The sequence below is a fragment of the Agrobacterium sp. NPDC089420 genome, from assembly GCF_044900305.1.
Classification (GTDB): Bacteria; Pseudomonadota; Alphaproteobacteria; order Rhizobiales; family Rhizobiaceae; genus Agrobacterium.
This window is the reverse complement of the sequence record NZ_JBJDMY010000015.1, coordinates 114122-171792: the sequence shown is the minus strand read 5'-3', so window position 1 is coordinate 171792 and position 57671 is coordinate 114122. Positions and strand designations below refer to the sequence as shown.

General features: G+C 61.4%; 45 protein-coding genes and 1 riboswitch (2 of these 46 running past the window's edge). Of the genes, 22 read left to right on the top strand and 23 right to left on the bottom strand.

What is annotated here, in order from left to right; all coding sequences use genetic code 11:
- The 4 genes in view from bcsA to ACI2KA_RS21170 are tightly spaced (each overlapping or abutting the next) and all read left to right on the top strand, a layout consistent with a single transcriptional unit that may run on beyond the window.
- On the top strand, window positions 1-1105 hold the 3' portion of the coding sequence (gene bcsA, locus ACI2KA_RS21185; protein ID WP_404504427.1) for a UDP-forming cellulose synthase catalytic subunit. The gene continues 1085 nt to the left of window position 1, outside the view; 1105 of the gene's 2190 nt are visible here — the last part of the coding sequence; its start codon lies beyond the left edge, outside the window; the stop codon is at window positions 1103-1105.
- Window positions 1102-3588 carry a cellulose biosynthesis cyclic di-GMP-binding regulatory protein BcsB gene (locus ACI2KA_RS21180; protein ID WP_404504426.1) on the top strand — a complete coding sequence of 829 codons (2487 nt, stop codon included), beginning with the start codon at window positions 1102-1104 and terminating at the stop codon, window positions 3586-3588. The genes bcsA and ACI2KA_RS21180 overlap by 4 nt, the downstream gene beginning before the upstream one ends.
- Window positions 3585-4640, top strand: a complete 1056-nt coding sequence (locus tag ACI2KA_RS21175) for a glycosyl hydrolase family 8 (RefSeq protein WP_404504425.1) — start codon at window positions 3585-3587, stop codon at window positions 4638-4640. The genes ACI2KA_RS21180 and ACI2KA_RS21175 overlap by 4 nt, the downstream gene beginning before the upstream one ends.
- Entirely contained in the window at window positions 4631-6961 is a 2331-nt protein-coding gene (locus ACI2KA_RS21170; protein WP_404504424.1) for a cellulose synthase, read from the top strand. The genes ACI2KA_RS21175 and ACI2KA_RS21170 overlap by 10 nt, the downstream gene beginning before the upstream one ends.
- A 27-nt stretch (window positions 6962-6988) precedes the next feature.
- Here the strand turns inward: ACI2KA_RS21170 and ACI2KA_RS21165 are convergent, their stop codons facing one another.
- Window positions 6989-8143 carry an amidohydrolase gene (locus ACI2KA_RS21165; protein ID WP_404504423.1) on the bottom strand — a complete coding sequence of 385 codons (1155 nt, stop codon included), beginning with the start codon at window positions 8141-8143 and terminating at the stop codon, window positions 6989-6991.
- Window positions 8144-8203: 60 nt separating this feature from the next.
- Window positions 8204-9850, bottom strand: a complete 1647-nt coding sequence (locus tag ACI2KA_RS21160; RefSeq protein ID WP_404504422.1) for a GNAT family N-acetyltransferase — start codon at window positions 9848-9850, stop codon at window positions 8204-8206.
- 232 nt (window positions 9851-10082) lie between these two features.
- Here ACI2KA_RS21160 and ACI2KA_RS21155 point away from each other — a divergent pair, with 232 nt between their 5' ends.
- Entirely contained in the window at window positions 10083-10817 is a 735-nt protein-coding gene (locus ACI2KA_RS21155) for an SDR family NAD(P)-dependent oxidoreductase (protein WP_404504421.1), read from the top strand.
- Between the two features lie 37 nt (window positions 10818-10854).
- Window positions 10855-12207 carry an aspartate aminotransferase family protein gene (locus ACI2KA_RS21150; protein WP_404504420.1) on the top strand — a complete coding sequence of 451 codons (1353 nt, stop codon included), beginning with the start codon at window positions 10855-10857 and terminating at the stop codon, window positions 12205-12207.
- A gap of 226 nt (window positions 12208-12433) precedes the next feature.
- Here ACI2KA_RS21150 and ACI2KA_RS21145 read toward each other — a convergent pair whose 3' ends face one another.
- Window positions 12434-12871, bottom strand: coding sequence for an EamA family transporter (locus ACI2KA_RS21145; RefSeq protein ID WP_404504419.1), 438 nt, complete (start codon window positions 12869-12871; stop codon window positions 12434-12436).
- Window positions 12872-13054: 183 nt separating this feature from the next.
- Window positions 13055-14401 (bottom strand): dicarboxylate/amino acid:cation symporter, encoded by a 1347-nt coding sequence (locus tag ACI2KA_RS21140; protein ID WP_404504418.1) that lies wholly within the window; start codon window positions 14399-14401, stop codon window positions 13055-13057.
- A 237-nt stretch (window positions 14402-14638) separates the two neighbouring features.
- Between ACI2KA_RS21140 and ACI2KA_RS21135 the strand changes: the two genes are divergently transcribed.
- Together ACI2KA_RS21135 and ACI2KA_RS21130 are read left to right on the top strand one after the other, a co-directional pair.
- Window positions 14639-16480: an ATP-binding protein gene (locus tag ACI2KA_RS21135; protein WP_404504417.1), complete on the top strand. Its 1842-nt coding sequence runs from the start codon at window positions 14639-14641 to the stop codon at window positions 16478-16480.
- Window position 16481: 1 nt separating this feature from the next.
- Complete coding sequence (locus ACI2KA_RS21130) at window positions 16482-17846, top strand: sigma-54-dependent transcriptional regulator (RefSeq protein WP_404504416.1); 1365 nt, start codon at window positions 16482-16484, stop codon at window positions 17844-17846.
- Window positions 17847-18021: 175 nt separating this feature from the next.
- On the opposite strand, the gene ACI2KA_RS21125 is transcribed toward ACI2KA_RS21130, so the two are convergent.
- Window positions 18022-18513, bottom strand: coding sequence for a BA14K family protein (locus tag ACI2KA_RS21125; protein WP_404504415.1), 492 nt, complete (start codon window positions 18511-18513; stop codon window positions 18022-18024).
- 180 nt (window positions 18514-18693) lie between these two features.
- Here ACI2KA_RS21125 and ACI2KA_RS21120 point away from each other — a divergent pair, with 180 nt between their 5' ends.
- Window positions 18694-19404: a GntR family transcriptional regulator gene (locus tag ACI2KA_RS21120; protein ID WP_404504414.1), complete on the top strand. Its 711-nt coding sequence runs from the start codon at window positions 18694-18696 to the stop codon at window positions 19402-19404.
- Window positions 19405-19476: 72 nt separating this feature from the next.
- Here the strand turns inward: ACI2KA_RS21120 and ACI2KA_RS21115 are convergent, their stop codons facing one another.
- A complete protein-coding gene (locus tag ACI2KA_RS21115; protein ID WP_404504413.1) occupies window positions 19477-20733 on the bottom strand; it encodes a D-amino acid dehydrogenase in 1257 nt (418 codons plus the stop codon).
- Window positions 20734-20740: 7 nt separating this feature from the next.
- On the bottom strand, window positions 20741-21907 hold the full coding sequence (alr, locus tag ACI2KA_RS21110) for an alanine racemase (protein WP_404504412.1): 1167 nt from the start codon (window positions 21905-21907) through the stop codon (window positions 20741-20743).
- Between the two features lie 127 nt (window positions 21908-22034).
- Between alr and ACI2KA_RS21105 the strand changes: the two genes are divergently transcribed.
- A complete protein-coding gene (locus ACI2KA_RS21105) occupies window positions 22035-22493 on the top strand; it encodes an Lrp/AsnC family transcriptional regulator (RefSeq protein WP_004438693.1) in 459 nt (152 codons plus the stop codon).
- 68 nt (window positions 22494-22561) lie between these two features.
- Here the strand turns inward: ACI2KA_RS21105 and thiD are convergent, their stop codons facing one another.
- Genes thiD through ACI2KA_RS21080 form a run of 5 tightly spaced genes read right to left on the bottom strand, consistent with a single transcriptional unit; the run spans window position 22562 to window position 26474 of the window.
- Complete coding sequence (thiD, locus tag ACI2KA_RS21100; protein ID WP_404504411.1) at window positions 22562-23359, bottom strand: bifunctional hydroxymethylpyrimidine kinase/phosphomethylpyrimidine kinase; 798 nt, start codon at window positions 23357-23359, stop codon at window positions 22562-22564.
- Complete coding sequence (thiE, locus tag ACI2KA_RS21095; RefSeq protein ID WP_404504410.1) at window positions 23356-24018, bottom strand: thiamine phosphate synthase; 663 nt, start codon at window positions 24016-24018, stop codon at window positions 23356-23358. The genes thiD and thiE overlap by 4 nt, the downstream gene beginning before the upstream one ends.
- Complete coding sequence (locus ACI2KA_RS21090; protein ID WP_404504409.1) at window positions 24005-24745, bottom strand: hydroxyethylthiazole kinase; 741 nt, start codon at window positions 24743-24745, stop codon at window positions 24005-24007. Before ACI2KA_RS21090 ends, thiE begins: the two co-directional genes overlap by 14 nt.
- Window positions 24742-25692: an ABC transporter substrate-binding protein gene (locus ACI2KA_RS21085; RefSeq protein ID WP_404504408.1), complete on the bottom strand. Its 951-nt coding sequence runs from the start codon at window positions 25690-25692 to the stop codon at window positions 24742-24744. The genes ACI2KA_RS21090 and ACI2KA_RS21085 overlap by 4 nt, the downstream gene beginning before the upstream one ends.
- Window positions 25689-26474, bottom strand: a complete 786-nt coding sequence (locus ACI2KA_RS21080; RefSeq protein WP_404504407.1) for an ABC transporter permease — start codon at window positions 26472-26474, stop codon at window positions 25689-25691. The genes ACI2KA_RS21085 and ACI2KA_RS21080 overlap by 4 nt, the downstream gene beginning before the upstream one ends.
- Window positions 26475-26602: 128 nt before the next feature.
- Window positions 26603-26705, bottom strand: a riboswitch (TPP riboswitch).
- 192 nt (window positions 26706-26897) lie between these two features.
- Between ACI2KA_RS21080 and ACI2KA_RS21075 the strand changes: the two genes are divergently transcribed.
- The gene (locus tag ACI2KA_RS21075) at window positions 26898-28223 is read left to right on the top strand and encodes a TadE/TadG family type IV pilus assembly protein (protein ID WP_404504406.1); all 1326 of its coding nucleotides are present in this window, start codon (window positions 26898-26900) and stop codon (window positions 28221-28223) included.
- Window positions 28224-28233: 10 nt separating this feature from the next.
- On the opposite strand, the gene ACI2KA_RS21070 is transcribed toward ACI2KA_RS21075, so the two are convergent.
- The 6 genes from ACI2KA_RS21070 to ACI2KA_RS21045 all read right to left on the bottom strand — a co-directional run bounded on the left by ACI2KA_RS21070 (window position 28234) and on the right by ACI2KA_RS21045 (window position 35596).
- The gene (locus ACI2KA_RS21070; protein ID WP_404504405.1) at window positions 28234-30225 is read right to left on the bottom strand and encodes an alpha-glucosidase; all 1992 of its coding nucleotides are present in this window, start codon (window positions 30223-30225) and stop codon (window positions 28234-28236) included.
- A gap of 12 nt (window positions 30226-30237) precedes the next feature.
- Complete coding sequence (locus tag ACI2KA_RS21065) at window positions 30238-31092, bottom strand: carbohydrate ABC transporter permease (protein ID WP_003519886.1); 855 nt, start codon at window positions 31090-31092, stop codon at window positions 30238-30240.
- A gap of 4 nt (window positions 31093-31096) precedes the next feature.
- The gene (locus tag ACI2KA_RS21060) at window positions 31097-32008 is read right to left on the bottom strand and encodes a carbohydrate ABC transporter permease (RefSeq protein ID WP_404504434.1); all 912 of its coding nucleotides are present in this window, start codon (window positions 32006-32008) and stop codon (window positions 31097-31099) included.
- 170 nt (window positions 32009-32178) lie between these two features.
- Window positions 32179-33429 carry an ABC transporter substrate-binding protein gene (locus ACI2KA_RS21055; RefSeq protein WP_404504404.1) on the bottom strand — a complete coding sequence of 417 codons (1251 nt, stop codon included), beginning with the start codon at window positions 33427-33429 and terminating at the stop codon, window positions 32179-32181.
- Window positions 33430-33479: 50 nt separating this feature from the next.
- Window positions 33480-34556 (bottom strand): ABC transporter ATP-binding protein, encoded by a 1077-nt coding sequence (locus ACI2KA_RS21050; RefSeq protein WP_404504403.1) that lies wholly within the window; start codon window positions 34554-34556, stop codon window positions 33480-33482.
- Between the two features lie 335 nt (window positions 34557-34891).
- On the bottom strand, window positions 34892-35596 hold the full coding sequence (locus tag ACI2KA_RS21045) for a GntR family transcriptional regulator (protein WP_404504402.1): 705 nt from the start codon (window positions 35594-35596) through the stop codon (window positions 34892-34894).
- A 100-nt stretch (window positions 35597-35696) separates the two neighbouring features.
- Between ACI2KA_RS21045 and ACI2KA_RS21040 the strand changes: the two genes are divergently transcribed.
- From ACI2KA_RS21040 to ACI2KA_RS21020, 5 genes are all read left to right on the top strand, one after another.
- Window positions 35697-36854 (top strand): LLM class flavin-dependent oxidoreductase, encoded by a 1158-nt coding sequence (locus ACI2KA_RS21040; RefSeq protein WP_404504401.1) that lies wholly within the window; start codon window positions 35697-35699, stop codon window positions 36852-36854.
- Complete coding sequence (locus ACI2KA_RS21035; RefSeq protein WP_404504400.1) at window positions 36854-37747, top strand: aldo/keto reductase family oxidoreductase; 894 nt, start codon at window positions 36854-36856, stop codon at window positions 37745-37747. Before ACI2KA_RS21040 ends, ACI2KA_RS21035 begins: the two co-directional genes overlap by 1 nt.
- Complete coding sequence (locus tag ACI2KA_RS21030) at window positions 37747-38271, top strand: flavin reductase family protein (protein WP_404504399.1); 525 nt, start codon at window positions 37747-37749, stop codon at window positions 38269-38271. Before ACI2KA_RS21035 ends, ACI2KA_RS21030 begins: the two co-directional genes overlap by 1 nt.
- 248 nt (window positions 38272-38519) lie before the next feature.
- A complete protein-coding gene (locus tag ACI2KA_RS21025; RefSeq protein ID WP_404504398.1) occupies window positions 38520-42503 on the top strand; it encodes an autotransporter domain-containing protein in 3984 nt (1327 codons plus the stop codon).
- Entirely contained in the window at window positions 42503-43072 is a 570-nt protein-coding gene (locus ACI2KA_RS21020; RefSeq protein WP_404504397.1) for an invasion associated locus B family protein, read from the top strand. The genes ACI2KA_RS21025 and ACI2KA_RS21020 overlap by 1 nt, the downstream gene beginning before the upstream one ends.
- Here the strand turns inward: ACI2KA_RS21020 and ACI2KA_RS21015 are convergent.
- The 4 genes from ACI2KA_RS21015 to ACI2KA_RS21000 all read right to left on the bottom strand — a co-directional run bounded on the left by ACI2KA_RS21015 (window position 43069) and on the right by ACI2KA_RS21000 (window position 50714).
- Complete coding sequence (locus tag ACI2KA_RS21015) at window positions 43069-46209, bottom strand: efflux RND transporter permease subunit (protein ID WP_404504396.1); 3141 nt, start codon at window positions 46207-46209, stop codon at window positions 43069-43071. The genes ACI2KA_RS21020 and ACI2KA_RS21015 overlap by 4 nt on opposite strands.
- Complete coding sequence (locus ACI2KA_RS21010; protein WP_404504395.1) at window positions 46206-47483, bottom strand: efflux RND transporter periplasmic adaptor subunit; 1278 nt, start codon at window positions 47481-47483, stop codon at window positions 46206-46208. The genes ACI2KA_RS21015 and ACI2KA_RS21010 overlap by 4 nt, the downstream gene beginning before the upstream one ends.
- 436 nt (window positions 47484-47919) lie before the next feature.
- Window positions 47920-49116, bottom strand: a complete 1197-nt coding sequence (locus tag ACI2KA_RS21005) for a polysaccharide biosynthesis/export family protein (RefSeq protein ID WP_404504393.1) — start codon at window positions 49114-49116, stop codon at window positions 47920-47922.
- A 473-nt stretch (window positions 49117-49589) separates the two neighbouring features.
- The gene (locus tag ACI2KA_RS21000) at window positions 49590-50714 is read right to left on the bottom strand and encodes a glycosyltransferase family 4 protein (protein ID WP_404504392.1); all 1125 of its coding nucleotides are present in this window, start codon (window positions 50712-50714) and stop codon (window positions 49590-49592) included.
- 499 nt (window positions 50715-51213) lie between these two features.
- On the opposite strand from ACI2KA_RS21000, the gene ACI2KA_RS20995 reads away from it, so the two are divergent.
- From ACI2KA_RS20995 to ACI2KA_RS20975, 5 genes are all read left to right on the top strand, one after another.
- A complete protein-coding gene (locus ACI2KA_RS20995; protein ID WP_404504391.1) occupies window positions 51214-52740 on the top strand; it encodes an ABC transporter substrate-binding protein in 1527 nt (508 codons plus the stop codon).
- A 244-nt stretch (window positions 52741-52984) separates the two neighbouring features.
- Window positions 52985-53926 (top strand): ABC transporter permease, encoded by a 942-nt coding sequence (locus ACI2KA_RS20990; RefSeq protein WP_404504390.1) that lies wholly within the window; start codon window positions 52985-52987, stop codon window positions 53924-53926.
- Window positions 53926-54801 (top strand): ABC transporter permease, encoded by an 876-nt coding sequence (locus ACI2KA_RS20985; protein WP_404504389.1) that lies wholly within the window; start codon window positions 53926-53928, stop codon window positions 54799-54801. The genes ACI2KA_RS20990 and ACI2KA_RS20985 overlap by 1 nt, the downstream gene beginning before the upstream one ends.
- A 1-nt stretch (window position 54802) precedes the next feature.
- Window positions 54803-56026 (top strand): amidohydrolase/deacetylase family metallohydrolase, encoded by a 1224-nt coding sequence (locus ACI2KA_RS20980; RefSeq protein WP_404504388.1) that lies wholly within the window; start codon window positions 54803-54805, stop codon window positions 56024-56026.
- Window positions 56027-56107: 81 nt separating this feature from the next.
- On the top strand, window positions 56108-56602 hold the full coding sequence (locus ACI2KA_RS20975) for a RidA family protein (RefSeq protein WP_404504387.1): 495 nt from the start codon (window positions 56108-56110) through the stop codon (window positions 56600-56602).
- A gap of 6 nt (window positions 56603-56608) precedes the next feature.
- Here ACI2KA_RS20975 and ACI2KA_RS20970 read toward each other — a convergent pair whose 3' ends face one another.
- Window positions 56609-57430 (bottom strand): IclR family transcriptional regulator, encoded by an 822-nt coding sequence (locus tag ACI2KA_RS20970; RefSeq protein ID WP_404504433.1) that lies wholly within the window; start codon window positions 57428-57430, stop codon window positions 56609-56611.
- Window positions 57431-57533: 103 nt separating this feature from the next.
- Between ACI2KA_RS20970 and ACI2KA_RS20965 the strand changes: the two genes are divergently transcribed.
- On the top strand, window positions 57534-57671 hold the 5' end (the start) of the coding sequence (locus ACI2KA_RS20965) for an aminotransferase class V-fold PLP-dependent enzyme (protein ID WP_404504386.1). It continues 1059 nt past the right edge of the window; only the first 138 of its 1197 coding nucleotides appear in the window; its start codon is at window positions 57534-57536; its stop codon lies off the right edge, out of view.

The window sequence follows — 57671 nt, the reverse complement described above, 5'->3', positions numbered from 1 at the left end:
AAGCTTCATCGGCCAGCGCAGCCGCTGGGCGCAGGGCATGATGCAGATCCTGATCTTTCGCCAGCCCCTGTTCAAGCGTGGTCTCTCCTTCACGCAGCGTCTATGCTACATGTCATCGACGCTGTTCTGGCTTTTTCCGTTTCCGCGCACGATCTTCCTGTTCGCGCCGCTTTTTTACCTGTTCTTCGATCTTCAGATTTTCGTGGCCTCGGGCGGCGAGTTCCTGGCCTATACGGCCGCCTATATGCTCGTGAACCTGATGATGCAGAATTATCTCTATGGCAGCTTCCGCTGGCCGTGGATTTCGGAACTTTACGAATATGTGCAGACGGTGCACCTTCTGCCAGCCGTCGTGTCGGTGATCTTCAATCCGGGCAAGCCGACCTTCAAGGTGACGGCGAAGGACGAATCCATCGCCGAGGCGCGGCTTTCGGAAATCAGCCGTCCCTTCTTCGTCATCTTCGCGCTGCTGGTGGTGGCGATGGCCTTTGCCGCCTGGCGCATCTACAGCGAGCCCTACAAGGCCGACGTTACACTCGTCGTCGGCGGCTGGAACCTGCTCAACCTCATCTTTGCAGGCTGTGCGCTCGGTGTCGTCTCCGAGCGTGGCGACAAGTCGGCATCGCGGCGCATCACGGTCAAGCGGCGCTGCGAGGTGAAGCTCGAGGGCAGTGATACCTGGGTGCCCGCCTCCATCGACAACGTGTCGGTACACGGCCTGCTGATCAATCTTTTCGACAGCGCCACGACCGTTGAAAAGAACACGACGGCCATCGTGAAGGTGAAGCCACATAGCGAAGGCGTGCCGGAGACCATGCCCATCAACGTGGTCCGGACGGTGCGTGGCGAAGGTTTCATGTCGATCGGCTGCACCTTCTCGCCGCAACGCGCCGTCGACCACCGTCTGATCGCCGACCTGATCTTCGCCAATTCCGAACAATGGAGCGAATTCCAGCGCGTGCGCCGCAAGAACCCCGGCCTGATCCGCGGCACGGCGATCTTTCTGGCCATATCGCTGTTCCAGACGCAGCGCGGCCTTTTTTATCTGGCCCGCGCGTTGCGGCCCGCGGCCCGAAGCGCCAAACCTGCCGGAGCTGTAAAATGACCGGCTGTAACATCATCAGGGCTTCTTTGGCAGCATTGATATGGGGTGTCGCCGCCGCTGCGATGGCGCAATCCTCGCCTTTCGACATGTCGCCGGAAAGGCCCGCCCAGGCGCCGTCCGCGCCAGTGTCGCCGCCCGTCCTTCCTCCCGCCGCGTCCCGCCAGCCACCGCCGGCGGCGGCCCAGCCACCCGCTCAGCCGCCCTTTGCGATTCAGCCGGCACCGGTGCCGCAACCGCCGCAGCGCCCGGTCGTGCCGCCTGCGCCGCCCGTCACCGTTCCTGCGCGTCAGGAGGGGGCCGGACCCGCGCCCGCGCAATCGTCCTCTCCGGCTGCCGATAGCCGTCGCCGTTATATCCTGCCCTATGAGAAGCTCAGCCTTTCCGGTGAGATGGACCGGCGCCAATGGGGGATCTATCTGACGCCAGAGCAGGTGAATGCCGCCGTTGCGCTCAATATCGGCTATCAGAACGCCATCGTGGTTGCGCCCGAAAGCTCGAATTTTCAGGTCAGCCTGAACAACGTGCCGCTGGATGCGGCGCGGATCGAAGCGCCCGACAGCGAGGGAAATGTTTCCTTGAAAATCCCGCCCGGCGTTTTGCAGGTCGGGGCGAATGTCGTCACGCTTGGCGTGCTGCAGCGACACAGGACCGATTGCACGATCCAGTCCACCTACGATCTGTGGACCGACGTCAACCCGGCCAACACCTATATCAGCTTCAATGCCGATGTCGCCGGTGCCTTTGCCAATATAGACGACATCCAGGCGACCGGACCGGACGGCAAGGCCACGACCCTGATCGAGATTGTCGCGCCGGGGCTTGGCAATCCGGCATTTGCGGATTCACTGCTGCGCCTGTCGCAGGCGCTGGCGCTCAGAACCCAGATGCCCAATCAGACGATCCGATTCGTGACGGCCCCTTCCGCAGAACGCCGGGCGGGAACGCTGACGGTGCTTGTGGGCACCGCCCGGGAACTGGCCGGCATGGCGGGGTCGCTGCCGCCCGAGGCATCGGCCGGCGCCTTCGCCGGTTTTGCCACTGCCGCGCCGGGCGGCCTCTCGCCTCTTTTTGTCAGCGGCCCCACCCCGCAGGCGGTGCAGGCGGCGATAGAGACGCTGTTTTCGTCGATCTCGCGGGCGCCGGGCGCCCAGAGAACGACTTTTTCGACGCGCAGCTGGCATTCGCCGGACGTTCCGCTCATCCTGTCGGATCGCCGTATCGCGCTTTCCGAACTGGGGCTCGAAAGCAGCGAGTTCGGCGGACGTCGCTTCCGCAACGAATTTTATATCGGCATGCCCGCCGATTTTTATGCCTCGGCCTATGGCGAGGCCTCGCTGCTGCTCGATGCGGCCTATTCCTCGCAGGTCTTGCCGGGCAGCCATATCGATATCTACGTCAATGACCAGATCGCGTCGACGGTGCCGATCTCCAACAATGGCGGCGGCATTTTCCGGCATCTGCCCATCAACGTCACGATGCGGCACCTGAAACCGGGGCCGAACAAGATAACGATCGAAGCGGTGTTGATGACGGCGCAGGATCAGGCCTGCGCGCCCGGTGCGCCGGCCGGCACGACGCCGCGTTTTGCCCTGTTCGACACCACCGAAATCCATATTCCGGATTATGCCCGGATCGGCCGCAAACCGGATCTTGCGGCGATGGCCGGCGCCGGCCAGCCCTACAGGGCTGCGGAAAGCCCGGTGGCGCTCTCGCTCGACCGGTTCGATACCGACACCATGTCGGCGGCTGCAACGCTCATCAGCCGGCTGGCGAGTGTTGCCGGACACCCGATCAATGTCGAGACCGTTGCCTCACCGCTGGTGATCGGCGATCGCGACGCGCTCTTCGTCGGAACGATCTCGCAATTTCCGCAGGCGCTGATCAGTCAGTTCAATCTCGTTCCTTCCAGCCAGGTATCCTGGAAAGTCGGAACCGGCGTCCAGCCGCCGGCGCAGAACAGCGAAACCCTCTTTAACGACTGGCGGCAGCGGGTGGATGGCGGCGTCTGGGAGGGGCAGGTCTCGTCCTTCGAGGACTGGATGAAGCGCAATTTCGACCTGAGTTCGGAGACGCTTCGTTTCCTGCCGGCGGCCGAGCAGCCCTACGCGCCATCCGCCAATGTCTCCTTCATGCTGGCGCAGGGGCTCAGCCCCTCCGGTGACGGCGTCTGGACGCTTGCCGCCGCGCCGACATCGGCGGAGCTTCTCGACGGCATGTCGGCAATCACGCGCGAAAACCGTTGGGGTGATGTGACCGGACGGGTTGCCGCTTACGATACGGCTGCGGAAAAGGTCGAGACAGTCGAGGTGGAACGGCCCTATTTTTACGTCACGGGGCCGTTTTCCTTCTCGAACTGGAGACTGATTGCCGCCAACTGGCTATCCTCCAATGTGCTGTCGTATTCGCTGGCGTTCATAGGGTTCGTGTCGCTTCTGGGCTTCGCCACCTTCGTGATGCTGCGCCTGATGGGGCGGCACCGATGACGGGCGGTATTTCGAGACTTGCCGGCATTGTCTGCCTGTCGGTGATGGCTCTGCTTGTGAGCCTCTCCGCCGGCCGCGCTGCGTCGGTATCGCCGGAGGCATGGTCCGCCTATAAAAGCGCCTTTCTGGATCCCGGCGGACGCATCATCGATACCGGCAACGGCAATATCAGCCATAGCGAAGGGCAGGGCTATGGCATGTGGCTTGCCGTGCTTTCCGACAATATCGCCGATTTCGAGTTGATCTGGAGTTTTACGCGCACCGAGCTGCTGGTTCGCGACGATGGGCTCTCCGCGTGGAAATGGGATCCGCGCACCCGGCCGCATGTCACCGACATCAATAATGCCACCGATGGCGATATACTGATCGCCTATGCGCTGGCGCTGGCCGCCGGCCAGTGGAACCGGCAGGATTATGCCGAGGCATCCGCAGCCATCGCATCCGCCATCCTCAGGAAGACCGTGGTGCAGCGCGGCGGGCGAACGCTGCTTTTGCCGGCCGCCAGCGGTTTCGGCGAGGATGACCGCGAGGATGGTCCGGTGGTCAATCCTTCCTATCTGATTTTCGAGGCCTTCCCGGTGCTTAATCTGGTCACGCCATCACCGCTCTGGAAGTCGCTGGCCGATGACGGTTTGGCGCAGATCGGCGCATTCGCCTTCAGTGACAGGAAATTGCCGGCCGACTGGATATCCGTGAAGACCAGGCCGCAGCCGGCAGCGGGTTTTCCGCCGGAATTCGGCTACAATGCGGTGCGTATACCGCTTTATCTTGCGCGCGCAAAAATGGGATCGCCGGACCTGCTTGCGCGGCTGAAAGACGGCATGGCGCTGGAAAGCGGTGCGGCGGGCACCTTCGATCTGAAGAGCGGTGCGGTCAAGGATGTGCTGTCGGACCCCGGCTATCGCATCATTCCGGCGCTGGCAGCCTGTGTCGCCGGCCGCGCCACCGTTCCAGCCGAACTTAAAAGCTTCCAGCCAACACTTTATTATCCTTCCACATTGCATCTTCTGGCATTGTCGTTTCTGGCAAGGAATAACGGGGAATGCCGATGAACAAGCCTCTGTCGACCTCGGCTCTCATCCTGCTGCTGATTGCGCTCGCCGCCTTCCACTGGCGAGACAGCATTCTCGGGCGGGTGTCTGACGTGCATACATCGGCGGTGGGGGACAACCGCGCGGCGCAGCGGATTTCTCCGGCGGCGGCCAATCCGGCGCAGATCAACGCCTTTGTCAAAAACCGCGAGATGGCGCAGGTGACGCAGCCCGCGACGCCGCCGGTAACGGTGCCGGCGAACGACGCACGGCCGGCAATGCAGAGCGGCGGACAGGCCGCTCAGCCGCAAACGGTGACGGCGCAGGCACCGGCGTCCCGCGCGCCAGCGCCGGCATCGTCCGATATGCCCGACGTCGATCTCAGTGCACTGCGCTATTTCGCGGCAAGGGGCGATACCCAGCGCCTGCAGGCCGAGATAGCCCGGCTGCGCACATTATACCCCAATTGGACGCCGCCCGCCGATCCTCTCGCCATTCCCGAAAATGGCGATCCCAAACTCGATGCGATGTGGCAGCTTTATACCGATGGCCGCTATGCCGAGGTGAGAAAGGCGATCGCCGACCGGCAGCAGGCGGAGCCCGGCTGGCAGCCGCCCGATAATCTGACCGGCATGCTTTCACTTGCCGAAGCCCGCCAGCGGCTCGTCAATGCGTCCGATCTCAAGCAATATGAGACGGTGGTGGATACGGCCGCCGGCAATTCCGGCCTGCTGACCTGTGGCGAGGCCGACGTCCTGTGGCGGGTGGCCGACGCGTTTGCCAATACCGACCGGATGGGGCGCGCGCGCGACGTCTATCTGTACATTCTCGGCAATTGCACGGTGGCGAGCGACAGGCTCGCCACCGTGCAGAAGGCATCGGCGCTGCTGCCGGCGGATATGATGGACGAACTGCTGGCCAAGGAAAAACCCGGTGCCGACGGTCAGCTGGAATTCGAACCGGTGAAGAACGATCTTGCCCGGCAGTTCGTGGCGAAGGCGGGCGAAAAAGAAGGCGTTTCCGTTGCCTCCGCCTATCTGATGCGGCTTGAAAGGCTTGCCGAGACCGACAAGCTTGCAAGCGATGCGCTGTTGCTGGGCTGGTACAATATCCGTCAGAAGAAGATGACGGAGGCGGAAAAATGGTTCCGCAAGGCGCGGGAGGAAGAAGATAGCGCTTCAGCCTCGCAGGGGCTGGCGCTGGCGCTGATCGACCGCAACGAGCCGCGTGAGGCCGAAGACGTCATGTATAAGTGGCGGACGGCGTCGGATGATGCGCTGGCGACCTATCTTGCGGCGACGGCCAATCTCCTGGCTCTCGAGCCGCCCGTTGCGCTGCCGCCGGACGTGCTGCAGCGCATTGCCGCCGAGACGGTGGCGCGCAAGGATGCGGCGACCGCGCAGCAATTCGGCTGGTATTCGCTTGCGTTCCGGCAGAGCCAGCTGGCCCTGCAATGGTTCAGCACGGCGCTTGGCTGGAAGCCCGATGATGAGCCTTCGGCCTATGGCATGGCGCTGAGCTATCATGACCTGCGCAATCTGGCCGGCCTGCGGGGCGTCCAGCAGCAATGGGCCAGCCGCTCGCAGCGCATCGCCGACGTGGGAACAGCGCGGATGGTGGATCAGTCCGGGCAGACGGTCTCTCCCGTAACCGTACCTCCTGCGGCCGCTCAGGCGACGGCGCTTGCGCCGCAGGGCGAAACGGCGGTGGTGTACAATCAGCCTGTTGTCCAGCAGCCCGCGCCGGAACCTTCGCGCAAGCAGGCCCGCCGCCCGGCGCAGGCGCAAAGGGAAACCACCGCCGCGTCGCGTCCGCGCTCCTGTGCGGCCTATCCCGATCCGCAGCGCCTGCCGCCGCAGCAGGCGCTCGATCTTGGCTGGTGCCTGATGGAGACCAACCGGCCGGCGGAGGCGCTGAAGGCCTTCGAATCCGCCATTGCCGGCGGCCAGTCGACCGTCAAAAGCGATGCGGCCTATGGCCAGAGCCTTGCCTATCTGCGCATGGGGCTGACGGACCATGCCGCCGTTTCGGCGACGAAATCGCGCATGGATCGTCCGCGCGCGACCGAATTGCAGGTCTCGATCCTGGCCGACAGGGCGGTTTCCGCCTTCCAGTCGAAACGTTATGCGGAAACGCTTCTCCTGCTCGACCAGCGGGCGCGGCTGGCCGATGAGCGCACCGACCTGATGGTGCTGCGTGGTTATTCCTACCTGGCAATGCGCCGTTACGGCGAGGCCGCCCAGATTTTCGAAAGCCTGACAGCCATCGGAAATCAGGATGGTATCAAGGGACTGGCGGCCGTGCGTGCGGCGCGGCCCAGCAACGGTCCGCAGGGCGGTTGATGGCGGCTGGCGAAAGGCCGCCCGCCGCTATTGCGCGTCCGTCAGGTTGCGGATGATGCGCATGAAGATGCGCGCGCCGATGCCGATCAGCGCGTCCGGAAAGTCGTAATCGGGGTTGTGCAGGTTGGGATAGTCCCTGCCGGCGCCGAGAAAGAACATGGCCGATGCCGAGACGGTGCGAAAACGGCCGAAATCCTCGGAGGCCCGCATGGGCAAAGCCTCTGAATCGTGGGAAATTTTCTCCTCGTCGAGCGCGCGCCGGATATGGCCGACCGCCTCCGGCGCATTTTCGCAATGCAGGAAAATATCGTCATAGGCGATGTCGAGCGTCAGTTGCCAAGCGTCCGCCACGGTTTTCGCCAGCGCTTCCGCAGCCGCGCAGAGCTTCTCCATCCGGTCGTCGGTCAGTGTCCGAAGCGTCGCCCAGATTTCCGCATCGGCCGGAGAAATGCCGAAGGCGGCCTCACCCATCACGGCATGGGTGATCGTCACCATCGAAAAATCGGGGTCGGGCGGGAAGCCGGAGCCGAGATCCGTCAGGGCCGGCATCAGCTGGGCTATCGCCCGCATCGGAGAAACGCCGTGTTCCGGTGAGGACGCATGCGCCGTCTTGCCGGAAAGGCGGATTTTGACGCCCCGCGACGCACAATTGACCGGCCCTTCCACGACGCTGACATGGCCGAAGGGCAGGCCCGGCAGGTTGTGAAGCGAAAAGGAATAGTCGGGTTTTATCTCCGCAAAATGCGGATCGGCAAGCACGGCGGCGGCGCCTGCGCCGGTTTCCTCCGCTGGCTGGAATAAGAGGATGACGCGGCCGGTCTCCGGCCGCTGCCGGGAAAGGCCCAGCGCCAGCGCCGTCAGAATGGTGGAATGGCCGTCATGGCCGCAGAGGTGGCCCTTGCCATCGGTGCGGGAGCGATGTTCGGAGACGCTCTTTTCATGGATCGGCAGCGCATCGAGCTCAGATCGGATCAGGATCGAGGGACCGCTTTTGCCGCTGTCATAGACTGCGGCGACGCCGTGGCCGCCGAGATCGGCGAGCAGCCGGTCGGGTCTTGCCGGCCCGAGGAAGGCGCGGATGCGCCGTGCCGTTTCTTTCTCCTCACCGGAGATTTCCGGATGGCGATGCAGGTCATGGCGAAGCTCGATGAGGTCGAGCATGTCCTTGTTGGTCAGAAACATCAGAAGTCCTTGCAAGTCGGCCGGCCGGTTTTTCCCGCCGCAACTTACAGGTCATTGCCTTCAATGCAAAACCTTTGGCGGGTGCCAGCGCTTGCCCGTCGTTTTCGGTTTGACGGAGAGCGTGACGACATCGGCCGGCAGTGGGACCTTGGCCTTGGCCATCTCCAGCCGTGCAAGGGCCACCCTTGCCTTTTCGGCATATTCCAGATGGGCCGCGTCGTCCGAATGGTAGTGCTGCAGCCTGTTGAGGATTTCCGCACCTTCCACCGTTCTTTCGGCGGCAATCAGCGCCACGGCGCATTTGTAGAGCGCTTCACGGTGGAACGGCGCCCGATTGGTCACCTGGCGGAAGGCTTCGGAGGCCTCGTGGTAATGCTGTTGCGCCAGTCGAGCCTCGCCGATGCGCAGCCAAAGCACGACAGGTTCCTGGCCGGCGGCCAGTAGACCGAGAAAGGCGATCTCGGCCTCGCGGAACTCGCCCCGGTCGAAGGCAAGATTGGCAAGCCCGAATTGCGCGCCGAGATGGTCCGGTGCTGCGGCCAGCACCTGCCGGAAAGCGATATTGGCTTCCGCCTTCTTGCCGGTCCTGTAGAGTTTGAGGGCCTGTTCGTAAACGAAGCGGATGCTGCGCGGGTGGAGCCTGCCGCCGAGATTGTCGCCCGAGCGGCTGCGGAACAGCGTGCAGCTGAGCTTGTGCTCCTCGGGGCCGAAGAAATATTTATAGGGCTCGTTGCCGCGTAGGAAATCATAGGTCCTGAAACCCTGTTCGATGGCCCTGCGGATGCAATGGCCGTGCAGCACGAGGCCGGGGGAAGGGGTCTTCCAGTTCTCGTCGCGGCCGGTGATGTAGAACAGCACGGACATCTTCTGCCGGTCGATGATGTTGGCCAGCGCACCCAGCGGCTGGTCGCCGTACCACAACACCGGCACTTCCAGGTCGCCGCGGATATGGACGTCCATCAGCATCTGCCGCGTCGCGCCGATCAGGAGTTCCGTGCGTTCCTTACCCTTGTGCGGCGCCCAGCGGATGCGCCAGAAATCGAAAAGGATGTCCATGTCCCGCCGGATGGTTTCCTTCGTCGCGAAAGTGATGCGATATTCCTCGCCGCCCTCCACCTTTCTCAGGAAACGCCGAAGCTTCTGGCGCGTCTGGCTGCTCATATGGCTGTCGAGATAGCCGTCGAACGTGTCCGGCAGGGTCACGACCGGGCAGATGCAATTGTTGATATTGTAGGGGTTGGTCGGCATGTTGTCGCGGAACATGACGAGCGGTCCCTGAAGCGCGCGGATCATCGCGTCACGCCGTCCCGGTGGGCCGGAAAGGTAATCGAGCTTCAGTTCTGTCCAGTTCTGCTGGCGTATATAGGAACAGAAACCGGCAACGGCGTGGTTTTCGTATTCGGGCAGGGTGATGAAGCCGGTATAGTCCGCCGCCGCATTGCCGGCCATGACGATACTGTCATGGAAACGGCCGGTTTTCTTGTCCGGCTCGGTGACGATGCGAAGCGGGAAAAACGCCACATAGGGCGAGCCTTCCGGACGTTCCCTCAGCGCCAGAATGAACCAGCGCCTGCGGCGCGGCATATAATCCCTGAGCCAGCCCCAGGAGAGGAAATGCCGGGCGTGGGGGTCGGCCATGAACACCGCGTCCCAGTTTTGCCGGATCGCCGCGAAGTCGGCGTCCGTGTCGATGATGTCGATGCGCATTCGTCCCCTCCCAATACCGATCACACATTCGGGAGGCTTCATTCTATGGGCAAATGGCCGGCTTCAAATATTCCCTTCGGGTGAAAGGTCAGCATCAAATCGGATTAGCCCGCGGCATGGTCCCGACCGTCGCGCCGCGACAAAAAAGCCCTTGTCCGTTGATTGTAACCTTCTAACATGCGGGCGGAATGCGTGGCCGGCCCAACGGCCCGCATGGCACAGGAGTTCTCACATGGCTGTTCCTTACATGCTTCTGACCGGCGCGAGCCGCGGAATAGGGCATGCCGCCGTCAAGCTGTTTCAGGAAAAGGGCTGGAGGATTCTCACCGTCTCGCGGCAAGCTTTCTCCGAGGAATGCCGCTGGCCATCCGCGCGGGAAAGCCATATTCAGGCCGATCTTGAGGATTTGTCCCGCATTGGCGATCTGGCGGACGAGGTGCGCTCCCGCCTGCCGGAGGGAAAGCTTGCGGCGCTCGTCAATAATGCCGGGATTTCGCCGAAGGGCGAAGGCGGAGGCCGTCTCGGCGTCATGGAAACGACGGCGGATATCTGGACGCGGGTGCTGAACGTCAACCTCGTCTCGACGGCCCTGCTTGCCCGCGCGCTTTTGCCGGAACTGGAGGCGGCGAGGGGCTCCATCGTCAATGTCACCTCCATCGTCGGCTCGCGCGTGCATCCCTTCGCCGGCGTGGCCTATGCCACATCGAAGGCAGCGCTTGCGGCGCTGACGCGGGAACTGGCGCATGAATTCGGCCCGCGCGGCGTGCGCGCCAATGCCATTGCGCCGGGTGAAATCAACACCGCCATCCTGTCTCCCGGAACCGCCGAACTGGTGGAAGCGCAGGTGCCGCTCGGCCGGCTCGGCACCACCGCCGAGGTGGCGCAGACGATCTATTTCCTCTGCTCGGACCGATCGAGCTACATCAACGGCGCGGAAATTCACATCAATGGCGGCCAGCACGTCTGACGCTTCAAGCCCATCCAACCGAACGGAGCCATAATCGATGACCATCCTGCCGAATTCCGTCGAGGCACGCGATATCGCCTATCAGATGCACCCGAATGTCAACCTGCGCAAATTCGAAAAGACCGGCGGTCTGGTGATCGAAAGCGGCGAGGGCATCTATGTGACCGACAGCAGCGGCAAGCGCTACATCGAGGCGATGGCGGGGCTGTGGTCGGTGGCGCTTGGCTTCGGGGAAAAGCGGCTGGTGGAGGCGGCGACGAAGCAGATGCAGAAGCTGCCCTATTATCACACCTTTTCCTACAAGACGCATGGCCCGTCCGTCGATCTCGCCGAACTGCTGATCGAGCTTGCCCCCGTGCCGATGTCGAAGGTGCATTTCACCTCGTCCGGCTCGGAGGCGAATGATCTGGTCGCCAAGATGGTGTGGTATCGCTCGAACGCGCTGGGAAAAAAGGACAAGAAAAAGATCATCGGCCGCATCAAGGGCTATCATGGCGTGACGATCGCGTCCGCCTCGATCACCGGCCTGCCGCGCAACCATGAGAGTTTCGACCTGCCGCTGGATCGCATGCTGCATACCGCCTGCCCCTCCTATGTGCATTTCGGAAAGGAGGGGGAAAGCGAGGCGGATTTCACCGCGCGCATCCTGAAGGAGCTGGAGGATCTGATCCTTCGCGAAGGTCCTGAGACCATTGCCGCCTTCTGGGGTGAGCCGGTGATGGGCGCCGGCGGTGTTCTGCTGCCGCCGGAAGGTTATTGGGAGGGCGTCCAGGCGATCCTGAAGAAATATGACATTCTGCTGGTCGTGGACGAGGTGATCTGCGGTTTTGGCCGCACCGGCAAGATGTTCGCCTGCGAGACCTACGGCATAGCACCGGACGTGCTGGTGGTCTCCAAGCAGATATCCTCATCCTATATGCCGCTTTCGGCGATCATCATGAACGACAGTTTCTACCAGCCGATTGCCGACGAATCCGATCGGATCGGTTCCTTCGGTCACGGTTACACCGCTTCCGGCCATCCGGTCGCGACGGCGGTGGGCCTTGAAAACCTGAAGATCATTCAGGAGCGCGATCTGGTTGGCAATGTCGCCCGGCTGGAAGGCAGGTTCCTCGATCATCTGCAAGCGCTTGCCGATCACCCGCTCATCCATTCCTCGCGCGGCATCGGCTTGATCGGCGCATTGGAAGTGAAGCCATGGGATGGCCTGAAACCCGGCGATACGACGCTTGGCCTTGCCGCCGCCATCGAGGCGGAGGGTGTCATCACCCGGCCGATCGGTGAGGCCATCTGCTTCTGCCCGCCACTCATCATCACTGCCGAGCAGATCGATGATCTGTTTGCAGGGGTGAAACGCGGCCTTGACAATGCATTGGCCGCGCGGGGCTGACGGCTCTCATCCTTTTGGTTGCAGAGCTGACGAGAGGGGCCGAACGCCTCCTCTGCGCCATGCCGGTCCCTGCAGCAAGCGCGAGGATGGGCCGGCATACGGCCACCCTGCGTCTGCGCGGTAAGAAGAGGGCTTCGCGATCAGTGACTTGGTCGCGTTGTCCCCTGTTCGGGCGCCGGGGTGGCGGGGGATGGACGGGGCGTCGTGCCGACGTTACGGCGCTGCCCTATCCCCTGTAGGCCACGAGCACGGCGCCGCAGGCGATCAGCACCACGCCGAGCCAATTGGGCAGTGACAGCCTTTCCCCCAGAAACAGCACCGCAAAGACGGCGACGAAGACGACGCTCAGCTTGTCGATCGGTGCGACGCGGGCGGCGTCGCCGAGTTTCAGCGCCCGGAAGTAACATATCCAGGATGCACCCGTCGCCAGACCTGAAAGCACGAGGAAGGCCCAGGTTTTGCCCGAAATGGTGGAAGGCTGCTGCCAGTTTCCGGTGATGTAGACCATCAGGCCGGCGGCGGCGAGGATGACGATTGTGCGGATGAAGGTGGCGAAATCGGAATTGACGTTTTCGATGCCGATCTTCGCGAAGATCGCCGTCAATGCCGCAAAGGCCGCCGACAGCAGCGCCCATAATTGCCAGGCGAGAAACAGGTTTTTCATGTGGGCTGCCTCCATGCATCCAATCGGTCCTGCCCGGCTCACAGCATCGGCAGGGCGATAAGAACTGTTCTTCGCAGATATATCGGAACGAGGAAAGGCCGGCGTATCGATCACGACGCGCCGGCCTTCATGCGAGAGCCTGTCCGGACGGAGCCGGGACAGGCCGGACCTTGGGAGGCCGTATTATTCCGCGGGCTGAACCGATCCCGGCAGCGCATCTACATCCGCGATGCCGGAAATTTCTTCCTTGCCGCTCAAGACGCGGTCCAGCTGGTCCTGATCCAGTTCGCCTTCCCAGCGGGCAACGACGATGGTGGCGACCGCATTGCCGACGAAGTTGGTCAGCGCGCGGCATTCCGACATGAAGCGGTCGATGCCGAGGATCAGCGCCATGCCGGCGACCGGAACCGAAGGCACGACGGACAGCGTTGCCGCAAGCGTGATGAAGCCGGCGCCGGTGATGCCGGCCGCACCCTTGGAGGAAAGCATGGCCACCAGCAGCAGCAGGATCTGTTCGCCGAAGGACAGGTGGATGCCGGTCGCCTGCGCGATGAAGAGAGCCGCCAGCGTCATGTAGATGTTGGTGCCGTCAAGGTTGAAGGAGTAACCGGTGGGGATGACGAGACCGACGACGGAGCGCTTGCAGCCAGCCTTTTCCATCTTGCTCATCAGGCCCGGCAAGGCGGCTTCCGAAGACGAGGTGCCGAGAACCAGAAGCAGTTCTTCCTTGATGTAGCGGATGAGGGCGACGATGGAGAAGCCGTTATAACGGCAGACGGCGCCGAGAACGACGAACACGAACAGGAAGGACGTGACGTAGAAGGTGCCGATCAGCATGGCAAGGTTGGTGACGGACGAAATGCCGTATTTGCCGATGGTGAAGGCCATGGCGCCGAAAGCGCCGATGGGAGCGGCCTTCATCAGGATCGCGACCAGCTTGAAGATCGGGTACATCAGGGCATGCATGAAGTCGGTGACGGGCTTGCCCTTTTCGCCGACGATGCCGAGCGCGACGCCGAACAGCACCGAGAAGAACAGCACCTGCAGAATATCGCCGCTGGCGAAGGCGCCGACGATGGTGGTCGGGATGATGTTCATCAGGAAGCCGGTGATGGTCTGCTCATGGGCCTTGTCGGCGTAGGTCGCGACGGCCTTGGCATCCAGCGTGGCGGGATCGATGTTCATGCCGGCGCCCGGCTGTACCGTATTGGCGACGATGAGGCCGACGATGAGCGCGAGCGTGGAGAACACCAGGAAGTAGATCATGGCCTTGCCGGCCACGCGCCCGACCTTCTTCATGTCGTTCATGCCGGCGATGCCGGTTGCGACGGTGAGGAAGATGACGGGTGCGATGATCATCTTGACGAGGCGGATGAAGCCGTCGCCGAGCGGCTTCAGTTCTTCGCCGAAGGCCGGATAGAAATGGCCAAGCGCGATACCGGCGATGATGGCGACCAGAACCTGAAAATACAGGTGCTTGTAGAATGGCAATTTGGCGTGGCCTGCGGCCACGGCTGTCGTATCGATCATGTATTTTCCTCCTCGGCCTCACCCTGCCTTTATTGGCCTCCCGGGTTCGCCGTGACGTTGACGGCTTCACGCCGATTGCGGAGTCATGTGCAATACGCATGCCAGATTTGCTTATTTGCCGTAACTGACTGATTTAAAAAATACTTTTTATTGCTGCCTTGCGGCCGTCATGGTGTTTGTGTGGAATCTCGGACAGGCGCTCTTGCGGTTTGTGTGTAAATCCGCACAATTGTCCTCATGACCTATCAGGATCAGGAACTTCATTCCCATGCGAGGCGGCGGGCTCAATGGCTGGCGCTGGCCGGTCTGTGGCTGCTCGCCAGCCTCGGGGTCTTGCTGGTGGCCGATGAATTTGCCCGGCATCAGGCGATACGGACGGCTGGTTTGGAGGCCGCCACCGATGCCGAACTGAAGATCGCGCTGCTGAATGTCGCGCTGGAACGGCCGCGCGCCATTCCGCTGGTTCTCTCCGGCGATCCCGATCTTGCCGCTGCGCTTGATGGCGGCGGCGCTCCAGCCCTCGACCGGCTCAATCGAAAGCTGGAAGGGCTGATCGAAGGCACGCAGTCCTCTGTCATCTATGTGACCGGGCCGACCGGACTGACCATTGCCTCCAGCAACTGGCGGCAGGCCGACAGCTTCGTCGGCTCCAATTATGCCTTCCGCGAATATTTTCAGGCGGCGATGAAGAGTGGCATGTCCGAACATTACGCGCTTGGCAATGTCAGCCGCCGGCCGGGCCTTTATATTTCCCGCCGTATCGATGCCGCCGATGGGCGGCCGCTTGGCGTCGTCATCGCCAAGGTCGAATTCAACAGGCTGGAGGCGGACTGGAATATCGGCGGCAAGCCGGTCTATGTGGTCGACAGGAACGGCGTCGTGCTGATGACCAGCGTACCGGAATGGCGCTTCAAGACGGTTGCGCCGATTGATGAGGCGCGGCGAAAGATCATTTCCGAAAGCCTGCAATTCGGCAATGAGACGCTCTCGACATTGCCTTTCCGGCTTGCCCGGTCCTCGGGAGACGGCGTTGCGCTCATCCGTGTGGACGAGCCGGGGCGGGAGCGCGGCGATTATCTCAAGCTTGAGATGCCGGTGCCGACCACTTCATGGACATTGCATTACCTGCAGCCCGTCGCGCCGGCGCTGAACGCCGCTATCCGCGAGGGCAGGGTGGTGGCGCTGGTGACGCTGATGCCGCTGATGGCGCTTTCGGGGCTCTGGTTATGGCGCAGGCAGAAGGCGCTCAGGGAAAAGGAAGAGGAACAGCGCGCCCGCGCCGAGCTGGAGATGAAGGTGCAGGAGCGGACCCGCGACCTGACCAGGACCCGTGATCATCTGCAGGCCGAAATCGCCCTGCATGAAAAGACCGCCGGCGAATTGCGCAATGTGCAGCACGAGCTGGTGCAGGCCAACCGCCTCTCTATTCTCGGGCAGGTGGCGGCGGGCGTGGCGCATGAGATCAACCAGCCGGTAGCGACGATCCGCGCCTTTGCCGACAATGCCCGCACGCTTCTGAAGCGCGACCGCATATCCGAGGCGACCGAAAACCTCGAAAACATCGCGGCCTTGACCGAGCGCATCGGCACCATTACCGGCGATCTGAAAATATTGGCCCGCAAGGGCCGTACCGCCGCGGAGCCGGTCAGTCTCAAGCTTGTCATCGAAGGTGCGGTCATGTTGTTGCGCAGCCGTTTTTCCGGGCAGATGGATGCGCTGGATATCGTCTTGCCGGACCAGGACCTCAAGGTGCTTGGCAGCCGAATCCGACTTGAGCAGATTCTCATCAATCTTCTGCAAAATGCACTGGAAGCTATTGAAACTGTTGACAACGCACTTGTTGAAGTGCGTGTGCGCGAGGACGGCGAGATGGTGGTTCTTTCGGTCAGCGACAATGGCGGCGGTATTGCCGAAGCCATCCGCGCCCAGCTTTTTTCGCCCTTTAACACATCCAAGGAAAGCGGTCTCGGCCTCGGTCTCGTCATTTCCAACGATATTGCTTCGGATTACGGCGGGCGTATCGAGGTGGCGAGCAGCGAAGCGGGCACATGTTTTTCCGTATATCTGAAGCGAGCATGACATGACGGCGGTTGGAACCATATTCCTGGTGGACGACGATTCCCAGCTGCGCAAGGCGATGGTGCAGACGCTGGAGCTCGACGGATTGCCGGTAACCTCCTTTTCCCGGGCGGAGCAGGCGCTTGCGGCTCTGAATGAGGATTTCGATGGCGTCGTCATCACTGATGTGCGCATGCCCGGCATGACCGGGCTCGAGTTTTTCGAACAGGTCCGCAAGATCGATGCCGATCTGCCGGTTATCCTCATCACCGGCCATGGCGACGTGCCGATGGCGGTCGATGCGCTCCACAACGGCGCCTATGATTTCATCGCAAAGCCTTTTCCTGCCGAACGTATGGTGGAAAGTGCCCGGCGGGCGCTGGAAAAGCGTCGCCTTGTGCTGGAAAACCGGGCGTTGCGCCGGGCGGCGGGGCAGGCGGAGGACGATCTGCCGCTGATCGGCCAGACGCCCGCGATGGAGCGCCTGCGCACCACGCTGCGACACATCGCCGATACGGATGTGGATGTGCTGGTGGCGGGCGAGACCGGCAGCGGCAAGGAAGTGGTGGCGACGGCGCTGCACCGCTGGAGCAAGAAGCGCTCCCGGGGCAATTTCGTGGCGCTGAACTGCGGCGCGCTGCCGGAAACGGTGATCGAGAGCGAGCTTTTCGGCCATGAACAGGGCGCTTTTACCGGCGCGCAGAAAAAACGCGTCGGCCGCATCGAACATTCGAGCGGCGGGACGCTGTTTCTCGACGAGATCGAGAGCATGCCGCTTGCCGTACAGGTGAAGATGTTGCGGGTTCTGGAAATGCGGGAGGTCTCGCCGCTGGGTTCAAATGAGGAACGGTCCGTCGATATCCGCGTGGTGGCGGCGGCCAAGGTCGATCTCGGCGATCCGGCCGAGCGCGGCACCTTTCGCGAGGACCTTTATTACCGGCTGAATGTGGTGACCCTGTCGATACCGCCCCTGCGCGAACGCAAGGCGGATATTCCGTTGCTGTTTTCCCATTTCGTCACCAAGGCCGCCAACCGTTTCAACATGCCGGTGCCGCAGATCGGCGCTGCGGTGTCTCGCCGCCTCTATGATCACGACTGGCCGGGTAATGTGCGTGAACTCGGGCATTTTGCCGAAAGGGTGGTGCTGGGCTTGGAGACGGAGCCGGCAACCCCTGCTGCTTCGCAATCCGCTATTTCCGCCGCCGGCACGTTGCCGGAGCGCATGGATACGATCGAGGCGCAGATCATCCGCGAGGCGCTGGAACAATCGAATGGAGACGTCACGGAAACCATCGCAACGCTCGGTATTGCCCGCAAGACCTTTTACGACAAGCTGCAACGCCACGGCATCAACCGGGCGGATTACGTGAAGAATGGTGCTGTTTGAAATGGCCGGCTTATGGCGAGGGGCGGAAACCCGTTCCCCGCCATGCCCTGACCTGTCCAGAACATCTGCTGCCTGTCAACGTAAGCCAGGTAGACGGATCCCCGGCAGAGGCCGGGGATGACGCTGCGTTCAAGGCAACACTTCCGAACAAGCGCGAGGCTGCCATTATTCCCGATCAACCCGCCACGCAGAAATGACGCTGGCCGTCATAATCCGTATAGGTGCCGGTGCGGGAGTTGAAGCTGCGGTAACGCTGCGAGCAATAGTCGTACCAGGCGTTGGTCCATGGCTCGATGGTGCGATAGGTGGCGCGCTGGCCGTAAACCGGGCGGCTGTCATAGACGGGCTGCGGCCGATAGACCGGCGCCGGGCGATAAACCGGTTGCGGCTGCGGCCGGTAATAGCGGTAGTCCGGCTCTTCATAGACATAGCTCGGCTCGTAACGGCGGGGCGGGTCGATATAGACGCGATCGTCATCGACCGGCGCCGGGCGGGAAAGGGCGGAACCGACGGCAACACCGGCAGCAAGGCCGAGCACACCACCCAGAAGGGCGGCATCGCGACGGTCGCGGCGGCCCCAGTCATCGGCAGAGGCGGTGTTGAAAGGAACGATCGTGGCGGCGGCAACGGCGACGGCCAGAACGGTTTTAGCTGCAAAGGACGACATGGTGTGTTCTTTCATCCGGGTGGCAGGGCGCTGCCAGTTGCAAATTCGATGGTTAAAGAAATACAGACCGGCGGCTGAACGGGTGCTGAATGAATTGTGGCGGGCCGGTGGCGGCCAGCATTTCCCTGTTTGCGCGGGCCGTACTTCGCGCTAGAACTCAGGATCAAACAGGACACACCGATGAGCCTTTCCCAGATAACCGTCAATTCCGATTCGTCGCAGGAAGACCGCGCCCAGGCCATTCGCGACACGCTGCGCGACGCCATTGTCGACCGGCGGCTCGCGCCGGGAACGAAACTGTCCGAATCGGAGGTGGGGACTTTGTTCGATGTCAGCCGTACGGTGGTGCGCGCGGCCCTTCAAATGCTGGCTTATGAGGGGCTGGTGAAGGCTGAACGCAATCGCGGCGCTTTCGTCTCCAACCCCACCCCGGACGAAGCACGTCAGGTTTTCGCCTCGCGCCGGCTGATCGAGCCCGGTGTCGTGGATGCGGCGATCGAAAAGATCTCGCCCGCGGCGGTCAAACGGCTGCGGGAACATCTGGTCCAGGAAAGCCGCCATCAGCATGAACGCGGCCCGAGTGCAAGGCGCGCGGAGATCAAGGCGTCGGGCGATTTCCACCTGATGCTGGCATCGCTTGCCGGCAATGCGATTCTCGAAAAATTCATGGACGAGCTTGTCGCGCGCTCCTCGCTGGTCATCGCGCTCTATGGACGTTCCGGCGTATCGAGCTGCGGCCACAACGAACATGCCGATCTGCTGGATGCGCTGGAGGCAAAGGATGCGGCAAAGGCCCGGGCGCTGATGTTGCAGCATCTCGACCACATCGAGGCGGATTTGGACCTTCGCATGAAGGAAGGCCTGGCGCTGAAGGATGCGCTGGCGCCGTGACGGATTGAACGTGCCGGCGACCGTTTCCCGCCCGCCTCGAGCGTGAGGCAGGCGGATGAGTTGGCCTGCCGATCAGGCCGCGTAGCGGCTGATGGCCAGGTCATGGGTATCGATCTCCGGCCTTTCGCCGCTGATGAGATCGGAAAGCACCCGGGCGGAACCACACGACATGGTCCAGCCAAGCGTGCCGTGGCCGGTGTTGAGGTAGAGATTGCTGTAACGCGTTGCGCCGATCACCGGCGTGCCGTCCGGTGTCATCGGGCGCAGTCCACACCAGAATTTCGCCTGGCTCTGGTCACCCGCGCCGCCGAACAGGTCTTCCACCGAATGGGCCAGTGTTTCCTGGCGTGCGGCCGGCAGATCCTTGCTGAAACCGGCAATTTCCGCCATGCCGCCGGCGCGGATGCGCGAGCCGAGCCGGGTTATCGCCACCTTGAACGTTTCGTCCATCACCGTGGAAACCGGTGCGCGTTCCTCTTTCACGATCGGAACCGTTATGGAATAACCCTTGACCGGATAGACCGGCAGCGTCAGCCCAAGCTGGCGTACGAATTGCGGCGAATAGCTGCCAAGGGCGGCCACGAAAATATCGGCTTCCACCAGCCCGCGGGTGGTCTCCACGGCCTTGATGCGGTCTGCCTCGACGATGGGGCGCATGATGCCGGTATCATAAAGGAAGGTAACGCCCGCCGCCTCAGCCATCCGCGCCAGTTCGGTGGTGAACATGAAGCAGTCGCCGGTCTCGTCGCCCGGCAGCCGCAGGCCGCCGACGATCTTCTCCTTGGCGGGGGTGAGGCCGGGTTCGATGGCGGCGCAGCCGTCACGGTCGAGAATCTCGAAGGGCACGCCGCCGGCCGTCAGCACATCCACATCCTTGCCGATGGCGTCAAACTGTTTCTGGGTACGGAACACTTCCAGCGTGCCCTGCATGCGCTGGTCGTATTCGATGCCGGTCTCTTCGCGCAGCGCCATCAGGCAGTCACGGCTGTATTCGGCGACCCGCACCATGCGGCTCTTGTTGGTGGCATACCGCGCCGAGGTGCAGTTGCGCAGCATCTGGCTCATCCAGCGCCACGCGGCCGGGTCGGCCGTCGGGCGGATGATCAGCGGCGCGTGTTTCATGAACAGCCACTTCATCGCCTTGAGCGGAATGCCAGGTGCTGCCCATGGCGAGGAATAACCGGGAGAAACTTCGCCGGCATTGGCAAAGCTGGTCTCCAGCGCCGCGGCCGGCTGACGGTCGATCACCGTCACCTTGTGTCCGGCTTTGGCCAGATACCAGGCGGAGGTCACGCCGACGACGCCGGCTCCGAGGATAGTGACGTTCATGATCGTCTCACTTGTGATTGACTGATGTTGAAGCGATGGCCGGGGTTTGGCCCGGCTGACTGTAGCTGCGGCGGTATCGGCGTCCGAGGCCGGTCAGGATTTCATAGGCGATCGTGCCGGCATCCGCGGCAATGTCTTCCAGCGTCTGGTCAGGCCCGATCATCTGCACGAGACTGCCCTGGGTCAATGTTCCATCGGGCAGGGCCGATATGTCGAGAATGATGCTGTCCATCGAAACGCGCCCGGCAATCGGCAGACGAATTCCATTGTACCACGCAGCCCCGCGATTGCTCAGCGAGCGCGGCAGACCATCGGCATAACCGGCTGCGATTGTCGCAAGACGCGTCGGGCCGGCCGCCTCGAAGGAGCCGCCGTAGCCGACAAGCGAACCGGCGGGCACGGTGCGTGTCTGGATGACGGCGAGATCGAGACGGACGACCGGCTTCATCGGGTTGGGGCGGGCAACGGAGGGGGCGCCGCCATACAGCGCGATGCCCGGGCGCAGCAGATAATTGTGATAATCATTGCCGAGAAAGATACCGCCGGAGTTGGAAAAGCAGACTGGCGTGTCAGGAAAAGCAATGGCAGCTTTGCGCATCACCGAAAGCTGCGCGGTATTGGCGGCATGGTCCGGCTCGTCGGCGCAGGCGAGGTGGCTCATCACAAAAGCGATGTCGATACCCTCGAGCAGTTGCGGCCGGCAGGCGAGAATTTCAAGCTCCTCAGGGGAGAGGCCGAGACGGCACATGCCGGTATCGATCTGGATTGCAGCCGGCAGCGCCTTGCCAAGCTTTTGGGCGTGGCCGGCCCATTGTGCGACCTGCTCCAGCGAGTTCAGAACCGGGGTGACGGCCATGGCGGCGCAGGAGGTCTCGTTGCCGGGCTGAAGCCCGTTGAGGACGAAGATCCGCGCATGCGCCGGCAGACGCAGCCTGAGCGCCAGCGCCTCGTCAATATGGGCGACGAAGAAATTACGGCATCCCGCTTCGAACAGGGTCTGCGAGACGATATCGGCGCCGAGGCCGTAAGCATCGGCCTTGACCACCGCTGCCGTCTGCGATGCGGGGGCCATGGCGGCAAGGGTCAGATAATTGTCGCGCAATGCGCTGAGATCGATGGTCAGATGGCCGCTTGCACCACCGGCTGCCTGCTGGCGGCTGATCTGCATGTCCATGGTCGTTCACCCTCATTTTTATCCCATGAGAGTATTGCAACGATTATCGAATTTCTTGACGATTATTCGAAGAAAATGCGATATAATTTGAAAATACGCAATTTTCATTGATAAATTGGAATTTTCTATGTCGTCACTGGATGCAACAGACCGCCATATCATCCGTCTGCTGCGGCTGAATGCCCGCATCAGCAATGCGAAACTGGCGGCCGAAGTCGGGCTCTCCCCTTCCGCCTGCCTGCGCCGGGTGGATATTCTGGAGCGGGAAGGCATTATCCGCGGTTATACGGCGCTGACCAGCGGTCTTGCGGGCGGCGAAGTGATCTCGGTCATCGTGCAGATCACGCTCGACCGGCAGACGGAGGATTTTCTCAACCGTTTCGAAAATGCGGTGCGGCGATATCCGGAAATCCGTGAATGTTATCTGATGACGGGCGGATCGGATTATTTCCTGCGCTGCGAGGCGGAAAGCGCGGGGGATTTCGAGCGGATTCACAAGGAGATCCTGTCGAAGCTGCCGGGGGTTTCGCGGATACATTCGAGTTTCGCGATCCGCAATGTGCTGGCGACGCCGAAGGCGCGGTAGCGTCGAACCCGTGGCTACCCCCTGTCCTGCAGGACAGGGGGTAAGCCCCAAACTCTGCCCTCTCATCGCTATCCCCACCACCGATAAAAATGATGCACCGGCCCCCGCCCATGTCCAACGGCAAGTTCCCGCCCGGCATCGAGCGCTCCATTCAGATAGTCCTTCGCAAGCCCGACTGCATCCCGCAATTCATGCCCCATCGCAAGATGAGCCGTAATCGCAGCCGCCAGCGTGCAGCCGGTGCCGTGGTCGTTTTTCGTCTCAACCCGTGGCGCGGAAAGCGTCTGCATGCCGCCATCCGCAAACAGATAATCCGTGCTCTCAGGTCCATCGCCATGGCCGCCCTTGATGAGCACGGCTTTCGCGCCGCCCCTCAGGATCAGCTCTGCCTGGCGCGTAATGTCTTGCTCCGTCTCCGCAATTGGGGTTCCCGTCAGCAGCGCCGCTTCCGGCAGGTTCGGCGTGACAATGGCGGCGAGCGGCAGGAGTTCGCGCCGCAAGGTCTCGATGGCGTCCTCATGCAGCAGCCGGTCGCCCGAGGTCGCCACCATGACGGGGTCGAGCACCACCGGCTGCGTTTGCTGCCGAAGCCGTTCTGCGATGGCGGCAATGGTTTCTATCCGCGAGACCATGCCGATCTTCACCGCATTGACGGCGAGATCGGAAAAAACCGCATCCATCTGCGCAACGATGGTGGCGACCGAAATATCCTCCACCGCCGTCACGCCCCGGGTGTTCTGGGCAGTGATGGCGGTGATGACGCTGGCGGCATAGGCGCCGAGCGCGGAGAAGGTCTTGATGTCGGCCTGGATACCGGCGCCGCCGCCGCTGTCGGAGCCGGCAATGGTCAATGCAATGGCTGTCATGGCTGTCTCGCTTTCAGCGCTGCGTCAATTGCAGAGCGGAAACCCTTGGTCGCGCTGGCAATATTGCCCGCCCGAAAGATGGCGGAAATGACCGCGACACCATCCGCGCCGGCGGCGATGACGGGCGGTACACGGGCAAGGTCGATACCGGCAATGGCGCCGACCGGCATGTCCGGTCTCCATTCCTTCAGCAGGGCACGAAGCGTCGAAAAACCGTCGATACCGACCGGCCTGTCGGGGTTCACCTTGGAAACCGTTTCGAACACGCCGCCAATGCAGGCGTAATCGACAGGCATGGAAGCCGCCCGTTCGGCATCGGCGCGGTTCTTGACGGTAAGGCCGATGATCGCCTTTTCACCGAGAATGCGCCTTGCGGTCTTTGCATCCATGTCGTCGGCGCCGAGATGCACCCCATCCGCGCCGGAGGCAAGCGCCACATCGACGCGGTCGTTGACGACCAGCGGTACGCCGGTGCCGGAGATGGCCTCATGAATGGCGCGGGCGTTGTCGATCATGTCCCGTGTCGAGCCGTGCTTGTCGCGATACTGCAGAATGGTCGCGCCATTGAGTGCGGCGGCCAGAGCAAGCTCGGCCAAGGGCGCGACATCGGCAAGCCCGGCATCCACCAGCGCGTTGAGACGGTAATCAACCTTGTTCATGCTCAATCCTCGCGTGATTGACGATGTCGTCACCGGAAATTGCAGACAGCGCATCCAGAAACGCCGCTTCGAATGTGCCGGGACCCTTTGACTGTTTGGCGGCCAGCTCGGCAGAAACGCCGGTGACGGCAAGGGCGGAGGCTGCTGCCGTCAGGGCATCCTTTTCCACCGCCATGAAGGCGGCGATGACGCCGCCCGACAGGCAGCCCGTGCCGGTCACCTTCGCCATCCATGCGTGGCCGTTGACGATCCTGACGCTGCGTATCGCATCGCGGAGATGATCGACCGGTCCGGTTTCGATCCTCACCGCATTCGGCACGTCCCCGACCAGGCTCATTTCCGCCCGGTTGCCCCGCACGATGGTGGGGGAAAGGGCGATGAGCTCCCGGGCGAAGGCCAGCCGCGAGGGTGAATAGTCGACATGCACGGGATCGACGATCCACGGCTTGCCGGATGCGCTGGCGATCTCGATCGCCAGCCTTATGACCTTGCGCCGCTCGGCGTCCAGCGTACCGAGGTTGACGGTCAGCGCATCCGCCTTGGCGACGAAGCTCTCGATTTCTTCCGGTGACGTGGTCATCGACGGTATGCCGCCAACGACGGTGATGCCGTCGGCGGTAAATTTCTGCACCACGGTGTTCATCAGGCAATGCACGCGTGGGCGCGCCTTGCGCACGCGCTCCAGAATATCGGCGGCCTTTGCCGCCGTGGGAAGATCTCCGGTCATGGCTGCTGCAGCTCCACGGCGATGTCTTCAACGGCCGGCGCCTGCTTGATCAGTTGCATGTCCCGCATGAATGCGCCGAAACGGACATAGCGGGCGCGGTCGAGCGCGGCGGGACGCTTGGCAAAACGCGGCAGGGTGTCGAAGAAGGCCTGTTTGTTCAACGCATCGTCAAGGTTCGGATAGGCCTTGATGAAAAGCTGCCAGGCGTCCTGCGGATGGTTGGTGATGAAGATCGCGGCCTGTTCCACGGCGGAGAGGAAACGCGGCAGGCGGCTGTCCGTCGCGAGATCGCGATGGGCGACGAAGATCAGCTCGTCATAGGCCGGCACGCCGTGTTCCTCCGGGAAGAAGGAACGGCCCTCGTGGCCTTCGAGCTTCATCTGCGTCAGTTCGAAATTGCGGAAGCCGCCAAGCGTTGCGTCCACCTTGCCGGCGATCAGCGACGGCGAGAGCGAAAAATTGACATTGATGAGTTCCACGTCATCCTTCGTCAGGCCGTCCTTTTCCAGCATCCGCTTCAGCATGGCGTCTTCAAAACCGGAAACGGAAAAACCGACCTTCTTGCCCTTCAGGTCCTTCAGGCTTTTGATCGGCCCGTCGGCCAGAACGGTGACGGTGTTGAGGGGGGTTTCGACCAGCGTGCCGAAACGCACGAGCGGCAGGCCGGCATCGTGGTCGAGATAGAGGTTCGGCTGGTAATGCACGCCGATATCGGCCTGTTTCGCGGAGACGAGGCGCGGTACGGCGGAGGGGTCCGCAGGCGGCACCAGTTCCACGTCCAGGCCGGCATCGGCGAACAGGCCGCGCTCCCTGGCGATCACCATCGGCGCATGATCGGGGTTCACGAACCATTCGAGCAACACGGTCAGCTTGTCGGCCGCCTGTGACTGTACGGGTGCAAGCACGCTGGCCGCTGCGAGGACGAGGGAAAGAAGAGTTCGTTTCATGGTGCCGAAAGTCTCCGTAAATATCTGAAAGAATTGACGTGTTCTGTTTCCTTGGCCCAGGGGGCCAGATTGGCTGTCGCGCGATCGACGATAAGCCTGAGCAGTACCGCCATAACGGCAAGAATGGCCATGGCGGCGAACATGGTGTCGGTCTGCATGCGGGCATTGGACTGGATCATGACGAAACCGAGCCCGGCGGAAGCCCCGACCCATTCGCCAATGACGGCGCCGAGCGGGGCGAGCGGCGCCGCCACCCGCAGCCCCGATATCAGCGACGGCAGCGCCAGTGGCACGCGCAGCCGGGTGAGGATCTGCCAATGGCTCGCCTCGGTCAGCGATGCGGCGTCGAGAATGGCCCGGTCCGTGCGATTGAGGCCATCGGTGAAGGCGGAAGCGACGGGGAAGAAGATGATGATCGCCGTCATGACCACTTTCGATGCCATGCCGAAGCCGAACCAGAGGACGAGGATCGGAGCGAGCACGAAAACGGGAAAGGCCTGCAGCACCAGGACCATGGGCCAGAAGAGGCGGCCGAGACGCGGGATGGCGGCAATCGTGAAGGCGACGACGATGCCGGCGACGATGCCTGCCGTGAGCCCCAGCGCCATTTCGCCAAGCGTCACCATGGCCTGACCGAACAGGAAACCGGGCTGGCGCAGGAAGGCGGCGGCGACATCGGCGGGTGACGGCAAAATATAACGGGGCGGCGCAAACAGCCATGTCCCCGCCTGCCAGAGAAGGAGCAGAAGACCGATACCGTTCAACGCATGTGTGGCGCGCATGGGCCGGACCTCAGACGCAAACGCACCATGCGCGAGGGGCAGAAGGTTTCAGCATCATCATTCGCTCTCCAGATGTGACAATCACGGAGATCAGGGTCAGGCGGAGAAGAGAAAGGGCTGAGCCTCAAGGGCACGACAGTTTCCGTTCCTACGCCGGCATGACCCGGATCAGGTTCAAGGGTCCGGCTCATCGCCATCTCAGCACCGTGCGGTGCTCCCCTCGGAAGAGCTTGTTTTGTAGGTCAAGTTTTAAAAATGTCAACGGTACGTCCTTGCATGCCAGGCGGTCACGGACAGATGAGGGAATGATATATGTGGTTATGAGGTATATCGAATTTATCGATGATTAGTTATATCAATAAACTATATTGCAATATCATTCCGTTAGCTGTTGCCGGCATTCAGAGAGGCTTGGGGGCTAACTTGAAGAACATCTGGCGGGACAGGTCGGGAAATTTTGCCATACTCAGCGCAGTGCTGATGATACCGCTCTTCGGGGCGGCGGGTGTAGCGCTGGACATAACACGCGGTGTCACCATCAAGTCCGATCTGCAGATGGCGGCGGATTCCGCCGCGCTCGCCGTGGTTGCCGATACATCGGCAAGCGCCCAGGCGGCGAGGACGATGTCCGGCGATGGCGTCATTACCGTTGGCGCTGAGGAAGCGGCGGCGTTGTTCCACAGCAATCAGCGGGGGAGCGCGGATTATAAGCTCCTGTCCCTTGAAGTATCGGTGATCAAGCGTGGAACCATCATTGAATCGGCGGTCAATTTCAGAGCTTCGGTGACGACGACGCTCACCCGGCTTCTCGGAACGAATTTCATCACTGTCGGGGGCAGCGCGACAGCCAAATACGAGACGGAAACCTTTACCGATTTCTATCTCCTGCTGGACAATTCCCCTTCCATGGGCGTCGGCGCCACGCCGGCCGATGTCGCCACGATGCAAAAGGTTATCGGATGCGCTTTCGCCTGTCATCTGACAACGAAAGACGGCACGTCAGATCCGGCCAGCACCTATTTCAGGATCAAGAACAAAGATATCGACGCCAAGGATCGCATCAACGCGACCACACGCATCGACGTGGTTGCCAAGGCAACCGCGAGCTTGATGGATACGGCGGCGGCCACGCGCAAGAGCAAGGATCAATATCGCATTGCCGTTTATACTTTCGGGAAGACGGCGGACGACGCCTTTCCCGACCAGGACCTGTTTGAGGTTGTGTCGCGCACGTCGGATTTGCAGGAGGCCAAGAAAAAGGTCGGCGACATCGAACTGATGTCGGTTCCTTATCACATGTATAACAACGATCAGCACACCAGTTTCGATCGGGCGCTGACCAAGATCGAAGGCAAAATGGGAGCGTCGGGCAGCGGCGCTAGTTCCGCTACGCCGGAAAAAATCGTGTTCTTCGTGTCTGATGGGGTCGGCGACAGCTACAAGCCCAACAAATGCACAAAACAAACGACGCAAGGCGGACGTTGTCAGGAGCCGATCGACATAAGGCTCTGCACCAAGCTCAAGGAAAAAGGCTTCCGTATCGCCGTGCTTTATACCACTTACCTGCCGCTGACGGGCAATGGCTGGTACAGGCTGTGGATACAGCCCTTCCAGACGGAAATCAGCTCGCGTATGCAGGCCTGCGCGTCTGCGGGGCTGTTTTTCGAAGTCAGCCCTTCGCAAGGCATCAGCGAGGCGATGTCGGCGCTTTTCAAAAAGGCAATCAGCGCGCCGCGTCTTACAAGCTGATGGCCGCGTTTCAGGTGCGGCGCAGCCGCTCAAACAGCGGCGCATGGCTGCTCTCGGCGCGGTAGAAAACCGCAGGCTCGCCAAGCGGTACTTCGATGGTCACCTCTTGACCGCCGGCATGACGGGCGCCGCTCCACAGATGCACCCACTCGCCGTCGCCCGGAAGATAGAGCAGGCGATGCGTTTCGCCGGCTTTCCAGACCGGTGCCACCAGCATGTCCGCCCCGTAGAGATAGCTGTCCTGAATGGAATAGGTCTGCCGGTCTTCCTCGAAATGCAGGAAAAGCGGGCGCTGCACCGGCAAGCCGGTTCTCGCGGCCTCCGCAGAGAGCGATTTCAGATAGGGGGCGAGCGCTACGTAGATCGCCGTCATGCGGGCGAAATGGGCGAGCACCACCTCGTCCTGATCGATCTGGAGATTGTCGCGCGGGCGGTTGCCTTCATGCGTGCGCATGACGGGGGTGAAGGCCGCCATTTCCGCCCAGCGCATGATGAGTTCCGCCGTCCGGACATTGCCGAACAGGCTGGTGTAACCGCCAATATCGGAATGGTGATAGGCATTGCCCATGAGGCCGGAGGAAAGCGCGCCGCAGATGACGGTGACAAGTCCATCGTGGCGGGAGAAATCGACGGACTGGTCGCCGCCCCAGATCAGCGGGCAATGGGCCTGCACACCGGTGAAGCCTGCGCGCATGAAGAACAGCGCTTCACCCGTCTTGCCCCGGCTTTCGACACCCTTCGCGTTGACCTCGGCCCAGAGCGTGGGCCAGGCATTGTGCATCAGCTTGGCGTCGATGCCGTTGGAAAGCTTGATGTCGATCGGCAGATATTCGCCGAAATCGGCCATCCAGCCGGAAAGGCCGAAATCCAGCATGTTCCTGCCGATGATCTCCTCGGCGAACCAGTCGGCGGCGGCCGGATTGGTGAAATCGACCACGCCGCAATCGAATTCGCCGAAATCCACCAGCGCCGTCTTGCCGTCCGCGCCGGTGGCGAAATAACCGGCTTCTTCGGCGACCGGGAACAGTGGTCCGTCGACGCAGAGATAGGGGTTCACATAACCCAGGAAACGGATGTCCTGATCGGCAAGCTCGGCGATCTTCTGGCGCAGATGCGGATAGCGGGTTTCATTGGCCTGCCAGTCCCAGAAGAGCCGTGCCCCGAAGGATGTCTGGCGCAGCCCCACCCAGTCCTCGCACCACAGGCCGGACACCTTCGTTCCGGCCGCGCGGATTTTCTCCAGCCGGGCAAAGGAGTTGACGCCGTCCTTTAACCCGATGACGGCGCCGTTATAGACCCAGTCCGGCAATTCCGGCTGGCGTCCGAACCGCAGCGACAGGGCGGAAACGATATCGGTGAAGCGGTCGCCGGCAAAGAATTCGATCCTTTCGGGGATCGCCCAGATCTCGATTTCGTGGAAATCGCCATAGCGGAAATCGAAGACCGAATAGGCGCTGGTTTCCACATGCAGCGCATATTTGCGCGATGAGAGATAGGTCGGCTGCGGATAGTTGGTGTTGTAATAATCACCGCCCGCCTTGCCGCTGACATCCGACTTGAAGGTGATGTCTGTGGTCTTGTCGCGGCCGACGCCGGGTTCGGAGGTCCAGAGCGGGAAACGCCGTCCGCGCATGTCGAAATAGGACATCTGCTCGCCGCCGCCCCAGACATGCTCATCCGTTTCCGCGACGACGCGCAGCCAGAGGCGGTTGATCGCCTCATCCAGCGCCGTCAACCGGATGGTGTTACCGTCGAGCGTCAGACGTAGGCGCGGGGCCTGCCCGGGTGCGGAAGAGAGCGTGACGCTGTCGCCATCGAGTTCGGCATGGCGCAGCGCGGTTCGCTCGATGACATAGTCCTCGATATCGAAATTGCCGCGATACATGTCCATCCGCTCCTTGCCGAAACCGGTGAAGAAAGCCGGGTTGTCACGCGAATGGGAAAGCAGGATACGGCCGCCGATTGAAAGCGTGAAGCCGTCTTTGGTCTTTTCGAATTGCATGACTGTACCTGTTTAGCCCTTGAGACCGCCGGCGGTGAGGCCGGAGACGACCCTTTCCTGAAAGATGACGATCAGGATTGCCACCGGCACGATGCCGACCACCAGCGCCGCCGAAATGACCGGCCAGGGAAAGGCGAACTCGCCCTGATAAAGCTGGATGCCGACGGGCAGGGTGCGCAGCGCCGGGTTGGAATTGAAGGACAGCGCCAGCAGGAACTCGTCCCAGGCATTGACGAAGGCGAGAATGCCGGCGGTGAAGACGCCTGGTGCGCAAAGCGGCACAACGACCTTGAACAACGCGCCGATGCGGGTGCAGCCATCGATCATGGCGGCATTTTCGAGATCGCGCGGAATGCTCTCGAAGAATGAGACCAGCATCAGCGTGCAGACCGGCAGCGAAAGCACCGTGTAGGGCAGGATCAGCGCCGTCCAGCTGTTGAGCAGGTTGAGCGCCCGCATGATCTCGAACAGCGGCACCAAGAGCGTCACCAGCGGAAAGGTGGAAACGGCAATGATGAGCGAGAGGATCAGCGCCCGGTATTTGAGGTTCAGCCGCGCCAGCGCGTAAGCCGCCAGCACCGAAATCAGGATGGTGAGCGCGGTTGAAAGCAGCGCCACCATGAAGCTGTTGAACAGGAAGAGGTGCAGCGGCTGGTCGGAAAAGGCCTGCATGTAATTGGCCAGCGTCGGCGCATGCGGAAACCAGGTGATCGGCTTGACCGTCAGTTCCGCTTCCGTCTTCAGCGAGGTGAAAAGGATCCAGATCGCCGGGAAAAGACCATTCACCAGAAGAATGGAGGCGGCGATGAAGCGCAGCGGCTTGCCGGAAAAGAACGAGGACAGACCGGAATTTGCAACGGTGCTCATGGGATCAGTCCTTCGTCCTGATGATGCGCAGATAAACGGCGGTGACGCACATGGAGAGCGCAAACATCATGACGGCGAGCGCCGAACCGTAACCGAGATCGAGGAAGGAAACGGTGTTCTGGTGAATGTACATGGCAAGCGTCGTGGTAGATGTGCCGGGGCCGCCGCCGGTCATCATGTAAGGAATATCAAAGGTCTGCAGCGCCGTGATCGTGCGGAAGATGAGGGCGACGACGATCGAGGGCTTGAGAAGCGGCAGGGTGATCTCGAAGAACTGCCGGATTTTGCCCGCACCATCCACATCCGCCGCTTCGTAGAGCGAGCGCGGAATGGTCTGCAGGCCGGCAAGGATCATCAGCGCCATGAAGGAGGATGTCTTCCAGATGATGGTCAGGCAGATGGCCGCAAAGGCCCAGTTGGGGGAGTTGAACCAGATGACGCCTTCGAACCCCAGCCGGTTCAGCACATCATTCACCACGCCATATTCGTAATGGAAAAACCAGGCAAAGATCAGGCCGGCAAAGGAGAGCGGCAGCGCCCAGGGGATCAGCAGCGACAGGCGCATCGGCCATTGCATGGAAAAGGGCAGGTTGGCGAGCAGCGCGAGGCCGAGGCCCATCAGCAGAGCGCCGGGCACGGTAATCAGCGTTATAAGAACCGTATTCCAGGTGGTTTCCCAGAAGATCGGGTCGTCGAACATCGCCGTGTAGTTTTCAAAACCGATGAATTCCGCCGGCAGGCCCGATGTCAGCGACAGGCTGAAAAACGAGGTATAAACGAGCCGCGCCACCGGATAGACGATGATGAGCGATAAAAGAATGGCGGCAGGCGCCAGCAGAAGCACGGCAAGCGACCGGTCGCCGAGATCGAGCCAGCGTGTCCAGCGCGGCAGCTGCTTTTCGTCCACCCGGACCATGGTTCTTTCCGGCATTGTCACACCTGCCACTCCCGCAACTGGATTCACGTCATCGTCTCCCGATCGGACCGGTTCATGCCCGGTTCGTTGTCGCGCTGCTCAGGCGACATTTCTGTTCCGTCGAAGCGGCCGGAAAGGGCATGAAACCATGCCGCTCTCCGGCCTGAAGCTTAACGCAGAACGCGCCGCAGACGGCTTTCCATCTGTTTTGCGCCGTCCTCCGGCGTCATCACGCCGGCAAGCACGCCGTTGACGGTGGTACGTATCGTCTCGCTGACCTCGTTGTAACGCGGCGTCACGGGGCGAGCCTTGGCGGTTTCGACCACGGGCAGCGCATCGGCGAACCACGGGATCGCCTTGGTCACATCGGCATCCTTGTAGAGCGCGGCATAGGTGGGCAGGAGGGCGGCGTTGATGGCCATGAACTTCGAGACGTCCTCACCGGAGAGATATTCCACCAGCTTCTTGGCCTCATCCTGTTGCTTGGAATAGGCGGACACGCCGAATTCCCAGCCGCCGAGGCAGGTCGTCTGCTCGCCGCCCTTGACGGCGGGCAGGCGGGTAACGCCGACCTTGTCATTCACCTGCGATTCCTTGCCCTGGAAATGGGTCCAGGCGTAGGACCAGTTGACGGCGAAGAGAACCTTGCCGGCCTGGAACTCCTTGCGGGTGTCGTCGGTCGCCACTTCGGAAATATTCTTCTTGGAAATGCCCTCGTCGACGAAGCTCTTCCAGAGCTTCAGTGAATCCACGGCGGCCTGATTGTTGAAATTCAGCTTACCGTTTTCAACCAGCGACTTGCCTTCGCTCCAATAGGGTAAGAGGAAGGTGCAGACCGCGCCCTCGATCGCCTTGCCCTGGAAGGACAGGCCCTGAAGCTCGGGGTTCTTTTCACCCTCCATTACCTTCTTGGAGGCTTCCTTCAGCTCGTCCCAGGTGGTCGGCGGCTGAATGCCGTATTTGTCCAGCAGGTCCTTGCGGTAATAAAGGAACATCGAGTCGGCGAAGGCGGGCAGCGCCACGATCTTGCCGTCCACGGTGTTGGCTTCGGCATAGGTCGGCAGATAGCCGGACATGTCCTTGCCGGAGAAATCGCTGGTCCAGCCGGCCGTTGCGAATTGCGCCGGACGGATGACGTCGAGCATCAGCACGTCAAGGCTTGAATCCTTGGCCGACATGACGGTGTTGAGATATTGCGCCTGCATTTCCGAGGTGTTGCCGCCGGTCTCGATCACGACCTTCACGCCGGGCGTCTTCGCCTCATATTGGTCGAGCGCCTTGCGCCAGACATCGGGCTGATGCTGGCTGGAAACGAAGATCTTCAGTTCGGCATCGGCAAAGGCCTGTCCCGAAAAGGTGAGCATGGTTGCGCAGAGCGCTGCGCCCATAAGGGCTTTGCCCCGAATGGTTTTAAATGTCATGTGTTCCTCCCGTTATTAAAACTTTGGCCGCAGCATTCCTGCCCCGGCAATCAGTGAATCGAGCGTTCCGTCGTCGCGTCGAAAAGATGGACCTTGGACGGATCGAGGCCGATACGCAGCTCCTCGTTCGGCATTGGCCTCAGCTGCGGTGGCATCCGCGCGGTCAGCGCCGCATCGCCGAGGCTGAAATGGACGAGCGTGTCCGAACCGAGCGGCTCCACCACCTGCACCTTGACCGCAAGCTGCGTATCGAAGCCCTCGGCGGGGCCGAAATGTTCCGGGCGAATGCCGACGATGACTTCCCGTCCTTCCAGACCGGTCTCACGCGCGGGGCGAATGGCCGCCATCGGCAGGGAGTTCCCGTCGGAGAATGCCAACCGGTCGCCATTGACCTTGGCGCGGGCGAAATTCATCGCGGGCGCACCGACGAAACCGCCGACGAAGACGCTTTCGGGACGGTTATAGACCTCATCCGGCGTGCCGACCTGCTCGATATCGCCGCCACGCAGGATGACGATGCGGTCGGCCAGCGTCATGGCCTCCACCTGGTCATGGGTGACATAGATGATGGTGGTGCCAAGCTGCTGGTGCAGCCGCTTGATTTCCGTGCGCACCTGTCCGCGGAGTTTAGCGTCGAGGTTGGAAAGCGGCTCGTCGAACAAAAACACCTGCGGGCGGCGCACGATGGCGCGGCCCATGGCCACACGCTGGCGCTGGCCGCCGGAAAGCTGGCCGGGCCGACGGTCGAGCAGATGCTCGATGCCGAGCATCTTCGCCGCCTCATCGATGCTGGCATTGGCCTGCGAGGCGCTCACGCCGCGCACCTTCAGGCTGAAACCCATGTTTTCGCGCACGGTCTTGTGCGGATAAAGCGCATAGTCCTGAAACACCATGGCGATGTCGCGTTCGCGCGGCGGCAGCCGGTTGACGACGCGGTCACCGATCATGACCTCCCCGCCGCTGATGCTTTCCAGACCCGCGACCATGCGCAGCGTCGTGGATTTGCCGCAGCCGGAAGGGCCGACGAAGACCACGAATTCGCCATCGTTGATTTCAAGGTCTATGCCCTTGACGATGCGAAGCGCACCGTAACTCTTGTCCAGCTTACGCAGGCTGACCGACGCCATGTTTTCCTCCTCACGACCGGCGCGTCCAAAATCCGGATGGACACAAAAGCCGGTATCAACCTTCAAGTTCCACGTATCGCACCTTCGAAAATCTGTCCCGATTGTCCGGCGATACCGTGGGGTGGCTCAACGCCTGTCTCCCTGATTTTGCGATATTACCTTTCACAAAAAGGAAATCAATAGTGTATCAATTTTATTTCTGACAGAAATCAAAAACTATTAAGTCGTTGATTAAAGGAAATATAACCGCGAAATACGTGGCTTGGCAGGTCGTCGCTTCCTTGTCTCCCGTCAAATTCCTTCGTCCATGTGGATCACGCGAAATTTTATCAAACTCAACGTATGCGGGAAACATACCGGGCGACCGTATGGTCGAACCAGGTCCATGAGACTTCGGCCACCGCGCCATCCTGCGCCTGGCTGAGGCGCAGCACCCTTGGCGCCGGCGCCCCCGGCTTCTGGCCGAAAACCTCGGGTGTCCATTCGGGCATGTCGCCCAGATCGATGCGGTCCTCCGCCTTCGATATCCAGAGATTGAGGCGGGTACGGTAATAGAGATAGAGGGATTCCGACATGTTCTCGATGGCGATCGTGTCGACATAGGAGCCGTCCAGCCAGATTTCCTCGATGGCCGCCGGTTTTCCTGCAATGCGCCGGAGGCGGCGAATCCGATGTCCTTCGGGCGATGTCCCGAAAGCGGGCAGGGTGGCGGGTTTGGCAAGGCGGGCCACATCCAGAACCTCCGCCGTCGGCAGGCCGCCGCCCTCGATCAGTTCAAGGCGGAAGAAGGCGTAGACGCTTTGCGGATCGCTGACGGCGCGGATGTAATTGCCCGAGCCCTGCACCCGTTCCAGCAGGCCGCGCTCCTGCAATTCGGCGAGCGCCTTGCGAAGCGTGCCGACGGCAATGCCGAGATCGGCCGCCATATCGCGCTCCGGTGCGAGTTTTTCGCCGTCGATCAACCGGCCTGCGGCGACCTCGCGCACCAGCATTTCGGCGATCTGCAGATACATCGGCAGGCTGCCGCCAGTGTGTTTCATGATGCCGTTTCCTTCGCGAAACAAAAATTGATACATCATTGATTTACATATTTCTTGATGTTATGCAAGAAAAACGAGAGCGGCTTTGAGGAGGAATTGCATGACCGTCGTACCCGTTACATCCGCTGATCTCGATGCTGCCGAGGTCTCCTGGTTTTCCGCTTTATGTTCCGATGATTACGCCTATCTTGGCGTGCCGGACGGTAGCCTGCGCTCCAGCTTCGACCATTGCTCCGACATCGTCAAAAAAGCCGAGGAACTCGGTTTTCGCAACATCCTCTGCCCCTCGTCCTATCAGGTCGGGCAGGATACGCTGAGCTTCGTCGCCGGCTGCGCGCCGATCAGCGACCGCATCAATTTCTTGGCGGCGATCCGCTGCGGCGAGATGCAGCCGATCATGCTGGCGCGCACCGTAGCAACGCTCGACCATATGCTGAAAGGCCGCCTGACGCTCAACGTCATCAGCTCCGATTTCCCCGGAGAAGTGGCCGACAGCGCCTTTCGTTACAAGCGCAGCCACGAGGTCGTGCAGATCCTCCGCCAGGCCTGGACGCGCGACACCATCGACCATGACGGTGAAATCTACCAGTTCAAGGGTGTCTCGTCCGAGCCGGCAAAGCCGTATCAGCAGAATGGCGGGCCGCTGCTTTATTTCGGCGGTTATTCGCCGGACGCACTGGAACTTTGCGGAGCGCAATGCGACGTCTATCTGATGTGGCCGGAAACGAAGGACCAGCTGGCGGACCGCATGCGCGCCGCCAATGAACGCGCTGCCGCCCATGGTCGCACGCTGGATTATGGCCTGCGTATCCATATGGTGGTGCGTGATACGGAGCAGGAAGCGCGCGACTATGCCGAGCATCTGGTCTCGAAGCTCGATGACGAATATGGTCAGCTGATCCGCAACCGCGCCCATGACAGCGGCTCGCTCGGCGTGTCGCATCAGGCGCGTGCCCGCGAACTGGCTGACAAGTTCGGTTATGTCGAACCCAATCTGTGGACCGGCATCGGCCGGGCGCGTTCGGGCTGCGGCGCCGCTCTGGTCGGTTCCACCGATAAGGTGCTTTCGGCGCTGGAGGAATACCAGAAGATGGGTATCCGCGCCTTCATCCTGTCCGGTTATCCGCATCTTGACGAGGCGGAACACTTCGGCACCAAGGTTCTGCCGCAGATGAAAACCTGCTCCCTGCCGCATGCCTATGGCCGGGTGCCTTCTGAAACGCCGGCAACGCCGCTCGGCAACGGGAAACGTCACTGATGGAACGCATCGCTCTTTCTGAAACATTGCAACTCAGCCGCATCGTTTACGGCATGTGGCGCATCGGTGACGATGCCGACACCTCGCCCGCCCATGTGCAGGCGAAGATCGAGGCTTGCCTCGCCCAGGGCATCACCACCATGGATCAGGCCGATATTTACGGCGGATACACGGCGGAAGCGATTCTCGGCGCCGGACTGAAGGCGGCACCCGGACTGCGCGACAAAATCGAAATCGTCACCAAATGCGGCATCGTCGCACCGGCTGGCCGCCACTCTGCCGCCCGCGTCAAACATTACGATACGACGGCCGGTCATATCAATGCCTCGGTGGAGGCATCGCTGCGCGACATGGGAACCGATCATGTCGATCTGCTGCTCATTCATCGGCCCGATCCGCTGATCGACGCGGAAGAAACCGGCAAGGCGCTCGATGCGCTGGTGACCTCCGGCAAGGTGAAAGCCGTTGGCGTTTCCAATTTCCGCCCGTGGGATTTCTCCCTGCTGCAATCGGCCATGAGCAACAGGCTCGTGACGAACCAGATCGAAATGAGCCTGCTTGCCACGGATTGCTTCACCAATGGCGATCTGGCCTTCCTGCAGGAGCGGCGCATATCGCCGATGGCATGGTCGCCGCTTGGCGGCGGTTCGCTGTTTTCCGGCGCGCATGGTGGAACGCTGGCCGCGTTGCAACGCATCGGCAAGGAACAGGGCGTCGATGCCACGGCGGTTGCGATCGCCTGGCTGCTGCGCCATCCGGCAAGGATCGTGCCGGTGCTGGGCACCAACAATCTCGCGCGCATCGGGGCAGCGGCCGACGCCCTTGGCGTGACGATGGACCGTCAGACCTGGTTCGAACTCTACACGCTTGCGGTTGGAAAAGAGGTGCCGTGATGACAGTGGCTGAAGCGTTCAAAATGCCCGATGAGCATGTATTCGTTCCCGGCGGTGAAAACAGCCGCAGCTTTCGCAACGCGCTCGGTGCTTTCACCACCGGGGTGACGGTGGTGACTGCCACGACGCCGGAGGGTCCGATCGGCATGACGGTCAACAGCTTCGCCTCCGTATCGCTCGATCCGCCGCTGGTGCTGTGGTCGCCGGCGAAAAGCTCGTCGCGCTATCAGGCCTTCAGCGGTGCGACCCATTTCGCCATCCATGTGCTGAGCGCCGATCAGGACGTGCTGAGCGCCCGGTTCACCCGCAACGGCCGCGCCTTCGACGATCTCGACTGGGAAATGAACGATGAAGGCGTGCCGGTCATTCCCGGCACGCTCGCCCGTTTCGAATGCCGGCAGGCGGCGGCCCATGATGCGGGCGACCACACCATCATCGTCGGCGAGGTCCTGCGTGCCGCCCACCGCGATGGCGACCCGCTGTGCTTTTCCGGGGGCGCATTCGGCCGGTTTTCGAAGCAGTAAGCAGGCCCCGAAGGCTTTTTTGCAGGATGGGAAGGCGCTGCGCCGCCCGTCTACACCGTACCGGCCGCCGCCGGAGGCAAGATCGTGCATCGTGTTTCTTGGCGTTTCATCATTGTTGCGACAGTAGAGCGGCATTTTATGCTGTTATGGGTGGCGCTTATCTTCCACAATGGCTTAATACACTTGATTCGGAAGGAAATGATTCGCTGAATCAGCAAGATAGTGTGTGATGCCCTGGGGAAGATCGAATGTCGGGTAGTTTCTGCCATGTTTCGGAAGGGGAGACCTCTCCGAAAAGGCCTGTGCGCAGAACACCGCTCGGCAGGCTTGCAGCCGGCGGCGCTACCGGTTTCTTTTCCGTACTGCTTTCCGTCGCCATCGGTCAGAATGCCGTGGCGGAGACCCTTAGCTGGACCGGTGCTGCCGGCGACGACTGGGCCACGGATGCGAATTGGGCCACGTCGCAGCGGGTGCCCACTGACGCCGACGATGTGGTCATTGATACCGATGGGCCGACCGTTACGATCGGCACCATCGCCATGGCTTATGACGTCTCCGTCGGCGGCAATAATGCCGGCACGCTGGTCGTGAATGGCGATCTGCTGACCAATTCGCTCAGCCTCGGCATTGCCAGCGCGGCTTCCGGTGTCGTGACCTTCACCGGCGCACATTGGGACAATAGCGGCTTCGTCTCCATCGGCGGCAGCGGAAGCGGCAGCATCAACCTGTTGCACGGAAGTGCTGCATCTTCGGGCGATATCTATATTGGCGAGGGGACAACGGGAAGCGGATCGCTCACGCTTGACAACGCCTCCAGCCTTGTCAGTTCCGGCACCGTCTTCGTGGGTTACGGCAGCAGTTCCCCGTCGTCGGGCGGCGGAGGGCTGGGTCGTCTGGATGTCCTTGCGGCCAGTACGCTGGCCAGTCAGAAAGGTGTGCTGGGCGAGGGTGAGGGTTCCAGCGGCACCGCGCTCGTCTCCGGCGCGGGCAGCCGCTGGACCGTATCGGACGGCATGGTGGTCGGCGATGCCGGTGTCGGCACGCTCACGGTCACGGGTGGTGGTGAGGTCGTGAGTGAAACCACCACTGTCATTGCCAATCTGGCCTCCTCGTCGGGAAGCGCCGTCACGGTCAGCCGGCGTGGTTCTGCACTCAAGACCAGCGGCGCGTTGATCGTTGGCAACGAAGGCAGTGCGAGCCTGACCGTCGAGGCGGCTGCGACCGTCACCAGCGGCAGCGCTGTGATCGGCCGTCATTCCGTCGCCACCGCGACGGTCAGCGGCGATGATTCGACATGGACGACCGGGGACCTGCAGGTCGGCGGCGATGCGTCCGCTCCCGCCGGGACGGCGGGCGATGGAACGCTGACGATTGCCGCCGGCGGCACAGTCAGGAGCACCGCCGCCCGCATTGGCGCCGTTGCCGGTGCAACGGGCGCTGCCGTGGTCGACGGCGAAGGTTCGTTCTGGACAATCGATCGTGGCGATCTCGAAGTGGGCGCCGCCGGCACCGGCTCGCTGACGGTTACGGCTGGCGGTCTCGTCGAGGCTCAAAATACCGTTCTTGCAACGGCTGCCGGCAGCAGCGGTTCAGTCGGGGTTTCAGGCGCGGGCAGTGTTTTGCGCAGCAGCGGCAATCTCACGATCGGCCGCGGCGGCAACGGCTCTCTGACGGTCGAGGCCGGCGGCACGGTCGAGAGCGATGGCGGGGTCGTGGCCGAGCTTGGCGGCTCGGCATCGTCGGTCACCGTCACCGGTGGCGGATCAAACTGGACAATGACCGGCACCTTTATTGCCGGCTATCAGAGCGGCTCCTCGGCCGATGTCACCGTCAGCGCCGGCGGCGGCATTCAGGCGAGACAGGTTGTGCTTGGTGAAATGGCCGGTTCTGCCGCGACGCTGACGATCACCGGCGAAGGCTCGAATGTGACCGCCTATGTTGCCAGCGGTTCCGCCGCCGCCGGCCGCGTCACCGTCGGCCAGGCCGGGTCCGGCGATTTGACGGTTATCGACGGCGCGTCGCTCGCTGCGCGTGAACTTCATGTCGGTTCCTCGACAGGGTCGGACGGATCGGTACTCGTCAGCGGCGTCGGTTCGCGCGTCTCGATCACGGATAGGCTGGTCATCGGTGCGGCCGGCAACGGTTCCTTGAATGTGACGGGCGGGGCTGCACTTGCGGCACCCACCATCGTCATCGCCTCGGCAGCGGGGTCTTCCGGGGTCTTGAACATCGGTGCTGCGGCCGGGCAGACGGCCCGTTCGGCTGGCACGGTGGACGCGCAGGCGATCGTGTTCGGCGCCGGCGACGGCAGCATCGTTTTTAATCATTCCGAGACCGATTATATAGTTTCCGCCGATATTTCCGGGGCCGGCCGCGTGGATGTCGAAAACGGCGTCACCACCCTTTCCGGCAATAACAGCTATTCCGGCGGCACAATGATTGCGGGCGGGACGCTGAAAGGGACGGCAAGAAGCTTCGGCTCCGGCGCCATTGCCAACAATGCCGAACTCGTCGTCGATGGCGCCGGCACGCTTTCCAACACCATCAGCGGCACCGGCACGTTTGAAAAGACCGGAAGCGGCAATCTCCTCCTGACCGGAGACAGCACCTATACCGGCGCAACCACCGTCTCATCGGGAAAACTCAGCGTCAACGGTTCGCTTGCAAGCGCCGTGTCGGTGGCAAGCGGCGCAACGCTTGGCGGCTCCGGCACCATTGGCGGCCTGACCGTCAATTCGGGCGGCACGCTTGCGCCGGGCAATTCGATCGGCACGCTGACCTCCACCGGCAATGCGACATTTGCCAGCGGCTCGACCTATGCGGTCGAAATCGACGCCGCCGGCAATTCCGACAGGCTTGCCGTGACGGGGACGATCACCATTGACAATGACGTGAGCCTCGTCGTCACGCCGCTTGCCAACCATTCCGCCTTCAGCCTGAAGACCCGATATGCGATCCTGACGGCGACGGGCGGGATCACCGGCGCATTTGCCGGCATTGACGAGAATTTCGTCTATCTGAGCGCGGCCGTCGAGCAGAGCGCCGATAATGGCACGACCTATCTCTCCTTCAGCCGGGTGTCGACGGATCGCGGCCTGCTGGCAACGGCGACATCCACCGACAATGCCCGTGCTGCGGCCAATGCCGTCGAGGCGCTGGGCGAAAGCGCTTCGCTTTACCAGGCCGCCGTTTTTCTCCAGCAGGGGGAAACCCAATCCGCCTTCTCCGAGCTTGCCGGAGAAATCCACCCTTCGCTCGCCATGGCGATCATCAACCGCAGCGGCCAGACGCGTGACGTCATTCTCAACCGGCTGAGAAATGCTTTCGAGAGCATCGATGCACGGCCGATCCTGCCCATCGCCTTTGCGGAAGGAGGGGTTGCCCCGACCGATCTGGACGAGGGATCGCTGACATTCTGGTCCAGCGGTTTTGGGTCGCGTGGCCGTACCGGCGGGGATGGTAACGGCGCTGCCGTTGACACCAAGGGCGGCGGTGTTCTTTTCGGTCTTGATGGCGCCCTCGGGGACGGCTGGCGCGCCGGGGTGGCGGCGGGTTATGGCCGCGACCTTATCCGTCAGACCTCCCTGTCCGCTTCGGCCGATGTCGACAGCTATTATGCGGCGGCTTATGCCGGCACGGTGATCGGCCCGGCCTCGTTGCGTCTCGGGGCTATCCACGCCTTTCAGGATATTGAGAGCCGCCGCAGGGTTTCCTTTTCGACATTGCAGGAGACGCTGGCTGCCGACTATGGCGCGTCCACCACGCAGGTCTTTGCCGAGGCCGCCTGGCGTTTCGATCTCGATCTCGATCTCGCGCATATCGAACCCTATGCCAATATCAGTTATGTGAACATGCAAACACACGCCTTTGGCGAGGAGGGCGGGATCGCCGCCGTTTCTTCCGGCCCAGCCGGCCGCGATCAGCTTTACACGACGCTCGGCGCCCGCTTTAGCCGCGATATCGCATTCGAGGGCAGGTTGGGACAGGCGACGTTGGATATAGGCTGGCGTCACGCCTATGGCGATCCGGTCGTGGAGAGCACTCTGTTCTACGCCGGCGGTGATGGCTTTTCCGTCGCAAGTGCGGCGATGGCGCAGGATGTGGCGCTGCTTAATCTCGGATTGCGTTACGATCTCAACCCTTCCGCCACTTTGACATTCCGTTATGGCGCTGTTTTCGGGGCGGGGGTGCTGGATCAGTCCGCCTCTGCCGAACTGGGAGTCCGTTTCTGATGGGGCGCAGTCAAAACATGCTGTGCAAGACAGCGCTGGCCGCCCTGTTCTTCGCCGGCGTGAGCGTGGATGAAGCATCTGCGCAGGAGGCGGCAAAGCCGCTGCACGAGGTCCACGGAAGCTGGCAGCTCGCCTGTGCGACACCGGCGAAAAAGGACGGGTCCGACACGGACATGCTGGCGGCAGCGGAAAAGCCGGTCTGCGCGATTGCGCAGGTGCAGCTTGAGGAGAAAACCCGCAAGCTCGTCGTCTCGGTGGAGTTCCGGCTCGATGATGCCAAAATGCCGGACAGGTTGTCCGGCACCATCGTCATGCCTTTCGGCCTGGCCGTCACCCGGCTGTTTTCGGTGAAATCCGGCAATGTGCGGCTGCAGGAAGTCCAGGTCAGCACCTGCCTGCCCGTCGGCTGCATCGTGTCCTTCACGCCTTTCGTCGAACTGGTCTCGGCGCTGAAGGCGGGCAAGACACTGACGGTTGAGGCGCCTGATCTGCAAGGCCGCACCGTCTCGTTCCAGCTGCAGGCGGCCGGTTTTTCCGAGGCGCTGAAGCGCCTCGAAAGCCTGCGCTAGGCGGCAACGGAATCGGGTCGGCCTTCGCCTTCCGGCTTTTGCGGTTCGGCATGTTGGCCGGCCGATTTCTTGCGGGAAAACAGACCGGTGAGAAAATTGCCGAACCGGTCCATTTCCACGAAGATCACCGGGGTGATGAACAATGTCAGCAATTGTGACACGATGAGCCCGCCGACCACGGCGATGCCGAGCGGCTGGCGCAGTTCCGAGCTGGCGCCGGAGCCGAGGGCTATGGGCAGTGCGCCGAGAAGCGCACAGAAGGTCGTCATCATGATCGGCCGGAACCGGCGCACGCAGGCTTCGTGAATGGCTGTTGTGGGCGGCTCGGCCTTTTCACGCATCAGTTCCACGGCCACGTCGATCATCATGATCGCGTTTTTCTTGACGATGCCGATCAGCATCAGCAGGCCGATCAATGCGATGATCGAGAAATCCATGCCCATTACCTTCAGTGCCACCAGGGCGCCAAAGGCTGCCGCCGGCAGGCCGGAAAGAATGGTCAGCGGGTGGATGAAGCTTTCGTAAAGCACGCCGAGAACCACATAGATGGTCAGCACCGCCGCCAGAATGAGGATGCCGGTATTGCCCTGGCTCTGCTGGAAGATCGCCGCCGTGCCGCCATAGCTGGTGAACACGTCCTGCGGCAGGCCGATCGAGCTCTTGATCTCATTGATCCGGCTCGTGGCATCGGAAAGCGCCACCCCGTCCGGCAGGTTGAAGGAAATGGTGGTGGAGACGAGCTGGCCCGTCTGGTTGATGGTGACGGGCGCCTGGGTGCGGGTGAGGGTAGCGAAGTTGGAAAGCGGAACAAGAGCTCCCGATTTTGCCGATAGAATATTGATGTCGCTCAGGAAATCGTCATTCCATTGTTTCGAGCTGTCAAATTCCACGATCACGTCGTAACTATCGCCGGTCGACTGGATTTGTGCGGCGGTATAACCGCCGAAGGACATTTCCAGCGTCTTGCGCAGCTGATCATTGGTGATGCCGAAGGCGGCGGCCTTTTCCGGGTCGACGGAGATCGTCGCGGCAATGGCGCCGTTCTGGGCGTCCGAGGTGACCGCGGTGAAGGTGTGGTCACGGCGCATCGCTTCCATCAGCTTGTTCGACCAGTCATTGGTGGTGTCGGCATTCAGGCCCTGAACGACCAGCTGATACTGGCTGGCGGAGCTGCGTCCGCCAAAACGCAGGCTCTGCTGCGGGTTAATATAGGTGCGGATGCCGGCCACTTGCGATGTCGCCTGCCCCAGTTCCGCCAGCACCTGGCTGAGAGGCGCGCGCTGTTCCTTGGGTTTCAGTTCAACGAACATCGAGCCGTTGTTGAGCGGGTTGCGGGAATTGCCGCCGACAATGGAGGTGACATGCACCACCGCCGGGTTCTTGCGGATCTGGTCGGCAACCTGCGCCTGAAGGTCACGCATCGCAGTATAGGAAATATCCTCGCGCGCCTGTGTCGACACGGAAAGACGGCCAATATCTTCCTGCGGGAAGAAGCTGGAGGGCAGGGTCTCGAACAGATAAAGCGAAGCGGCGATCGAAGCCAGAAACGACGCCAGAACCACGCGGCGATGGGAGAGACACCAGCTTACCGCGCGGCCGTAAGCGCGAAGCGTCCGCTCGAAACCCGCATCGAACCAGCGGATGATGGCGGGCGGCCGGGAGGAGTGGCCGGAAAGACGGGAGGCAAGCATCGGCGTTACCGTCAGCGAGACCAGCGCCGACGCCATGATCGCCAGGGTGACGACCATGCCGAATTCGTTGAAGAGCCGGCCGACCACCCCGCCCATCAGCAGGATGGGAATGAAGACGGCAACGAGCGAAATGGACATCGACAGGATGGTGTTGCTGACTTCCGCCGCCCCCTGAAGCGCTGCCTCGCGCATGGTCAGGCCCTTTTCATGCAGGCGCAATATGTTTTCCAGCATGACGATGGCGTCGTCCACCACAAGCCCGACGGACAATGTGAGCCCGAGCAGCGAGATATTGTCGATGCTGTAGCCGAGCACATACATCGCGCCGAAGGCGGTAATCAGCGACAGCGGCACGGCTAGACCCGGAATGATGGTCGCCGTCAGGTGGCCGGTGAAAAGATAGATGACCGCGACCACCAGCCCGATGGTGAGAAACAGCGTGAATTGCACATCCGAAATCGCGTCCGTGATGGCGGTCGAGGCGTCGTTCATGACGTTGATATTGACCGAGGGTGGCAATTGCTGGCGAAGCGCCGGCAGCTTGGCCTTGATGGCGTCCACCACGTCGACGGTGTTGGCATCCGGCTGACGCTGCACGGCGAGGATGATGGCCTGTTCGCCGTCAAACCAGCTGCCGGCATTGGTGTTGTCGATGCTGTCGGTGACATTGGCTATATCGCCGAGATGGATGGGCGCGCCATTATTCGTCGCCACCACCAGTGAGCGGAAGGCGGCAGCATCGGTGCGCTGGGTATCGGCCTCGATGGTCAGGCGCTGGTTGTCGTTCTGCAGGGCGCCCACGGGCACCTGATTATTGGCCTGGGCGATGGCGTTGGTGACGGTATCGACGCCGAGGCCGCGGGCCTGAAGCTGCGCGGGGTCGAGGCCGATGCGAACGGCATAGGTCTGCGCCCCATAGATGCTGACCTGCGCGACACCCGAAATGGTGGATAGGAGCGGCGAGATGATGTCCTCGGCGATCTCGTCCACCTTGCTGGTCGGCAATTCCTTGCTGTTGACGGCCAGCAGCAAGATGGGGGCATCGGCCGGGTTGGTCTTGCGGTAGCTTGGCGTCGTCGTCATGTTGCTCGGCAATTGCCGCTGCGCCCGCGAAATCGCAGCCTGCACATCGGCGGCGGCCGCATCGATATCGCGGTTGAGGTCGAATTGCAGCACGATCGAGCTGTTGCCGAGCGTATTGGTGGCGCTGATCTCACTGACGCCCGGTATGGTCTCGAACTGCTTGACCAATGGTGTCGTGACCGATGTGGCCATGGTTTGCGGCGAAGCGCCGGACAGCGACGACGAGACGCTGATTGTCGGGAAATCGACCTTCGGCAGCGCGGCGACGGGCAGCAGCCGGAAACCGGCCAAACCGGCAAGCACAAGGCCGATGGCGAGAAGGGTTGTTGCAACGGGCCGGTTGATACAGAAATTCGGGATCATTGGCCGGCACCCTGTTCCTGCGGCACATTGGCGGCGAGATTGCCGGCCGCGCTGCCCTTGTCGGAAAACTGCTCGACGACCTGCTGGCCGTCGGCGAGTTCCGACTGGCCCTCGACGATCACATGTTCGCCACCGGACAGGCCGCTTGCAATGGCGGTGAGATCGCCGTTCGAGCGGGCCACTTCCACGCTGGTCATATGAACCCGGTGGTTCTCGTCGACGGTATAGACGAAACTGCCCTTCGGCCCCGGCCGCACAGCGACTGTCGGCACGACGATCATCTCCGTGTCCGAGACGAAGTGGGTCGTGACGTTGACGGACTGGCCGGGCCACAACAGACCGCGATCATTCTTGAACTCGGCTTTCACCAGCACGGTGCCGGACGTCTGGTCCACGGTATTGTCATAAAAACGCAGCACGCCCTGCATGGCTTCGCCACCTGTCGCCGCCGGGTCGACATCCACGACCGTGTCCTTATCCAGACCTTCGCGCAATTGCGGCAGGTAACGCTGCGACAGGCGGTAACTGACGTCGATCGGGTCATATCTGGTGATCGTCACGATATTGACCCCGGCGCTGAGATAGGCGCCTGGGCTGACGCTGATATCACCCAGCCGGCCGTCGAAGGGAGCGCGGATTTCCATGTTTTCGAGCGTCACCTGATCGGAGGCGAGGGCGGCGCGGTCGGCATCGATCTTGGCGCTGGCGGAATCCCGGGCTGCCTTGGCCTGATCCAGCACCTGCTGGGCTTCGGCATTTTGCTTGACCAGATTGGCGGCGCGCTGAAGGGCGGCTTCGGCCTGATCCAGCGTCGCCTGATCGGCGGCAATATTGGCCTTGTCCTTGTCAACGGCTGCGCGGGCAATGCGGTCATCCATCTTCAGGATCAGGTCGCCGGCCTTGACATGCTGGCCATCCTTCGCCGCGATTTCGGTAACGAGACCGGCCTGAAGCGGGGCTATGTTGGTGATGTCGGCCGCAACCGCCCAGCCTGTCGCCGTTGCATCCATGGGCAGCGTCGCCTTGTCGACGGCAATGGTGCTGACGGTTGGCGGCCCGCCATTGCGCCGCCCGCCGCCCTGTCTTTGGCCCTGCTGCTGGCCGTTTTGCGCATGCTGCGTGCGGGTGTCGGCGGTAGCGGTTTCCGTCTTTGACGAAACGCTGGCGAATTGCTTGAGATAGGGAATTTGGTCGAGCGGCAGGCGATCCTTGAAATACCACGCGCCGACGGCTGCGATGGCAAGAACGCTAAGGGCGGTCCAGAAACGTTTCATCTGACGGTTCCGCATAATAAGAGCGATACATGTTTCCCGAACATGTGCGGCAAGCCTTGGGAGCAGCTTTCCCCCACAAGACACCCAATGCGCTGCGAAATCACCTTAAACTTTTGTAATGGCGTCGACAATGTCCCCGCGCGGATTGCCTTGCCACGCAAGGGCCGGGATGGTCTTCAGGCCATGCCGGTCTCCCGTTCCCTGCTTGGGTGGCGACGGTCCGCGCACCCCGGACATCGATGGGCGGGACGGATCTAGCAATGCGCATCGGGCTGCCTGAGAAGACAGATGCTGCGAAACGGTATTTCGGACCGCCATGCAAGTCACGCGCCCAGGCCATTTTCCTTTCTGCTGCGGTTCGCGGCCGATTTCGACGGAAAGAAAAAGCCGCCCTGTTTCCGGGGCGGCTTGGGTGTTGACGCGGCGAGGCCGGGGATCAGAAGGCCCGGATGGCGTTGCGCGTTGCCAGCACGTCTTCGGCGACATTGCCGGTTGTTGCGGGAACGGAACCGACGAGATCCAGGAATTTGTAAAGCTCGGTGGCCTGGGAATTCGTGACATAGATAATGTCGCGGTCCTGCATCGGGAATTTTGTGGTGGCAAAGAAGGTCGAAGGATCGCGCAGATTGGCGCGGAAGATGACCGGAACATCCTCGCCGGTGAATTTTGACGTATTGATGCCGAGCTTGACGAGAAGATCGCGCCTGACAATACGGTAGACATAGACTTGGGCGGGGTCTGCACGGGAATCCAGCAATCCACCCGCCTTGCCGAGCGCATCCGAAAGCTTGAGATCGGCGTCCTCGAACTCGAAACGTCCATTGAGCCCGGACGCGCCGAAAGCGAGATAGGTGCGGCGTTCCCGCTCCACCATGATCGTGTCGCCCGGAACCACGTAGATGTTTTCCGACGGTGTGCTGACGAGATGGTTGTAGTTGACACGGGCGGTCTTTCCGCGACGGATCAGCGTGACGTAGGATTCGATATTCGGGGCGCTGAGGCCCTTCGCATAGGAGATGACGTCGAGAACGCGGTCGCCGGCTTCCGACAGCTGCACCTTCGTCGGCTCCTTGACATCGCCAAGGACGGAGGCCTGGGCGGAACGGCTGGAAATCTTGGTGATGAGGACCTGCGGCTCGATGGCGCGATTGGCCAGCCGTTCCTCGATTTCGCTTTGCACATCCTCGACATTGCGGCCGGTCGCGCGGATCTTGCCGGCATAGGGAACGCTGATATTGCCCTCGCGGTCCACGGTCTGGTTAGGCAGACTGATGAAGTTGCCGGGGCGGCTGCCCGCATCGTTGGGAATGAAGAGGCCGCCCGCCTGGCTTTCGAAGATCGCGACCTGCACCACGTCGCCGACACCCATCGGCAATGCGGGCACGCCCCCCTTGCCGCCGCCGAAGCTGCCGAGCAGGGTTGTTGTGGTGGTATCGCCGACATAGTTCAGGACGGCGCTGTTGATGTCGATGAGCGCATAATCGACGCCTGCGGTCTTCTGCTTGTCCTTGGAGCCGAATTTCACGGACGCGTTGGATTCGATTGTCGCCGCATCAGGTCCGGATGCGGCAGTGACCGTGCAACCTGCCAGAGCTGCAGAGGCGAGCAGAATCGAAACATTCAATAAACGCATTTGGTCCTCAAAATGAATATCGTCCAGAAAACAGACATAATCCGGACATCATATAAGTTATTAAAAACAGTTACGTCTTAAATCACGTCGGTAAAGAAAACCTCAACCGGCATTACTTCAATTCAATAGAATCGCCTTGCGAAATCTCCATGCCGGCATGCAGCATATGCACAATTTCAAGCGATGCTTCAAGTTCCTTGGGTACGTCAACGCGGCGAATGTTTCGCAGCATTCCTAAATATTCACGTTTCCCCGACGGGGTCAGTATATCTTCGATCAATATTCAGCCAGGCGCCATAATCTCTTCGTTTGTCGACTTGCGCTAGTGCAGTTTTGTCACGCTCGCGCAGTTTCTTTGCATTTTGATCCAAATATTGATTAATCGATTGTTTTATAAAACTTTTCCGCTTTGTCGCCAGGGGCGTGGCGCGGTTTGTCGATAAAGGAGCAATGCGGCTGCCGCCGGGACCAGATCAGACACGTTCGGCCAGGGCGAAATTCACCGTATCGGCGAATTCCCGCAGGAAACGTTCGCGAGAGAAGCGGGCCGCATTGTCGACGCAGGCGTTTTTGTCGAAACGGTCGGAATTGTCGACAAATTCCTGTACCGCGCCGCGGATCGCCTCCGGTGTCTGCTCGCGAAAATAGAGGCCGGTCGGCTGGTTGGAGGCGCCGAGCGGGATGACGGTTTCCAGCACGCCGCCTTTGCCGTAAGCGATGACCGGTGTGCCGAGCGCCTGGGACTCGACCGGCACGATGCCGAAATCGTCCTCCGCGGCGAAGACGAAAGCCTTGGCTTCCGCCATATATCTGTGAAGTTCCTCATTGCCGACGAAACCGAGGATTTCGACGTTCGGCGTGGCGATTTCGCGGATGCGCTTCATGTCCGGACCGTCGCCGATGACCACCAGCCGCTTGTCGGGCATCTTTGTGAAGGCTTCGACGATGAGATGGACCTTCTTGTAGGGCACCAGCCGCGACGCTGTCACGAAATAGTCGCCCTTGCGGTCGGAGGGCGAGAGATGGGAGGTGTCCACCGGCGGATAGATGACGGTAGAATCGCGGCCGTAACACTTGCGTACCCGGTTGCGGATGAATTTGGAATTGACCGTCATCAGGTCGACGCCGTTGGCGGTGCGGATGTCCCACATGCGGATATAGTGAAGAATGGCGCGGGCGATCCATGAGGTGAAGCCGCGCGTCAGCCTGGTTTCCTTCAGATACTGGTGTTGGAGATCCCAGGCATAACGAATGGGGCTGTGGATATAGGAGACGTGAAACTGGCCCGGCCCGGTGATGACGCCCTTGGCAACCGCATAGCTTGAGGAAATCACCAGATCGTAGCCGCTCAGATCGAATTGTTCGATGGCAAGCGGCATCAGCGGCAGATAGGAGCGGTATTTTTTTCGGGCAAAGGGCAGTTTCTGAATGAAGGAGGTGTTGACGGGCCGCCCGCCAAGGAAGGCCCGGTCGCGCTCGTTCATGAAATCGACAAGGCAGTAGAGATCCGCGTGAGGATAGATTTCAAGAAGGTTATGAAGCACCTTCTCGGCTCCGCCCCTGTCGGTGAGCCAGTCATGCACGATTGCCGTCTTCATGATTTCCTCAATAATTTCAACGTAATAAAAATTCATGGCCCGCCTTTGAGCAAAATTCGGCGGTGTGGAATATCGACTTTTTCTACAGCCTTAAAAAACGCGGCTGCCGGAAATGAATGACTTAATAATATTGACGAATGCCAGACGATATCCGTCTGAATCCGATCTTGCCGGTATTCAATAGCACTTTGTTCGCAAATGCGAAATATCCAGATTTCTGAATTCCGGCCTGCGTTGTCTCATTGTTGTTCCCGCCGGAATAGTGCCCGTCGGCGCGATGGCCGTCGGAAGGTCCGCGAATGAAATCGCGGCGGTTTCGCAATCGCCTTTCCCACGCCATCTCTTCCGAAGACGGCTTCCCCACAGCGTCGGCCCCGAATTTCATCATCGCCCGGTAAGGTCATTGACAAGGCGTCTTATCAAGATATTCTGTTATAAAGATGCATATAACATAATAATGGAACTCATAAGGTTGGAACAAAGAGCTGGGAGCTTGACCATGAGACGTAAACTTGCATTTCTCGCCACCGCCGCGCTTCTGCTGGCGCCGGGTGTGATGATGGCCGCGGAGAAAGGCGGCGTTATCAATGTCGCGACGATCGGGGAGCCGCCGACACTCGACCCGATGGCCTCGACCGCCGATCTGGTCGGCATCGTCACGCAGCATATTTTCGAAACGCTCTATACCTTCGACAAGGGCTGGAAGGTCACGCCACTTCTGGCCGAAAGCCTGCCGGAGATCAGCGCGGACGGCAAAACCTATACGATCAAGCTCAGGCAGGGCGTCAAGTTCCATGATGGCAGCGACATGACCTCGGAAGATGTCGTCGCCTCGCTCGGCCGCTGGATGAAGATCGCCTCCCGCGGCAAGCAGGCGGCCGGTTTCATCGAGGCTATTTCCGCGCCCGACGCCGGAACCGTGACAATCGCCCTCAAGCAGCCCTATGCGCCGCTGACCTCGCTGCTTGCCTTCAACAATTCGGCGGCCATCATCCTGCCGGCTGAGAAACAGGCGGAGCCGATGGCCGAATTTATCGGCACCGGCCCCTATATGCTGAAGGAGCGCAAGGCCGACCAATATATCCAGCTCGTGCGTTTCGACGGCTATAAGTCCCGCACTGGCGAAAGCGACGGTTATGGCGGCGCGCGCCACCAGTATCTCGATGAAATTCGCTTCGTCCCGGTTCCGGATGCAAATACCCGTGTCGAGGCCGCCGTTTCCGGGCAATATGATTATGTCGATTCCATTCCGGTGGAATCCTTCGACAAGGTGAAATCTTCATCCGCTTCGCAGCCGCTGATGCTGAAGCCCTTCGGTTACCCGGTCTTCGTCTTTAACACCAAGGAAGGGCTTTCCTCCAAGCTTGAGGTGCGCAAGGCGGTGGCCGAAGCGCTGAACATGGAAGACATGCTGGCGGCTGCTTTCGGCAGCACGGATTTTTATGCGCTCGACGGCGCCTATTATCCCGACAATTTCTCCTGGCACTCGGAAGCGGGCGTCGAAGGCAATTACAATGTCGGCAAGCCGGAAGCCGCCGCCGAAAAGCTTAAAGCCGCCGGTTACAATGGCGAGCCGCTGCGCATCCTCACCAGCCGCCAATATGAATTCCATTACAAGATGGCGCAGGTCGCCGCCGAATATCTGAAGCTTGCCGGTTTCAAGGTCGACATGCAGGTGGTGGACTGGGCGACGCTGACGCAGCGCCGCGCCGATCCGAAACTCTGGGACATCTACATCACCCACAGCCCCTTCCTGCCGGAACCGGCCCTGATCGGTGCGCTCTCCACCGGTTCGCCGGGCTGGTGGGATACGCCGGCGCGCAAGGCGGCGGTCGATGCGTTCACCTCCGAGGCGGATCCGGACAAGCGTGTCGCGCTCTGGGCCAATGTGCAGAAGACGATCTATGACGAGCTGCCGCTCATCAAGATCGGCGATTTCAATGCCGTGGCGGCCAAGTCCAACAAGCTGGAAGGTGTCGATCCGGCTCCATGGCCTTATTTCTGGAACGCCTCGGTCACGAAATAACGCCCTTGTGGTCATTGGGCGTCGGGTCTTGCATCCGGCGCTCTGTCACGCCGGACCTATGTGCCTGCTTCGCCTCCGCCCTCATTCCTGTGACGAGTACAGGAATGAGGGCGGAGTATAAGGCGGACGCGGGAAGAGAACGTTCGATATTGCCATTGTGAGTGCCGGAATGACCGGCACTCATCGTCAACCCAGTTCAACCGTCGCCGGGTTGCGGCAATCACGCACTTTGGAGCCATCATACGTGATACGCTATATTTTCCAGAGACTTGCGGGAATGATCGTGGTGATGTTCTTGGTCGTCACCATCGTCTTCGTCATCCTGCGCGTCACGCCCGGGGACCCGGCCGCCGTGATGCTGGGGCCGGACGCCTCGGCGCAGGATATTGCGGAGCTACGCGGCAGGCTCGGCCTCGATCAGTCGCTCGGCGTGCAATATGTCTATTATATCGGTCAATTGCTGAAAGGCGATCTCGGCCAGTCGATCTTTCTCAACATGCCGGTCGGCGCAGCACTTCTCGACCGGGCGGAGCCGACCTTCTTCCTCACCCTGTTTTCGCTGCTGATCGCAAGCGTCATCGCCCTTCCCATCGGCATCTACGCCGCTTACCAGCGCGGTTCCTTCGTGGATCAGGCCGCGACGACGGTGGCGATGCTGGCGGCAAGCATACCGAGCTTCTGGCTCGGTCTCATCCTCATGCAGATCTTTGCCGTGCGGTTCGATATGTTTCCGGTGTCGGGTTACGGCGGGCCGGGCGCGAGCTTTCTGGAGCGCATGTATCACCTGACCTTGCCGGCAATCGCGCTCGGTCTCGTCTCATCTGCACTCATCCTGCGCTTCACCCGCGCCTCGATGCTGGATGTTCTGGGTGACGACTATGTCCGCACCGCCCGCGCCAAGGGCGTCAAAGAGCGCCGGGTGGTGATGAAACACGCGCTCAAAAATGCGCTGATCCCCATCCTCACCGTGCTTGGTCTCACCGCCGCCGTGCTGATTTCCGGCGCCGTCGTCACCGAGACCGTCTTCGGTCTGCCGGGTGTCGGTAATCTCGTCGTTTCCGCCGTGCTGCGGCGCGATTACCCGGTCATCCAGGGCGCGCTTCTCGTCATCGCCGGGCTTTACGTGCTCATCAATTTTGCAATCGACATGCTTTACCTGCTGGTCGATCCGAGGGTTCGTTACTGATGGCCGATATCGTTTCCACCACCCAGCCGGCGCGCAGCCCGACCATCCTGTTCATTCGGCGCCTCCTGAAGCGCAAGACAGTCGCCGCCGGTCTCATCGTTCTCGTCGTCTTCGTGCTGCTTGCCGTTTTTGCGCCGATGATTGCGCCTTATTCGCCGTCGAAATTGTCGATTGTCAATCGCCTGAAGCCGCCGGGCGAACTCTACTGGTTCGGCACCGACGAATTCGGCCGCGACGTCTTTTCCCGCACCATCTATGCCGGAAGGCTGTCGCTTCTGGTCGGGGCCGCCGTGGTGGCGCTTTCGGCGCTGATCGGCATCACGCTCGGCCTGCTTGCCGGTTTCTTCCAGAAGCTGGATACGCCGATCGCGCGACTGATCGATGCGATGATGGCATTTCCGGATATCCTGCTGGCGATTGCGCTGGTGGCGGCACTCGGCCCGTCGCTGACGACGGTCATCATCGCGCTTGCCGTGGTTTATTCGCCGCGCCTTGCCCGCATCGTGCGCGCCTCGACGCTGGTGATCCGTGAGCTGCCCTATGTGGAGGCGGCCAAAGCGCTTGGCATTTCCACTTTCCACATCATGACGCGGCACGTGCTGCGCAATCTGGTCTCGCCCATCCTCGTGCAATGCACCTTCCTTTTCGCCAGCGCCATGCTGGCCGAGGCGGGCCTGTCGTTTCTGGGACTTGGTGTCAGCCCCGAAATACCCACCTGGGGAACCATGATCTCCGCCGGCCGCCAATATATCGGTCAGGCCGACTGGATGACCTATTTCCCCGGCTTTGCCATCATTCTTTCCGTGCTGTCGCTGCAAATGGTCGGCGACGGGCTGCGGGACATGCTCGACCCAAGACTGCGAAGGGATTTGTAATATGTCGTCCGGCGAACAGGCGAAAGCGCCTCTTCAAGCTCCCATTCTTCTCACCAATGTCAAACCCGTCGGTTTCGGAAAGGGTACATCACAGGCTTCGACCGATATTCTGATCGGCGGCGACGGCAAGATCGCCGCGGTGGGTTCTGCCCTGCAGGCGCCTGCGGATGCCCAGCGCATCGATGCCAGGGGTGCCTTCATCTCGCCCGGTTGGGTCGATCTGCACGTGCATATCTGGCATGGCGGCACCGATATCTCCATCCGCCCCTCCGAATGCGGGGCCGAGCGCGGCGTGACCACGCTGGTGGATGCCGGCTCGGCGGGCGAAGCGAATTTCCATGGTTTCCGGGAATATATCATCGAGCCTTCGAGAGAGCGCATCAAGGCCTTCCTCAATCTCGGCTCCATCGGCCTTGTCGCCTGCAACCGGGTGCCGGAACTGCGCGACATCAAGGATATCGACCTTGATCGCATTCTCGAATGTTACGCCGAAAACAGCGAGCATATTGTCGGCCTCAAGGTGCGGGCGAGCCATGTCATCACCGGCTCCTGGGGTGTGACGCCGGTCAAGCTCGGCAAGAAGATTGCCAAGATCCTGAAAGTGCCGATGATGGTGCATGTGGGCGAACCGCCCGCACTTTATGACGAAGTGCTGGAAATTCTCGGTCCCGGCGATGTCGTGACCCATTGTTTCAACGGCAAATCCGGCTCCAGCATCATGGAAGACGAGGACCTGTTCAACCTTGCCGAACGCTGCGCCGGTGAAGGCATCCGGCTGGATATCGGCCATGGCGGCGCATCCTTTTCCTTCAAGGTGGCGGAAGCGGCGATTGCACGCGGGCTGCTGCCCTTCTCGATCTCGACGGATTTGCATGGGCATTCGATGAATTTCCCGGTCTGGGATCTGGCGACCACCATGTCGAAGCTGCTTTCGGTGGAGATGCCGTTCGAAAATGTCGTCGAGGCCGTTACCCGCAACCCGGCCTCCGTCATCCGGCTCGATATGGAAAACCGCCTCGATGTCGGCAGCCGCGCCGATTTCACGATTTTCGATCTTGTCGATGCCGATCTGGAAGCGACCGATTCCAATGGCGATGTGTCGCGCCTGAAACGCCTGTTCGAGCCGCGTTACGCGGTCATCGGCGCCGAGGCCATTGCCGCCAGCCGTTACATTCCACGGGCGCGCAAGCTGGTGCGCCACAGCCATGGTTATTCCTGGCGCTGAACCCGACTTGAACGGTGGAGGCATCGCCTCCGCCGTCGCAGACACGACGGGCTACAAGTCCCGGCATTATGAGGAATTCGCGTGATACAGTCTTCGCTCGACGCAGAAGGGCATCTTTCGCCCTATGACCGGCTCGCCGCGCTCGGCATCTCCCTGCCGCCGCCGCCGCCGCCGATTGCCAATTTCGTCACGCATGTGGTGGAGGGCAACATGCTTTATCTTTCGGGGCAGGGACCGCGGGAGGAAAACGGCCATCTCTATGCCGGCAAGGTGGGCGCGGAGATCGGGCTGGAGGAGGCTTATAATCATGCACGCCTCACCGGCATCAATCTGCTTGCCGTCATGCATGAAGCGCTGGGCGATCTGTCGCGGGTGAAGAAGGTGGTGAAGCTGCTCGGCATGGTCAATGCGGTGAGCGATTTCCGCGATCATCCAAGCGTCATCAACGGCTGTTCCGATCTCTTCATCGATGTGTTCGGCGATGCCGGGCAGCATGCCCGCTCCGCCGTGGGCTTCGGCTCGTTGCCGGGCAACATCACCGTCGAGATCGAAGCCATCGTCGCGCTCAAGGGGTGAGACCGTTTAATGGTTGCGCCAGCCCATCAGCTTTTCGATCCGTTCCGCCGAGACCCTGACCTGTTCGGTATAGTGGTTCTCGTCTGCCAGCACCTTCTGTTCCGGCAGAACGATGGAAATCGTCGCCACGCATTCGCCCCTGTTGTCGCAGATCGGCGAGGCGATGCAGGCGACGGCGTAATCGGATTCGGCGACCTGTATCGACAGGCGGTCATGGAAAGCGGCCGCCGCCGATTGCGAAAGCGTTTCCGGATTGATCTCCGCACGGCCCGTGGGCGAGGAGCGGGCGCAGCGTCGGAAGAGTTCGAGGCGCTCCGCCTCCGGCAGGTGGCCGACGAGCAGGCGGCCGGACGCCGTCCAGTTCAACGGAACGCGGGTGCCGACGCGGGACGCAACCTGAAAATGGCTCGGTCCATCGGCCATGGCCAGCACCAGCATATGGTCGCCGTCGCGGCCGCAAAGCTGCACCGTCTCGCCGGCATGGCGGCACAGATCGTGCATTTCGTGGGTGGCGACACCCATGAAATCCAGCGAGCGTGCATAGGCAAGACCATAGTGATAAAGCCGCGCGCCGAGCCAGATGTTGCCGTCGGCATTGCGCGCCAGCATGTTCTTTTCGACGAGATCGTCGACGATCACATAAACGGTGGAAAGCGGCGCCCTGATGGCCTTGGCAATGGCGTAAGCGCCGGCTGGAGAGCCGGTTTCGTAAAGATAATCAATCACCTGAAGGGCGCGGTCGATGCCGCTGACGCGCGAGCGCTTGGCCGCCTTCGCATCCGGGTTTTCCGTCGCGTCGGAGAGCGCGGTTGAAGATGTTTCGTCCAGTCTATGGGCGTCCAATTTTGGCTCCTCATCAATTTCGAGAAGCTATTACATTATTATGGCATATATGTCGATGCCCATCGCATCGCAAGGACAGGAGAAAGACATGACCGAGGATATCAGAAGCAGGATCGGCCTTCGCCCGGTCATCAACGTCTCGGGCACCATGACCTCGCTCGGCGCGTCGATCGTCGTTCCCGAGGCGGTTCAGGCCATGGCGGCCATCCTGCCGCAATTCGTCGAG

Bases quoted from the DNA above. Each gene is read 5' to 3' on its own strand.
- ACI2KA_RS21180 (WP_404504426.1), top strand. From the start codon at position 1,102: ATGACCGGCTGTAACATCATCAGGGCTTCTTTGGCAGCATTGATATGG.
- ACI2KA_RS21175 (WP_404504425.1), top strand. From the start codon at position 3,585: ATGACGGGCGGTATTTCGAGACTTGCCGGCATTGTCTGCCTGTCGGTG.
- ACI2KA_RS21170 (WP_404504424.1), top strand. From the start codon at position 4,631: ATGCCGATGAACAAGCCTCTGTCGACCTCGGCTCTCATCCTGCTGCTG.
- ACI2KA_RS21165 (WP_404504423.1), bottom strand. From the start codon at position 8,143: ATGTTTCTGACCAACAAGGACATGCTCGACCTCATCGAGCTTCGCCAT.
- ACI2KA_RS21160 (WP_404504422.1), bottom strand. From the start codon at position 9,850: ATGCGCATCGACATCATCGACACGGACGCCGACTTCGCGGCGATCCGG.
- ACI2KA_RS21155 (WP_404504421.1), top strand. From the start codon at position 10,083: ATGGCTGTTCCTTACATGCTTCTGACCGGCGCGAGCCGCGGAATAGGG.
- ACI2KA_RS21150 (WP_404504420.1), top strand. From the start codon at position 10,855: ATGACCATCCTGCCGAATTCCGTCGAGGCACGCGATATCGCCTATCAG.
- ACI2KA_RS21145 (WP_404504419.1), bottom strand. From the start codon at position 12,871: ATGAAAAACCTGTTTCTCGCCTGGCAATTATGGGCGCTGCTGTCGGCG.
- ACI2KA_RS21140 (WP_404504418.1), bottom strand. From the start codon at position 14,401: ATGATCGATACGACAGCCGTGGCCGCAGGCCACGCCAAATTGCCATTC.
- ACI2KA_RS21135 (WP_404504417.1), top strand. From the start codon at position 14,639: ATGACCTATCAGGATCAGGAACTTCATTCCCATGCGAGGCGGCGGGCT.
- ACI2KA_RS21130 (WP_404504416.1), top strand. From the start codon at position 16,482: ATGACGGCGGTTGGAACCATATTCCTGGTGGACGACGATTCCCAGCTG.
- ACI2KA_RS21125 (WP_404504415.1), bottom strand. From the start codon at position 18,513: ATGTCGTCCTTTGCAGCTAAAACCGTTCTGGCCGTCGCCGTTGCCGCC.
- ACI2KA_RS21120 (WP_404504414.1), top strand. From the start codon at position 18,694: ATGAGCCTTTCCCAGATAACCGTCAATTCCGATTCGTCGCAGGAAGAC.
- ACI2KA_RS21115 (WP_404504413.1), bottom strand. From the start codon at position 20,733: ATGAACGTCACTATCCTCGGAGCCGGCGTCGTCGGCGTGACCTCCGCC.
- alr (WP_404504412.1), bottom strand. From the start codon at position 21,907: ATGGACATGCAGATCAGCCGCCAGCAGGCAGCCGGTGGTGCAAGCGGC.
- ACI2KA_RS21105 (WP_004438693.1), top strand. From the start codon at position 22,035: ATGTCGTCACTGGATGCAACAGACCGCCATATCATCCGTCTGCTGCGG.
- thiD (WP_404504411.1), bottom strand. From the start codon at position 23,359: ATGACAGCCATTGCATTGACCATTGCCGGCTCCGACAGCGGCGGCGGC.
- thiE (WP_404504410.1), bottom strand. From the start codon at position 24,018: ATGAACAAGGTTGATTACCGTCTCAACGCGCTGGTGGATGCCGGGCTT.
- ACI2KA_RS21090 (WP_404504409.1), bottom strand. From the start codon at position 24,745: ATGACCGGAGATCTTCCCACGGCGGCAAAGGCCGCCGATATTCTGGAG.
- ACI2KA_RS21085 (WP_404504408.1), bottom strand. From the start codon at position 25,692: ATGAAACGAACTCTTCTTTCCCTCGTCCTCGCAGCGGCCAGCGTGCTT.
- ACI2KA_RS21080 (WP_404504407.1), bottom strand. From the start codon at position 26,474: ATGCGCGCCACACATGCGTTGAACGGTATCGGTCTTCTGCTCCTTCTC.
- ACI2KA_RS21070 (WP_404504405.1), bottom strand. From the start codon at position 30,225: ATGCAATTCGAAAAGACCAAAGACGGCTTCACGCTTTCAATCGGCGGC.
- ACI2KA_RS21065 (WP_003519886.1), bottom strand. From the start codon at position 31,092: ATGAGCACCGTTGCAAATTCCGGTCTGTCCTCGTTCTTTTCCGGCAAG.
- ACI2KA_RS21060 (WP_404504434.1), bottom strand. From the start codon at position 32,008: ATGGTCCGGGTGGACGAAAAGCAGCTGCCGCGCTGGACACGCTGGCTC.
- ACI2KA_RS21055 (WP_404504404.1), bottom strand. From the start codon at position 33,429: ATGACATTTAAAACCATTCGGGGCAAAGCCCTTATGGGCGCAGCGCTC.
- ACI2KA_RS21050 (WP_404504403.1), bottom strand. From the start codon at position 34,556: ATGGCGTCGGTCAGCCTGCGTAAGCTGGACAAGAGTTACGGTGCGCTT.
- ACI2KA_RS21045 (WP_404504402.1), bottom strand. From the start codon at position 35,596: ATGAAACACACTGGCGGCAGCCTGCCGATGTATCTGCAGATCGCCGAA.
- ACI2KA_RS21040 (WP_404504401.1), top strand. From the start codon at position 35,697: ATGACCGTCGTACCCGTTACATCCGCTGATCTCGATGCTGCCGAGGTC.
- ACI2KA_RS21035 (WP_404504400.1), top strand. From the start codon at position 36,854: ATGGAACGCATCGCTCTTTCTGAAACATTGCAACTCAGCCGCATCGTT.
- ACI2KA_RS21030 (WP_404504399.1), top strand. From the start codon at position 37,747: ATGACAGTGGCTGAAGCGTTCAAAATGCCCGATGAGCATGTATTCGTT.
- ACI2KA_RS21025 (WP_404504398.1), top strand. From the start codon at position 38,520: ATGTCGGGTAGTTTCTGCCATGTTTCGGAAGGGGAGACCTCTCCGAAA.
- ACI2KA_RS21020 (WP_404504397.1), top strand. From the start codon at position 42,503: ATGGGGCGCAGTCAAAACATGCTGTGCAAGACAGCGCTGGCCGCCCTG.
- ACI2KA_RS21015 (WP_404504396.1), bottom strand. From the start codon at position 46,209: ATGATCCCGAATTTCTGTATCAACCGGCCCGTTGCAACAACCCTTCTC.
- ACI2KA_RS21010 (WP_404504395.1), bottom strand. From the start codon at position 47,483: ATGAAACGTTTCTGGACCGCCCTTAGCGTTCTTGCCATCGCAGCCGTC.
- ACI2KA_RS21005 (WP_404504393.1), bottom strand. From the start codon at position 49,116: ATGCGTTTATTGAATGTTTCGATTCTGCTCGCCTCTGCAGCTCTGGCA.
- ACI2KA_RS21000 (WP_404504392.1), bottom strand. From the start codon at position 50,714: ATGAAGACGGCAATCGTGCATGACTGGCTCACCGACAGGGGCGGAGCC.
- ACI2KA_RS20995 (WP_404504391.1), top strand. From the start codon at position 51,214: ATGAGACGTAAACTTGCATTTCTCGCCACCGCCGCGCTTCTGCTGGCG.
- ACI2KA_RS20985 (WP_404504389.1), top strand. From the start codon at position 53,926: ATGGCCGATATCGTTTCCACCACCCAGCCGGCGCGCAGCCCGACCATC.
- ACI2KA_RS20980 (WP_404504388.1), top strand. From the start codon at position 54,803: ATGTCGTCCGGCGAACAGGCGAAAGCGCCTCTTCAAGCTCCCATTCTT.